The sequence below is a fragment of the Microvirga soli genome (assembly GCF_016734765.1).
In the GTDB taxonomy this organism is placed as follows: domain Bacteria; phylum Pseudomonadota; class Alphaproteobacteria; order Rhizobiales; family Beijerinckiaceae; genus Microvirga; species Microvirga soli.
This window is the reverse complement of sequence record NZ_JAERQE010000010.1, coordinates 110,419-154,850: the sequence shown is the minus strand read 5'-3', so window position 1 is coordinate 154,850 and position 44,432 is coordinate 110,419. Positions and strand designations below refer to the sequence as shown.

Here is a 44,432-nt window from a genome sequence, read left to right as displayed (position 1 = left end):
GCCGGACATATGACCGCAAGCGATCCGATCAAACTATATCCAAATCTTCTTGCGAGGCGGGGGCCGTCCACATATGGTACATGGACACTTTTGCTCACGACGGCAAATGGACGATCCTGCGTAATCGGAGCTGGAGAGAACTGGGAACACAGTGCAGTTTCGGCCAAGGGCAGCGCCGTCTAAGCTCTGAAACAGTTGGCGACCCAGGACCAAGGGAGACTATCTATGATCGGGCGCGCCGCATGCTTTGTCGTTGCACTTTATGTAGGGCCATTGCCGGCAATCGGGCAGGAGGAGGGATGGCGACACGGCCTTGCCCTGATCGGAGCGCCAGAGTACGAGCACGGCTTCCGACACTTTGATTATGTCAATCCGGATGCTCCGAAGGGCGGCCTCGTGCGAATTGGAGTGCAGGGTACCTTTGACAATTTCAATCTGGTTGTCTCCGGGGTGAAAGGCGGACTTGAGGCGGGCATCAGCCGGGTCTATGACACACTCATGACGCGCTCCATGGACGAGGTAGGAACAGTCTATGGTCTCCTGGCGGAAGCCGTGCGATACCCTGCGGACTATTCATCCGTTACCTATCGCCTGAACCAGCATGCTCGATGGCATGATGGGAGACCGGTGACAGCCGAAGACATTATCTTCTCCCTTGACTCGCTAAAGACCTACTCTCCACTTTACGCGCTGCACTACAAGAATGTTTCTGAGGTAAAGAAGACGGGGGAACGCGAGGTCACCTTCACCTTCAATGAAACCGGCAATCGGGAGTTGCCGCAGATCGTCGGACAACTTCCTGTACTGCCGAAGCACTGGTGGGAAGCGACAGGCCCTGACGGCAAGCCTCGGAATATTGGAGAAACCACTCTAGAACCCCCTTTGGGATCAGGCCCCTACCGGCTGAAGAGCTTTGAAGCGGGTCGCACGGCATCCTACGAGCGGGTTTCCGGGTATTGGGGCGAAAGCCTCAACGTCAACCGTGGCCAGCACAACCTCGATGAAGTTCGATATGAGTACTTTCGAGATGCGACAGTGCTCCTCGAGGCGTTCAAGGCGGATCGGATCGACTATCGCACCGAGAACATCGCCCGCCAATGGGCAACTGCTTACGACTTTCCAGCCGTTCATGACGGCCGCGTGGTCAGGGAAGAATTCCCGCTCCGCGCAATGGGTGTTATGCAAGCGCTGGTATTTAATCTGCGACAGGACAGGTTCAAAGACGAGTATGTTCGCCGTGCATTTAACCTCGCCTTCGATTTTGAAGATATCAATCGCACTCTCTTCTACGGCTTGTACGACCGTATCGACTCATTCTGCTTCGGTACCGACCTGGCCGCCACAGGCCTGCCCGAGGGACGAGAACTCGCAATCCTGGAGAGCTTGGGCGACAAAGTGCCGGCAACGGTGTTTACGGAGCCCTATCGCAATCCGATCAATGGAACGAACCAGGCCGTCCGCGACAATCTACGTCAAGCAATGCGTCTCCTCGAAGAGGCAGGATATGATTTAAAAGGGGGGCGGATGGTGAGCAGGCTTACCGGCGAGCCGCTGACCGCCGAGTATATTACGGCTGATCCAAGCTTCGAGCGTGTAATCCTACCCTATCGGCAGGTGCTAGAGCGGATTGGCATCGGCCTCAGCGTTCGGGTGCTTGATCCCGCACAGTACCAGAACAGAGTACGCTCCTTCGATTTTGATATTACGACACATGTGTGGACCCAGAGTCTCTCCCCAGGCAACGAGCAGCGGGAGTACTGGGGTTCCGGCGCGGTGGATCAACCGGGGTCACAGAACATTGCCGGTATAAAGGACCCGGCCGTCGACACCTTGATCGAAAGAACCATTTTTGCCGGAGATCGTGAGGAACTCGTGGCAGCCACGAAGGCGCTCGACAGGGTTCTCCTCCACCACAACTACGTGGTACCGCAGTGGTACTCGCTCGTAGCCCGTACCGCACGCTGGAACCGGTTCGGACGCCCGGTCGACCTCCCTCGCTATGGTGGGTCAGCCTTTCCGGACGTTTGGTGGTATGATCCGGCTTTGGCCGCTCGGGTAGGCACGTCGCGCTAAAGCGGTCGTACGTGCATACTTTGATTTGATTTACTCCGTTCACCGGAGCAAAAGCGCAGGCTGCCTACTTGGTTCTGCCGAGGCCAAATGGAGGCACTCCTTCGGAGCCTAGCCAACACAGCGGCGGCTAACATCGCCTTCCATCTCTATCTGATCTCAGAGGTATGCCGCCGAGTGCGAAAGCATCGATAACAGGTGCCCCATGTGGGGGTCCACATAGGGCACCTGACCGAGGAGATCGTCTTCTCCTGTGAGCCCCGTAGCAGACCTTTCCCTGAACCTCGGGAGGTGTTTGCAGCAGCCGCCACGCGCTCACGATGACAACCTCTGCATCGGGCATATGTTCACGGTCAGGCTCCGGTTCCGGTACGATCCTGCACCAACGAGGACATATGCCGCGTCTATTCGAAGTGAACTGCTCGTAGGTCACCACAGGTCGGTAAAGGCGGTGCCCAGTCTGATTAGAAAGCTTTCACCGTGAGGTTCTCACGGAAGCTGAGCTCAATGAACCTCGATTCCAAACCGTGAGGTATATTCTCCAGGCGGACGCAATACCTGAGATGGCAGTCGGATGCTCGAACCGTACAGTGCCGCACCAAGACCACCTGCAATGCCGGAACCGCACCAGCGGTCTGGGCTTGTACTTCTAGTCAACTGGCGGATCTCATTTGTAACCAAGGCCATGCCGATGCGGCGGGCGGTGCGTTACAAATGGATCCCGGCAGTGGCTGTGATGATGCAGATGCTCCTGACCAAATGCTCTTCAGCTAACTGCCCCGCTCCTATGCTTCGGCATCAGGACGGGGCCTTCTGTTTGAGCTAGGCACCTACGTTGTGAGCGTTTTCAGTCGCCGACGAGATGATTACGCTTATGGGGTCTCCACAAGCGCGCGCAGGCAGCTTCGTGGCAGTCTAACGAGCCCGCTGCAGTTACACCTGTGGAGCGGCCGTCGAGATGGTTGAGGCGGATTAGCAGGGACATTGGCCCGATTGATCACGCTTCTTGCGGCAAGCTGCAAGTCGCGCAAGCGTAACCTGCGAGCTCAAGATTGTGGACGTCGGAGATGCGCTCTTGGAGTTGCTTAAGAGGTGGTCCTACCTTCGTCGTTCCTTGCCAGGCCTTTTTCGTTTTCCTTCATCAGAGCGGCATCCAGCTCTGCACCGATCAGAACAGCAATCATTGAAAGCCAGACCCAGACCATAAAGCCCATCACGGCGCTAAGAGACCCGTAGAGTTCTACGAAGCTTCGGAAGGACGAAACGTACCAGGAAAAGAGAACGGAGCTCGCAACCCAGAGAGTGGCCGCGAGGAAGCTGCCGGGAATCGTCGAGCGCCACCTGAACGCTTTGCGGCTTGGTCCGAACCGATAAATAACTGAGATCACCGCACTAACAATCAGCAGGAGTAATAGCCAGCGTAGGATCTCAATGACATAGGCATGGCCGCCGCCGATCCCCAGTATCTTCAAGCCTGCGGGCACCAGCAGGACTGCACCGAGCGCGAATACGAGGAAGATAATCGCTCCAATAGTGAAGGTGAGTGTTGCCAACGTGAATGCAAAAAAACCTCGGGTTTCCTTGCAGTCGAAAATAGTGTTCAAGCCACGGAACAGGGCCTTCGTCCCCTTGTTTGTGGCCCACACGAGCATGAAGAACCCCACGTATGGCGTGAACACCACAACCTGTTCCTGCGATGCTTTCGCCTCAGAAAGGCGCCGGACCTGCTGCATCAAAACAGAGGAGCTTCCTTGCGGGATCAGCTCGGAATATGAACCCAACAATGTATCAAGCCGCAGGGGATCGATAAAGAGACTGACAAGCGTCACTATTGCGGCGAGCGCTGGGAAGAAAGCGAGAAGCACAAAAAACGAGACACTGGCTGCGACAGAGGTAACACTGTGATCGAGAATGCCCCGCCAAACCCGCGCTGTGGTATCATACCGCATGCTGCCTTGTGCCATCTGCTGTCGAACCTTCTCAGGCGGAGCACAACTCATGCAACTTTCCAGGGCTCCGGGATCAAAGCGCTGAGTTAAGGTCGCTACTCTAGCTCCCGAATACTCGCACGGACTACGTCAGCGATCAGCAATGACAGCGCTGCAATCGTGAGTGTTGGATTAACTGAAGCGATGGATGGAAAGGTGCTGCTGCCTGCTATGAAAAGGTTTGGGTGGTCGTGAGAGCGGCAATCACGGTCGACGACCGAATTCCTTGGGTCGCCTCCCATGACCGTCGTTCCAACGAGATGATTGTTTCGGACCCAATCCTCGTCGAATGTGATTTCTGTTGCGCCTAGGACATCGGCGATCCGCTTGTAATCGTTGCGTGTTTCTTCCGCACTCCGCCGGACGTACTCATCGATCGAATACCGGATCACCGGGCGCGGGATCCCAATCGGGTCCATGAGCGTCTCGCTCGGAACGATGCGGTTGCTCGGGTCAGGTAGCTGTTCGTGGAAGCTGTCCACGCGCAGCCGCCTGATGGATACGTCCCGGATCCTATTGTCAAGTCGGCTTCCAAGCAGCCCCTCATCCAATGCGTTCTGCGTGATCTCGAGTGTGTCCACTCTGTTGGCGAAGTGATACTTCCTGGCTGCGAAATGGCGCCTGAATGCACCATCCCGAAGGCTCACCACCGAGGTGATCTCCTGGGGTCCGCGGCCGGGGTATACCGGCTCGCGTATAACCATATTGGCTCCGACGCCGGGGTGGTCCATCAGGTTACGTCCAACCATATCGGACGAGTTTCCGACACCTGTCGACGTCCGTTCCGACTTGGAGATGAGCATAAGCTTGGGCGTTTCGATTCCGTTGCACGCCAGGATAACCACGCGTCCGCGTACTGTATGGGTCGCTTGTAGGGGATCCTTGTAGTGGATCGCCTGCACTCGCCGCTCAGGACCGACATCTATGAAATTGGCCACTGCGTTCTCGATGAGGCGCGCTCCGGCCTCTTCAGCCAGACGGACGTGGAGATCGCCGCTGTACTGAGCCCCTATCGGACAGATGGGCATGCAGTTGTTATTCCCGCAGCAGGGCGGCCGCCCGCGGAACGGTTTTGTGTACCGGGCTACAGGCTCGGTGACAGTTGTAAGCCCGGCCGGACTCAACTTTCGGACCAAGTACTGGTCCATGGTTGACAATGGTATGGGAGGAAGCGGAAAGGCTGAACTCCGGGGCGGGTCAAGCGCTCCGCCCTCACCAGCGACGCCCATCTCCCGCTCCGCGCGACCATAGTAGGGCTCCAGGAAGTTATAGTCGAGCGGCCAGTCCCTTCCAACGCCATAAAGCGATCGAAGCTTGAAGTCGCTTGGCAAAAGCCGCCAAGCGGCCGCTGCCCAGTGCCACGTTGTGCCTCCGACCGCGCGGATATACTGGTTATTGTAGGCCACCGGACCAGCCTGGATCAGGTAAGCGCCCCAATCATCAGGCGTCGGATGTGGGGCCCAGTAGTGAGGCGGGTAGGGTGCCATGAAGTGCTTCTCAGGCGCGGCCCTGAACCGGTCCACAAGAACGTCGCGGCTCAAGCGCGGACCTGCCTCAAGGATGAGGACGCTCAGGCCAGCCCGGGCGAGCTCATACGCAACGAGACTTCCCGCCACCCCAGACCCTACCACCACGACGTCGGCGTCAAGATTGCTGGTCATCTGATGAACCTCCACGCTTATAAGGGCACATGACCACCCTCCTTGGGTGGTTCGGCCCAATACCCTGTGGGCCCACCGCAAAACGTAGGAATATTGTGCAAGCCAAGCGTGGGCCGGTACATCAAAGCGTGGGTATAGGTAGCCAACCGCTTTTCATTCTTACCGTCATAGCGGCCGGTATACCAGGCAGAAACGATCACAGTCGCGGACCGGCGTTCCTCGTCTGTCATGATCTGTTTTGCGATCAGATCGTCGATCTGGAGACCGCTGCTATCCGGCCGGTAGAGGAGACTTCGAAGCGCGTTGAGTTTCGGCTGGTTACCAGTTGCATCCGCCAGTCCAGTAAAAATCCTTAAACCAACTTCTTCGTGCAGCATGCGCTTTCCGGTTAACATTTGCGACAAACGCATGAACTCGCTTAAGTGGAGCGGTGCCTCACCGGGCAGCGCGAGAGCTGCGTGCGTGACCGTACTGGCAGAGAGGCATGCCGCACCCTGAATAATCTGACGTCTGCTCAACCCGCTCATGGGCTGCCCTCCGAAGCGGGCAATGTGGAGTAATAAGTGGTCACGGCAGTGATTTCGTCGTCTGTAAGGCGAGAAGCAAACGAGCGCATCCGTTCAAGTGGGTCGTTGTCTCTATGGCCGGATTTGAACAAATGCATCTGATAGGACGAGTAAGTCACGTTTAGGCCCGCTAGAAGCGGAGCCTCAGGCGGTTTGTTTTCAAGTCCCGGTGCGTGACAGCTATCACAGGCCGGCACAGCTTTCTCGGGCAAGCCAAGTCGCGCGATCTCGCGACCTTGGTCGAGCAGGCCGGGCCGGAGATGAGCCGGCCTTCGCACACGCTCCGTCTCGGTCAGACGGGCAAAATAGGCAGATACGTTTGCACGTTGCTCCTCGGTGAGCACGGCTGCAACTGGAGACATGACAGGGTTGTAACGTTCGCCGGACGCGTAGTTCTGCAATTGTTTGAACATGTAGACGGGATTCTGGCCGGCGAGACGTGGCACAATACCCTCTGCGTCTCCTTCACCGTGCCACCCGTGGCACGCCACGCAGGCGCCAAAGCCGCCGCGATTGATGGCGATCGCTCGTCCGGCAATCAAGTCGGCAGCCGATAGCGCGGTGACGAAACCCACAGCAGAGCCGCAAAGCAGAGTGGCCGAGAGCGGCAGAACAAAGAAGCGACGACATCGCCTCGTAGATGTCTGGTTCTTTTTTGTTACACTGACTGGCTTGGTCCATTGAGGTAACAAGTTGATCGCACCTGCTTCACGGGTCATGACACTGATGTTCTGCGCAACGCAGGGTAGTTGCACGAGGTTGCCGAAGGATCATGCACGTCCGGCTGGAACGGTGCGCTTCTGCACCATCAAAGTCGGGTAAGACAGCGTGACGGCTCAAATTCTTCAGTTTGATGTGACTATCTCGCCTGCTTGCCTACGTGCGGGAGGGACACAGGAAGTCACGAACGACCCCCTCGTAGCGTTGGTCAGCTGGGCTGGGTCTCGTTTGTCTTTGCTGCATCTGCAATCGAGGTCTTTCTGTCCGCTACCCTCTTGTACTGCCCTGTCTGCCAAGCATCTCGGGGTTCAGATGGAGTCTACCTTCAACAATCAACAAGCCAAATGGCTGTCCCGGAAGTCCTTTGCAGAAGATCGTTCGTCGCGAGCGGCCGTGGGTGCAGCGGAATCAGTGCACTAGGGTACGCTCCGCATGCTGCGAAGATTGAACGCACTCGGCCTGCACATGAGTTTTCCTCCAAAGGAGATCACGTCATGCGCTATCATTTCTACATCTCAGATGGTGAACGCCTCTACATCGACAGCATCGGCCTTGAGCTGCCGAGCCCGTCTGCAGCGATCGACCGAGCGTGGGGCACCGCCTGTCAGCCTATGCATGAGCTCGCCACTGAAGTTCCCGATTGGACGAAATGGCGGTTGCAGGTCATCGACGAGGAGCAAGGCGACTGCTTGATCCTGCCGTTCTATTACATCCAGCGAAGTGAGCGACTTCGGCAAGGGCCCCCGTTCTTGAGTGGTACGATGCCATGTAAGCCTGAACAGAAATTCTGGTGCTAACTTCGTAGTCGCACGGGCGATGATCTAGACGCCCATCCCATAATGCAATGGCAAAGCGTACAGTAGCGCCGAGCTCGATCAGCCTCCACGCATCAACCTTGATCCCGCCTCGATCAAGAGCAGATATCCAGACGGCGCCAGCTCAGGAGCCTGGATCTACATCTAAGAGGACTAACGCAACGTACTCAGACCCTGCGCTCACGGGCCAAGTAACCAGTGGTCCCAATATGTTAGGCGCCTTCTTGTAGACAGGTCGGCACTAACTATAGCCGCCCAAGTAACAGTAGCCAATGACATCTATCGGACCGAGGGCTGATGGATGCGACCCGGCCACGAGCGGGATATGCAGTTTCGGTACCGTAGGGCGCCGTAACGAGGCGTCGCCCCCGCGTTGAGGTCCGGCCCTGCAACTCACCATTCGGCGACTTTCGTATACGAAGAACTATCTAACCATTAAGAGCAACACGGCATACCCGGCCACCCCGACGGCAAAGGCCAGAGTCTGCTCTTCCGTTCCTCCGGGAGCTCTTCCCTCCTGGTATTGAGTAATACCGCACCTGTCAGGAAGGCGAACAGGAAGCCGAGGTAAAGTTCCGGAATGGTTGTTGCCGCCCCGATTACCCATCCCAGAACCACCGCCGCCGCAATGACCCAACGACCCATGTGATCATAAAGCTCCTGATCGTGCCTCAGGCCGAAGTCGTTAGTGACGAAATGCAGGCTCATAGCCAGAAAGTACATCAACAAGGGCCACGACCCACTTTCTTCACGATGAAGCAGAAGGTATGCCATCAGCACGTTGTAAACTGCAAACGAAACGATGTGCATCCCGAATACGTCAGGTTCTACCTTGTTCTCGCCAGTATCGTTGCGGCGTCTGCCACGTGAGATCCGGGCCAAACACTCAAGCGCGTCGAAGATTGCTAGGCCGCTAAGGGTAACAAGATAGACTGAAGTTTTCGCATGAGGCCGAAGGCTCCCGCAAAGGTGGCTTGGTGAGCGCTGAGTTCCGGGAGGATGTGCAGAAAGATATAGCTGACTGCTACTCCTCCGGCGAGAGAAAGCCAGCGGCTTCGCGGCACGACATCGAGAAAATGCAGCTTGCCGATAAACAGGTGGATGAGCACAAAGCCCATAGCGTAGATCCTGGTTAGAGTAGGCGTGATATCCTCTATAGCAGAAGCGTCACGCCCAACCGGTACTTCTGGCGGAATGGTAGCCTTGGGAAACGCTGGAGGTCGGAAAGGGGAGCCTCCAGGGCCCGCTCGCTACCGTACCGAATTTTAGTCCAAGCAAACTCCTCGCCAGGAACAGGCCATCCGAAACGCTGTTGTCCCAACAATTCACGGCGATTGCTTCCGGTCAGCGCCGCGCCCTCCACGGACTGCCAGCTCTTGGCCAACGGCTAGCTTCGGCGGCCGTCCGATAAATGGTGCCGAACCGCTCACCTGACCTGAAACGGAGACAACGATGAGGTTGATCACAATGGCCGTGTTTGCGTCGGCTGCGATCCTGCCTACCGCTGCGATGGCCCAACGCAAAGAAACCCTAAGCCAGCCCGTGCAAGCGAACCAGGCCAGCCAGACGGGAAGGGTTGCGGTTTCGGATGTTGAAGGCCGCGAGGTGTACAGGGCTCAGAGACAGGCGATTGGTCAGGTCGACATCGTAGTTCTCGGGCAGGACAGTCAATCCTTCGCCGTGGTTAGCTTCGATGAGTTCCTTGGTTTGGATGGCGAGGCGCGTCTTGTGCCGCTAGCAAGGATGAACTTGCAAGGAGGTCGGGCGGTGATTCCGAGCATGACCGATGAGGAATTAAGGTCCCTGCGGACGTACCGCGCCAACATGGCCGGTTTCCGCGTGGCCAATCCAGGCCAGCAGGTCACAGTAGGTGCGGAGATGCAGCCAAACCAACAGGAGGTGATGCAAAACCAGGCAAGCCAAGCTGGATCGCAGATCGTCGTCCAACAGGCGGCGCCGACTGTGCGTGTGGATCTGGCGGACCCGCACGTGGTAGTGCGCCAGCAAGAGTCGCAAGTGACAGTGAACCAGGCTCAACCGGAGATCATCGTGCGTCAGCCGTGCCCGAAGGTGACGGTGGACATTCCTCAGCCGGAGATCGTCGTGCGCATGCCCGAGCCCGACGTGAACGCCGCAATGCTGCAGCCAGACGTGCGCGTGCTGATGGCGCGCCCCGATGTGGCAGTCACACGTCTTGGCGAACCGCAGTTGCAGGTCGAGGCGGTCCAGCCACAGGTTATGGTGCAACGCCAAGCAAACGCCGAGCCAAAGGTGCAGGTCCGACAGGCGCAGGGGCCGCTAAAGGTGCGCTATGAGCGGGCCGAGCCACGAGTGATTGTCAATCAGGCGCCGGGGCAGCCGAACGTTCGTATCGAGCGCCCGGATCAGCACCAACCGGCCAGCGCTCAACGTCAGGCCACCCAGGCGCAAGGGCAGGTATCGCAACAGCAGGCGCAGCAGCAAGGCCAGCGATCCCAAGCTCAGCTGAACAATCAGTTCCAGTGAGCTGACCTCGAGGGCTGGAGTTCAGGTGAGCTTGGGATCGCTCTCGATAGCTGTAACATGAGGGGCACAGGTTGATGCCCGTCATGCCCGATTAAATGAAAGATGCCGCACAAGGAGCCCACCCGGTGCTTAGGTCAGACCCATCCGGCAGAGCGTCGCGCCCGATTCGGGGCCCATATCAGGGAATGGGCGCCGATGGTCTCCGGCAAGACGGGCCTTATGTGCGGCGCCTACTCATCACCGTATCGGTAATTAGCCTTGCCTACTTCGTCTGGGTCGTCTCAGGTGTGCTGCTGCTTGGTTTCGCCGCAGTTCTACTGGCGGTGCTTCTAAATAGTTTCGCTAGATTAATTGCAGAATACACGCCAGTCCCAGGGTCTTGGGCTCTCACCGCAGCGACCATCGTCGTGGCGCTCTTCTTTGCCATTTTCCTTACGCTGTTTGGAACGCAGATCGGAGGCCAGATCTCGCAGCTTTCCGAAACTCTGCCAAGTGCCATTGATGCTGTCGGGAATAGGATCGGTTTCAGCAATGCCAGTGAGAAGCTTCAGGAGGCTGTCGCCGCGGGCCCCCGCCCCGGGATGCTGTCCCGGGCTCTCGGCCTTGGATACACGCTACTTGGAGTGTTAGCCGATCTCGCCCTCGTGGTGGTTGCGGCCATCTATCTGGCAGCGGACCCGAGACTGTACCGGCGGGGCGCCGCCAAGCTATTGCCGCTCAGCCAGCACCAGCGCATCTTCGAGGCCATGGACGTTACAGGCAACGCCCTGCGCCTGTGGTTTGGTGCCCAGCTGGTCACCATGACACTAGTTGGAATGTTATCGGCATTGGCCTACTGGTGGATTGGGTTACCTTCACCGCTGGCGCTCGGTCTCATCGCCGGAGTGACCAACTTCGTCCCCTTTCTCGGGCCCATCTTCGGCGCCATTCCGGCTTTGATCTTCGCCATGACAATGGACTTGGCTACGACACTCTGGACCGTCGCTGCCGCCCTAGCCATACAGCAGCTTGAGGGGAACGTCATCACGCCATACATCCAGCAGCGGGCAGTGTCGATGCCACCCGCCCTGGTGCTTTTTGCGATCTTGGTGTTTGGAGTAGCTTTCGGCTGGTTGGGCGTCTTCCTTGCTGTTCCCCTTGCAGTCTCCATCACCGTGTTGGTGAAGAAGCTGTGGATCCGACAAACTTTGGGCGAGCACACCACCGTACCTGGGGAGAACGCCGCTGACTGATGACTTGAATCAAATGCCCGGCGTTTATAGCGGCTTACTACATATATTCCCGCAGAACCACAGGCTGCCGGAGCCTCATCGTCGCCCTGCGCCGGGAGTGTGCCCCGTTTGGGTACTTGAACTCCCGCCGCTCAGTTTATGCTGACATACATGTCTGGGCTCGCATCACGCATCAAAGACAATGCAGGGGAGGCCGCTTGGGAGCAGCAGATATAGCGGCCCTAGCCTGCTCAACGCGGATCAGAACCGCTTCACGGTCACTTGGTGTAAGGTGTGCCACTTTAGCTGTTTCAGCGACTTTAGCGAGTTGTCCAACCACACCCTCGCGCATTGGATCGGACCGAAGAACTGGAGCCAACTGGCCGAGGACGTCGGCCATCCGGATCAGCACCGTCGGTAGCTGACTGCTAGCTTGCCGGATCGCATCGAACGCTGCATTGGTCAGGCCGATCGCATCCGAGCGCTGAGCAATCACTCGGACTACACCACCCTTATCGCGCCAGACCACAGGTTGGAGCGAGCGCTGGAAAATCTCCTCCAAGGCCGCACCAAGTTGATCGAGCACAGCAACCGCGGTGAACGGATCGTTAATTCCAGGGGACACAGCCCGCAAAGCGATCTCCACCAGCTGGCGCAACCCATACTCGAGGTCCTGTGCCGGAGTGCGGTCAGTATCCACAACGAAGGCGCTCCTAATGGAGTCGATAGTGTCTTTATCGAGGTCATGATGGGAGTTGGCGATCACATGCTCACCAGCTTGCAACACAAAGTGCCCAGCTCGCACCTTCACCTGGAGAAGCGCGTTCGACCGACATGCAACCGACACAAGCTCCTTGTAGTCGACTACTTGGATGTATCCGCTGCGGCCCAGCGCTACTGCACCGGACCTACCCATAACCACGTCCGGCACAGTACGCTCAGGTCCATCCGCCTCATTTGGCAATATGCTTCTGATGTTCTTGTGCAGGTTGGCGGCTACTCGGGCGACAACGCTGTCAGCAATGATCGCGCGTGCTATTTTATGAACGTAGAACAGAAGCGCCAGTATGCAGATGGCAGTGAGTATGCTTCCTGCCGTTACTGCAATGTGCGGGACGCCTTGGGTGCCAAGCCCCTCATCAAGGGTGCGCAGCACAACGAGAACATACAAGATCGTACCAAGAAAGAGACCGAGCACAGATTGGATCTGGCGATCGGCCATAAAGGTAGCGATCAAGCGTGGACCAAGCTGGTTAGCCGCTAGGGTAAGGATCACAAAGGTAACTGACACCACGAGCGAAGTCATCGTCATGAGACCGGACAGCAGACTGGATAGAAGATCTCGGGCGCTGCTTGCATCGCCACTGAAGAGCCACCAGAGCCGGTCCTTGTTCCATCCATCTAAGAGAGTGGCTCCTGACGTAAGAAGCCACCACGCTAACACCAAAGCCGAGACGCTCATAAGCAGGGGGATAAGCCAGAGCTGCCCCTGCAATAGAACGATCGTATTCCGAATACGGTCCATAGAGTGCCAGCCGCCTTTATGAAGGAGGGGACATCCAGATCCTAGATTCGGGTCATCCAGTGGGACCCCGGAGTGAACGACGTATCGCAGGTTCTGGTGGGACTGTGGCAGTTCATCATCTTCTACTTACCGTGTCCCTCAGCCGTGGCTCATGTCTGCTTTCTATGACCAGATGACAACGGCGGGTGACCTTTGGTGACGGTAATTGTGTTTGGAAGTGAAGGCCCGCCATTTCGGCAACTGCTGAGGGCAGATATCTAAATATGCTCCGCACGCAGACGAACTTCATGACGGCAACTGCGCCTGTGACAGGTACGAGGCGGGGAATGCTGTCGGCGACACAAGCAACAGTACGGTAATCGCAGCACCAAGCATTATCGAAACACGGCCACTCATTTCAGGTCCCTTAGCAGCTCCAGAGCGCTTAACAGACGGCAGCTGAGCCCTTGCTCGAGCTGACTAGTCATCCGGCAAGCAACGTAGGCAGAACGACGCGTCAGTAGCGACCGTTCCAGCTGCAAGGGTCAGACGGTACGTAACCGTACTAAGAGTGACAGCAGCCCAGCGTTCAACTATGCACCAATCCTGAGACTACTCCTTCCAGTCAACCTGATGCCGAACCGAAGAGCTTTGTGCCTGGTTGCACCAACTCGCATGTTCGCCGATGAAGCAGAATGTAGTCCATTGAGGGCCATCTTCATATGGCTCAAGTAGGCTTCTAGGATATCCAGCTCTTGCCGAGTTTCTCGTCATGTGAAGAGAGCCGTGGAATAGCCGCGATTGGATTGATCCAACCGCTACTCAGCGGGAGCCGGGCATATCGAGGTTTAGACATGGTTCGACCCCGTACAATGGGCAGAACATAGCTATTCCAGACTGGGTTGCCTCGAAGAGATAGCTCCACGCCGTGGAGTTCACATTAACCTGGTAAGTGGAGTTCAGTATGGCTCGACACCTGACTGCAGCGCCCATGCTTTCGGTCATTCTCGTGCCCCTCACCCTGTCCCCAAGCCGGGCGGAAGTGATCGTCGAGGATAAGGAATTTTACGAGAAGGGAAAGTGGAATATCAGTAAACGCTACGACGATCTCGACAATCCTCACGATGCGCCGGGACTTGTCACGAAGGGACACGATCCTGCCAATCCTTCCGGCCCCGCGGTTGATTTCGAGGAGCCTCCTGGGAGCAGCAATCCTGATCCTGAGGCAAACAACTAGCTCGGCATGAACCCGGCGGATGCAGCGGCCTGGTCGTAGGAGGAGGCAATGGCGTGGACGCAATGGATGTCACAGCCGCCGGGACAGAAACATGAAGCGGTCGGGGCTGGCCGCTTACGCACTCCTGTCCTTTTGATTTTTGGAGCTGTCCTTACAGCGGTGCGCGTCTTTCTGGCAGGCGTTACGATATGGGCTCCACCGCGCACGCTGCCGGTTATTTCTGGTCAGCCTGCATTGCGTCCGCAGGGTGCGGCAGCCGATCTCGGCCCCGAAAGTGCGCCTGGCATGTCCGACATTCCATCGGCCAACCCCGCCTATCCTGCCCCACCGGAGGAGCGCCTGCCGAGACAGCGTTAAGCCTCCACTATCGTCCTGACCCGAGCGCCGGTCGCCCGCTGCCGGCTATCCGGTGTTTCAGGTTGGGAGGGTACTTCGGAGCGTTCCCTCCAGCCCGCCCTTCTGGGTTGAGCCTGGAGCGGTCATGCCGCCGGCGCCAGGGCCGCCGAGGAGGCGCACCCATCCCTAGATCCGCTCCGGGCGAGCACCACGGCGCCGGCATCCTTTATTCCCAAACGCCAGGGCCCCCATATCTCTTATCGCGGGCCACAGCGATTAAGCTATACCCGCTGAACTTGGCACGTACCTGTACAAACAATTGACTCCGTACCCCCACCCGCTATGGCTCTCTCCTCCCCTGGTCCGTACCTTTGATCGATTGTTGACCGACAAGGAGGACCGGCATGTCGATTCTGAGTGATGTCAATCTGCACGAACTCGATCGCGAACTCCAGGAGACGATCAGCGCACTCGCCGAAATTGATCGCTGGTACGAGTCCGAACGCAATCTCCTTCTGACACTCCCTGAGCCTGCTAGAGCCGGGTTACGCGAGGATCTCGAGAGGCGACAGAGGCAGAGTCGGGAGCCGTACGTTCGCCGCCTCGCTGAAGTTTACCACATGATTATGTCTACCAAGCTGTTCAGAACTCAAAACAGTCTTCCAGCATGGGAGTCTGTTCGATCAACATGAAGGACTAGCGTACGTTGAATAGTCAGTCCGCCCGCGCCGCCGCGCCCGCATTGTTTTCGTCCAGACCGAACCGACTGGCGCGGGCAGTAGTGGCTCTCTGCTCGCCGACGTTCCAAAATGCCGCTTGCACGCGGCCCACCGCGAGCTTTGGCTGCTGGCTAGAGGTGTTACGACCATAGATCCTTGATCTCTATAGCCCCGATCGACGGAGCTCATCATAAAAATCGCTTCTCGTATGTTAGTTGGCGCGAGCCTTGTTGTCGCTGCACACCTTGCTAACGGTGCCCATTCCCAGCCGCAAACCCCATCCAGCAACCCCGGTGACGCGGCACAGCTCAAAGTTGGGCATGTCGACTATGCGAGATCAATTGAGGCCCATCTAGAGGCTGTACAAGAGCTACGTGAGTCAACTCAAAATATGACTCAGCAGGAGCCTGGCGCGATGCGTACCGCAGCGATCGATGGCGCGTATGAAGCACCTGTTCAGACGCAACGAGCGATGCTCAAACTCAACTCGAGCTGGGATCAGGTTTCCGTCAGAGAGACCCGGAGATATAATCCTGCGAGAGATCGGCTGCTGGGGTTCGGCTTTAGCGGGTCCACCAAACCTTAGTAACGGCGTCTATGAATAGACCCGTATGGCTGTTCACTGAGCAGCGCATTTTCTCCTTAGATGTTACAGTATGGAAGGGCGGGACTATTCGGGAACCTTCCGTTCGTCTCTAACTGAAGCATCTCAGTGCGCCCGAACGATTGCAACGGCCATCGGCCGGAGTATGCGCCATCTACCTTGCTGGTTCCTTCGTTTGTGAGGTGTGAGTCGGATTGGCCGCACGCCTCGCGCGGCTATCGATACACTTACGGTCAGAAGAACGGCGATACAATGTCGATCTCTTAACCTACAGGCACTGTCTTGCACCTTGACGCAGACTGAATGAAGCTATTGCTGACGGCACCGACAAAGCGCAGACTTTCGGTACGCTACCGCACCTGTCAGCCACGGACGTTAGGAACGAGGCCCACCCTGGGCCGTTCGCTGCAAGTCTGCTTATTAGGAGCCGTTATGAGAGATCGAGTCCTGAAGCCTACCATCGCAGCCATCATGTTCGCTATACCACTTGCTGCTTGCCAAACTGGTGCAGGTACAGGCGCTGCGGGAGGCGCCATTACGGGTGCAGTTCTGGGAGGTCCTGTTGGTGCTGTCGTCGGCGGAGTTGCAGGTGCCGCCGCCGGAGCCGCCTTAACTCCAGACGAGACACTTAGGGCTCAGCAGTATGTGGTGACCCAACGAGTTCCTTCGGTGCGGACTCGAGAGAACGTCACTGTAGGGTACCGTCTGCCGAGACGTGTCGCGTACCGCCCACTTCCGCCTGAGCTTGGCCTCCGTCGCGAGTATGGCTACACCATCATCAACGATCGACCGGTTCTGGTTGAACCCCGTACGCGTGAAGTCGTCTATATCTATGACTGACTAGCCAAAAGGCCCATTAATGAGTTGCCTCGGGAGCGATTCTGCGAGGCAACCGTCGGCACCAGCTCTTTAGAGATACACCCTGCGGTAGAGTAGAACACTCTCTGTACTAGGGCGTGTCTGCAAAGGGCTATAGCCAGAGCATGATCATGCCGAGATTGACCATTGCAAGATAGTTGGCGGCGCGCTTCTCGTAGCGTGTGGCGATACGGCGGAACTGCTTAAGGCGGTTGATCAGACGCTCGACTGTGTTGCGCTCCCGATACGCCTCACGATCAAAGGTCGGCTGAGAGCGCTGATCCTTGCGGGTCGGGATCACAGGCGAGATCCGCCGCTGACGCAGCCGGCGCCGGGCGGTCGGACTGGAATAGCCCTTGTCACCGGCCAACCGCCGCGGCCGCAAGCGCGGGCGGCCTCGTCCTGATCGGCAGATGGCCCCGCCATCCAGCAGATCTTCCAGGGCAATCTGCTCGTGGCGTTCGCCTCCGGTGAGCCCCGCGATGATTGGCTTGCCGCCTCCTTCCACTCGCAGGTGCAGCTTGGTCGAGAACCCGCCCTGCGAGCGGCCCAGAGCTTCGTCCGGCGCCTCACCCCCCGATGGCGCCGGTCCGGCGAGCGCCGGCGGCGTGCTGATGCGCCCGAGCAATGGTGGCATCCACGAAGTGGAGGTCCCAGTCGATTTCACCACGAGCATCGGCCTGGACCTGCAGGGCGGAGAGGAGGCGCTGCCAGAGACCAGACTGGCACCAGCGATCGAACCGGCTGGAGACAGTGCCGACCGGGCCATAGCGCTCGGGCAGATCCCGCCAGGGCGCGCCGGTGCGCAGAACCCACAAAATGCCGTTCAAGATGGTGCGGTGATGGTGGTTGGGCCGTCCTGTTGGCGGCCGCTCGGGCGGCAGAAGCGGCTCAAGGCGCTGCCACTGCCGGTCCGTCAACCCGTAACGTGTCACGTTGTATAAATGGGAACTCCAGGCTCCTCATGGAACCCCTTTGCAGACACGCCCTAGCAGCGCGCCATCCCAGCCGCCCCCCTTACCAGTTCCTCGCCCCAGTTCAACCCGTCAGAGAAAGCTGTTTTCTCTTAGCAATGCTGTCCGCTTAACCGATGGCGTCTATAATCGGACGGGAGCAAGGGTCGTTCAGCTTGATGCTACGCATGCGGTTGCGGCTTCAGCCCCCCGTCGCTTTCCCGGGGCCGGCCTGGCCGTGTGGTGGGCACGGCTGAACCGCGGGTCGGGGTGACCGCATCGCCGGTGTCCCGCACCGGGGGCTGACCGTCGAGGAGGTTACGGATCTCCTCGCCCGACAGAGTCTCGTATTCCAGAAGGCCGCGCGCCAGTCCCTCGAGTTCGTGCTGCTTCTCGGTGAGAATGCGGCGGGCATCGTTGAGCCCGTCCTCCACGAGGCGGCGGACCTCCGAGTCGATCTTCTGGGAGGTCGCCTCGGAGATGTTCTGCTGGCGTCCCATGGACATGCCGAGGAACACCTCGTCCTGGTTCTCGCCATAGGCCACGGTGCCAAGTTCGGGCGAGAAGCCCCACTTGGTCACCATCATACGGGCAAGCCGCGTCGCCTGCTCGATGTCCGACTGGGCGCCCGAGGTGACCTTCTCCTTGCCGAAGATCATCTCCTCGGCAATGCGCCCGCCCATCATGATGGCCAGACGCGAGGTCATCTGCTCGTAGCTCATGGACAGCTTGTCCCGCTCGGGCAGCTGCATGACCATGCCGAGGGCACGGCCGCGCGGGATGATGGTGGCCTTGTGCACCGGATCGGTGGCCGGGACGTTGAGGGCGACCACGGCATGGCCGGCCTCGTGATAGGCGGTCAGGCGCTTCTCGTCGTCGGTCATCACCAGCGTGCGGCGCTCGGCGCCCATCATCACCTTGTCCTTGGCGTCCTCGAACTCCTTCATGGTGACGATGCGCTTGCCGCGCCGCGCCGCAAGCAGAGCCGCCTCGTTGACGAGGTTCATCAGATCCGCGCCCGAGAAGCCGGGAGTGCCGCGGGCGATGATCTTCAGGTCCACGTCGGGAGCCAAAGGCACCTTGCGCACATGGACGCGCAGGATCTTCTCGCGGCCGACCACGTCGGGATTGGGCACCACGATCTGGCGGTCGAAGCGGCCCGGGCGCAGGAGCGCCGGATCGAGCACGTCGGGACGGTTGGTGGCCGCAATAATGATCACGCCCTCGTTGGCCTCGAAGCCGTCCATCTCGACCAGGAGCTGGTTGAGGGTCTGCTCGCGCTCGTCGTTGCCGCCCCCGAGGCCGGCACCACGATGGCGGCCGACCGCGTCGATCTCGTCGATGAAGATGATGCAGGGCGCGTTCTTCTTGGCCTGCTCGAACATGTCGCGGACGCGGGAGGCGCCGACGCCGACGAACATCTCGACGAAGTCGGAGCCCGAGATGGTGAAGAACGGCACATTGGCCTCGCCTGCGACGGCGCGCGCCGTGAGGGTCTTACCCGTACCCGGAGGGCCGACGAGCAGCACGCCGCGGGGAATGCGGCCGCCGAGACGCTGGAACTTCTGCGGATCGCGCAGGAACTCCACGACCTCCTGCAGGTCTTCCTTGGCCTCGTCGATGCCGGCCACCTCATCAAAGGTGACCGGAGTTCCGGGCTGCAGCAGCTTGGCTTTGGACTTGCCGATCGACATGAGGCCGCCTCCGCCACCCTGCTGGCCCATGGCCCATGGCCCTGCGGGAGAGCCACACCACGATGCCAATCATCAAGGCGAAAGGTAGCAGCGACAGCAGTAGGCTGCCGAGCAGGCTGGGCTGCGGCGGCGGCTCAGCCTTGATCACGACACCCTTCTGCTGCAGCTGGGCGATGAGGCCAGCACCTTGCGGAACATAGGTCGTGACGGTGCCGCCCGCAGAACGCTCGGCGGTCACCTCCTGCCCCTGAATAGTGGCGGAGCGGATCTCCCCTTGTTCGACTGCCGTGACGAAAGCCGAGTAGGGAAGCTGATCCGCTTGCCGAGCCGGCACACTCTGGAAGTAGAACATTGCCAGCAGAGACACGACCGCAGCGGCTATCGCTATGTTGCGAAAGCTAGGCGAGGCGTTGGGGTTATTCATTGCTATGCTTTCTGAACGGCAGAGTTCTAGTCGAGATACGATGGTGGCAGCCGGACCAGGTCCTCTTCCTGAGAACCATCATCTCTGGAAGGTGTTCGATACCGGATCGGATCGGTCGAGGTGATCACGCAGCAGCGCCATATTGCGCAGGTTTGAGCAGTAGAATACATCTGCGACCCAGCCCAAGAGAGGAACCGCGCTGACGACGAAGTCGGCACCGACGTTGCCCATCATGCGCAGGAGCGTCGACATGGGCGCGCCCAGGCGGCGCGCCTCCCAGATCAGGTAAGCTGACATGCCTTTCGAGGTCAGCGTTCCGCCGCCTGGGATCAGGTTCAGGAGGGCGTCTGCGCCGAAGCCGATGTTGGTCCCTGGCACGCGAACAGCGCTGTCGGGAAGCGGCGCAAGGGTATCAAGACGCGCACGTGTCGCGTTAGCATGCGGCGAAGTGCCGTTTCAGTGGATATAGAAATGTAAGGCGTCACAATGGTCCCCCAGATGCGGAGCAGCTTCAAGCGCTCCTCAGGTGAGAGAGTCCGACATCGCAGCCGGAAAGGTCTGCCAGAGGGGCCCGGACCCCGATACTTGACAAGTGGTGTCATCCAAACCGGATTCAAGCTCCATTGTGCGAGGATACGTAGGCACTTCGGCCCACTTGCAGCGGACCCTAGTGGCTTTCTCAGCTTTTGCTGCGGCAGAGTACGCTCCCCGCGATCGCCTTCACGAGATTTGGAGTCACATGTAGTGGCGCATACGAACGCGCATCGAAGGCTGGCCCGCCGAGCGCAAGTACCAGATGAGCGGAGACTTGGTGCAGCATCGTACTCAGTCCCTGCGCAATACGCCGGATAGCCGGACCTCGTCCTATGTCGTGCCCATTCATTTTCATCAGCGCCGTTTCCGCTCAAAGCAACGGCTCAAGAGTTTTGCTTTCAGCACCCCGGTCGGAAATCCTGGACCGCAAGGACGACATTATGACAGCAAATCCCGAACCACGTGATTCCAATACAATTGGCTCAACCACAAAATTGAACCGAACCGCAACACCTAGTGAGCGCCGAACGTCGAACTGGGGCTTTGTGATTACGATGCTTGGGGCCGTTGCCGGCATCGGCGTGCTTGCTTGGGCATTAGGATGATACCAGTCGGATAACTTTGATCTTCACTCGCTTCTACCTCATGCACTGAGACTTCATGATGTAGAAGAGATGCAATCCGTGTGCTCGTGAGTGTCTCTTTCTCGCACTACCCCGCCAGTAGGGGTGAGCATGGATCAGCTTAAAGAGATCGTGCGTGAGGCACTTGGCTTGGAATTAGAGAGCAGCGACATTAACGTCCTGCAAATGGGGCTGCATGCCGCAGTGGCTTATGTGGTCACGGTGTTCATGGTCCGGCCCGCCAAGAAGCACTTTATTGGACGTGCCACGGCCTTTGATGTGATCCTCGGTACCATGATCGAATCTATCGTCAGCGGCGCCGTGACCGGTAACGCGCCGTTCCTTCCTGCCCTTGCGGTAACGGCGGTGCTGCTGGGCATGCACTGGCTGTTCTCGGGCCTTGCCCTGCGTTGGCATGGCTTCGGCACCTTGGTCAAAGGCAAGGCCGGCGTCCTGGTCCGCAAGGGCGACGTCGACACCTCATCGATGCGGGCATTGCACCTGACAGAGCATGATCTCTGGGAGGACCTGCGGGGCAAGGGCATTTCGCGCCCAGATCAGGTGGAAGAGGCACGCTTGGGGCGCAGTAGCAAGCTTAGTGTACTCAAGGCGGCTTCGGAGCCCAAGGTTGTGGACGTGATGGTGCGGGTTGGCGTGCAGACAGTCCGGATCGAGATTAGGACGTAGCACTGCCGGGACGGCGGGGAGCCCACTAGAGGGGCGCACATGACGGTACAACAGCGTACCGACTGCACGTAACGCCCCGAAACAATCCGCTTGTGACCGGCTTCTACCCACGTATCCAACCGGCTGCGACTAAAACTCCTCACGCGGCGAGAGCCGTGCGGCCCTCCACGGGCAAGGGTTGAGCCACCATCCAATGGGATTTGTTTATGCGTGTGACAGTCTTTGCTGCGATTCTGGCGACCACCCTTGTTCCTTTGTCCACCGTATTGGCGCAGTCCCCCGGCAAAAACTCCTCCCCCACGCCGGGCATTCCGGAAACGGGCCCAGCAGCAATTGCAGGATCGGCACAGCTATCTCCAGCTCCATCCCAGCCGGCCGGGACAACTCGTCAAATCCCGGTTTCAAGCATCGTCGAGAAAGACTTGGTCGCACCTGACGGATCGAATCTCGGCGATATCGAGCAGGTAGTTGAGCACAGTTCCGACAAGGAAATGTACCTCGTCGTCAGCAACGGAGTCGTCATGGGCTTCTTTGAGAACCGAGTTGTTGTCCCCTTGAGCAAGATCGCTGTCCGGTACGACCGGATCGTCGCTCCCGACCTGACAAAGGAGGCACTGAAATCCCTACCGGATTTCGAGGAAGCTGCCTTTTATAACGTCGGCGTTGGCAGGACGGTGACTATCGCCGAGCTGAAGTGAGCCTGCTGAGCAGCGCCAACTAAGCTACCGACACTCCTGTAACAGCGCATGCCGAAAGTGAGGATCCGATGTTGAAGAGAAGTACGGCAGCCATCGCCCTTGCTACGAGTCTCGTGCTACCGGGAGCGGTGCTCGCCGAAGCCCTAGCGTTCACCGCCACCGACCTCAACATTCGAACCGGACCAGCCGCATCCTATCAGCGCTTCGACACGATCGAGGAGGGTGACCGAGTGGTTGTCCACGGATGTCTTACCGGCTACAACTGGTGCGACGTAAGCTGGTCCGGTGAGCGCGGGTGGGTCTCAGGGAAGTATCTCGCCTATGCCGGCCAACGTTATGCACGCCAGCCCATTCCAAGTATCGGCGTCACGATCGGCGTGCCAGTGATTGGATTCCGTCCAAATGTCTATCACCGCCGCTACTACGTCGACCGACCATGGTATCGCGATTACTACCTCGATACCCGCGAGATACAAAGGGGCCGCCGGGAACTGGGGGACGCTCGCCGCGAATTGCGGGACGAGCGCACGGACCTCTTTGAGGCTCGCAGGGACTTGCGGCAGGAGCGCCGAGTAGGCAACGACACCGGCGCGGAGCGGCGCAAGCTGAGGTAGGAGCGTCAAGACTTGCAAGAGGCGCGGCAGAACCTTCGGCGAGAGCGACGGGATTAGGCCCTTGCTTCCGAACGCTCGCCGCCCATCCGTGTACGAACCCGCCCCTGACGACTGGACTTGTCGGCAGGGGCAACGCATTTCCGAAGAGCAAACAGATGTGGGCCGACCAGCGCCATGGCTCTGCAGGCGGTGGCATGGATTGGGACCATTTTGCTCTGCCTTGGACAGGTCCTGCAGTCTCGGCATAGCAGAAGTCCTCGTCCTTCGGAGCGGGCAATCGTACAGCCAGAATCCCCAGGGCTCAGACTTAGTCCTGCACCGTACAGAAACGTTCTGACCCATCGAAACTGGGAGAGCACTCACCGCTTCTCCTCCTAACTGAGTCCAGACGTTAGTCCGGCTAGGGACGTCCTGGCTGGGGTCTGGATTTGCAGCGAAGGAGCCCATGATGAGACTCGCAACAATTGTAGCCTTCCTTGGCACGACTGCCCTCGTTCCCTTACCCGCTCTTTCCCAGCAGAACGCCACACCCCAGGCTAACCAGCCTCAGCAACAGAGCCGGCAGAACACGGCGCAGGATCAAGGCATTCCCTCCTCACAGCTACGGAACCAGACTCTCTACACCGAGTCTGGTCGCGAGTTCGGCCGCATCACCAGAACCGTGCAAGGACAGGACAACCAAGTCTACTTGGTCGTCTCGGCCGGCACAAATCAGTCGCTCGTTCCAGTCAATCGTCTTGCCTATCGCAACGACCGTCTCATAGTGGCGGGCAACGATGATCAATTGCGGTTCCAGCCTTACAATCAGCAGATGGCGAGCCAATACCGCATGCTTGAGCCGGACTACCGTGTAGCGATCGCTGGCTCTGGTACCGATCCAGCGTTGGCGGCACGGGCGGCCAACGCTGGAGCCAACGTAGTGGTCCGCCAGCCGGCTCCGACCATCCAGGTGGACCCGGCCGATCCGCGTGTGATCGTCCGTCAAGCTCAGCCCCAGGTGACGGTGAACCAGCCCCAACCGGAGATCATCGTGCGCCAGCCGCAGCCGACGGTGACGGTTAACATCCCTCAGCCGGAGATCATCGTGCGCATGCCCCAACCCGATGTAAACGTCTCGATGCCGCAGCCGGATGTGCGTGTGCTGATGGCGCGCCCTGACGTGTCGGTCACCCGTCCCGGCGAGCCGCGGGTGCAGGTCGAGGAAGTCCAGCCTCAAGTTATGGTGCAACGCCAAGCAAACGCTGAGCCACAGGTACAGGTGCAGCGAGCGGAAGGGCAGCCGACCGTACGCTACGAGCGCGCTGAGCCGCGAGTCGTCGTCAATCAAGCAGATGGCCAGCCGGCTGTGCGTGTCGAGCAGCAGACTCAGCCCGCTGCTCGCAACCAACAGGCCATGAACACCAGTACGAACCCTGTCCGTCCCATTGCCGTGTCCGAGATCAAAGGCAAGGACGTTTACAATCTTGAAGGCGAGGGTCTCGGTGAGATTGAGCGCGTGATTTTGGGCTCAAATAACCAAAGCTATGGTGTGATCCGCTTCGGCGAGTTCCTGGGACTGGGCGGCGAGGCCCGCATTCTGCCCCTCTCGCAAATGGCGCTTCAACAGGATCGTATTATCCTCCCGGGCATGTCAGAAGCCGAACTGCGGGCCCTGCCGGTCTATCGGGAAGGCATGGCCGGCTACCGCGAAGCTGAGCCCACATATCGCGCGAGCTTGGCGAGCTATATGGCGGCAGCCGATCAAGCGCATGACCGGGCAGGCTTGCCAATCAATGAGCGTGCGGCGTTAACCGCGGAGCCACGGCCGGATCCCGCAGCAACCGGAGCTGTTGACCCGGGCGCCAACATCCGTCCGATGCGAATCACCGATCTCGAGGACATGGATGTTTATAGCGTCCGTGGCCAGAAAATCGGCGAAGTTAAGCGCTTGGTCCGTCGCCTTGGTGATAATCGGAGCTTCGTCATCCTTGAACACGGTGGGTTCCTTGGCCTGGGCGAGAAGGAGGTTCCGATCCCGCTCGATCGTATGTTTGTGACCGGCGGCCGACTCGTGGCTGCCGGCTTGACGGAAACTGAGGTCAAGGCGATCGACGACTGGGACTTCAACACCCGAGAGTATCGCGAGTTCGCGGACAGCGAGACCGTCGACATCGGATTACGGGGATAACTAACCACCTGCTGGATGCATGCAATGGGGGCCTGATGCCCCCATTGTAGTTCGCGCACTGATGAACGCGGGGGAGAGGCTGACGGCAGCATGGTCGGCGTGAGTGTCGTGCAGAAACAATAACATTGCGACTGCGGGCTGACCCTTGGTCGACAAGAAGGAGAGGACAGAACTTTCTCTCCCCACGGCGGAGGTGATCCCGATAAGCCGTCATACACAGCTCCGCCCAGCCTGAAATGATGGCCGAAAACCTTCGATTGTACGACTGACGAAGGTGACTGATAGGAGAAGTCAACGGCCATGACTTACACTACCCCGCACCCGCCGGTAGATAGCAGCACCGGGCGTGCGCTGGCCTGCTTTGGGGTTGCTCTGCAAGCCGTCGCGTTCGTCGCGGTTTGGTGGCTTTAGCGCTGGAATGGGTTGTAGACCATCGGCGGGTTCTTCCTCCTGTCGCTTGTGTTCATGCTGCTGCAGCGTCGCATTCCGAGCCTGATCAGCTTTCTGGTCGTGTGTGTGGCCCTGTTGAACGCCGGAGGCTGGGCTTGGGACTAGTTCGATGAGTTCGCGTGGTTCGACGAGCTCGTACACACCTTCACCCCCGTTTGCTCTAGTATCTGCCGTCATGTACCGCCTATGGATCAGCGGTTGGATAACGGGCGTTCCCGAGAGCAGAAGCTTCGTAATCTTGGCGGCCCTGATCGGGCTAGGTCTGGGGATTGCCTGGGAGCTTGTGGAGGCCACCTTCCTTAATCTTGAACGGGCCGATACGCTGCTGGATCTTGTCATGGACACAATCGGCGCTACAGCCGGCGGCAAGTTCGCCGGCTGGGTAATCAATCAGCAAGGCGCCATGCGAGCATCATGAACAGGAGTGGCATCGGGCTCTCGTTCAACCAGCGTATCTGCAGGCCATTCCGGCCCGAACACCGAGGATCTTCCTATCCGCTACCCTCCCGAGGCAGTAAAACTGCCCATCTCACCTGCCACAGTAGCCGCGGGAAACATTGGGAGCGGATCGCCGGCATCCTAATGCCTCATCGCATATGTCCGACCTCAACTATGGCTGCTGCACCCAACTCCTTGTGTGGGAGAGCTTTTGGACCGCCAAGGACCTTTCGTCAGCTCACCGGCTCCCAAATCCGGATCGGACAGGTCGATCGCCAGCCATGAGGCGGGATGGCGATTTTTGTTGAGACCTATCCCTCAAGAAGTCGCTCGGGTGTGGCATGGCATGCGGCTGCGATCGAAGCTACGCGTGAACTGTTTGGACCTTAATAAGGCTGTTTACACGCTCACATCAATCGCGGTCCTTTGCACGGTTACGCCACTGCTGTTTCCTTAATGGCATCCATGATGACCTGAGTTGCGTCCGTCAGCTCAGCTTCCCCAAGGTCGAAGCACCCGCAACCGTCTATGGTCTCTCCCTCCGGCGAGAAAATCTCGAGCCACAACGGTGGCATCGTCGAGGGAATACATCCCCTTGGCAACTCGGTCAGACGCACCCTGAGCGGCCTCACACCGATCAGCGCCACTGTTCGCGACCCATCGGGGCAGGGTGGCGTAACCCCGAGTCGAACGTAGGCGCCAATCAACTCACACTCAATCCGGTGGGGACAGGGAGTGAATGCATCCGTGCGTGGCAACAGTTCGTCTTGTTTGTACGACATTAATGACCTCCTCCTCCTGAGGAAGTACGATCCAAAGGCCATAGGCCTTTCCAGTGCATTCACAGCTCAAGCATAGGTGGACGGCTGATTCCGGAGCGTTACCGGATCCACGCCGATTGAACTTCCGGCTCCGATGCTGGAATGCACATGCCCGATGCAGATATCAATGGGTAAGATGACAAGTCCATTGCACTGAATAGCAACCAATTGCTTACGGCGACTTGTCCGGCAGATTACGATTATGTCATCTCCTTGCGATGTGCGACGCCCGTCGACTTGCGTTCCATTGCCAACCATAGTCTATGATTTGGTCGCGCGCAGTTGCACGGAAGAACGCCCATACCCTGCCCAACCTTCGAACAGCATATGTCAGTCGGGCGCGATCCAACAGGGCTCATCGTCTTCGTAGTGCGCTTCTACCAACAGGAAGCCTGCGGTCAGGAGACGAGCGGCTACTTCAACATAACTGCATCAATAACCTGCTCAATCTGCATAAGCTGACCATCGCTCACCACTGACGTATCAGGTCAGACGACTTGCCTTCTATTCGTCGACATACGCTGGTGCGCTTCGAAGTTGGTCGAACGATAGCGTCAATACCATCCTTTCCGGTACGATCGCCTTGCTGATCCTGTGGTCGTCTCTTGCTTTTACCGCACCTTGTGTCTCTGGAGATAGCCCAACGCTCGGAACAGTACCAGTGGTTGCAGTCATCTCATGTGGATCAAGTCGAATGGCCTGCGGAGAAACAGCGATCCGGCGCTCACCGATGCCGAGGAAGCCGCCCACCTCAATCACAAGAGCCTCAATCCGGCCATTCCTGTTGATGAGAACGTCCTCAACTTCGCCAACATCCTCGCCCTTTGGATTGTAGATCCTTTCGTTGAGGAGATCCGAGGCCCGCACGACCCAAGGATCGCGTCGGGGCAGGAAGTGAATTGGTCCAGGTGCATCTAATGGTCCGGCGAACCCGGCACTCTGCTCGCTGGCTGCCGGAAGGGTTGGAGCAACTGTTGATGTCTGTTGCGCAGTAGCATCGGAGATCAGGAGCGTTGAAAGAATTATGATTGGAACCAGATTATGTCTCATGACAAACTCCTTGGATCCGAGTGGCTTCCTAAAGCTAACGACTGTGAGATATCAGGGTTCTAGGATCGCGTCGGTCAGGCTGTGCGTGGTCGCCGAACTCCGTCCGCTGCCGTACATGATCTATAGGGGCTTCAGCTCAGCCCTGCGAACTCACCCCGGCATGGTCCGTTGGATCTTTATATCCATACGAACCGTGTTCGAACACTTCTCGCCGCGTGCACAACCTACGGAGCGCAAGATGTCAGAGTTCGTGATACAGCATTGGCTGGAACTGGTGTTGCCGGTTGCTGCGGCTGTAACCTTGGCATTCCACACTAGACAGCACTCCGCCAGGTGGGGAGCCGTTCGGGTGAGGACGCATTCCGCTCGATCAGTCCGGGGCCGCTAGGCCCCCTTGTCAGAGCTAGTCCATCATGTGACGGATGGCATGCACAAGATCGTCTGAGCATCGGTTAAGGATCTTCAGACGGTCGATCATATCCTCCAATCCCGTCATTTGATTATTCTGCTGATGGACTGCGCGTTGGCGCGGCGCCTCACCCGTTACTTCCGAATGACTAGGCATTGTTGCCTCCGTGATAGCAGCCCAACACTGCTTCCACCTGCCGGATACGTCAATCAGGCTGGCCGCGGGCAACTCAGCGCACGGTCATTGATCGTACCGAGTTCTTTCAATTCGTCAGCGCGGCGAGATCCCGGGGCAGGCTCAACGAATAATCTCGCCTGCATTGCGCCCGAGACTATGCGAAAGACCTGAACGGAGACGTTCGACGCGCACGGATGACATTGAACTGTTCGTTACCATCTCCCTGGTCTGGTACCTGAGGTAATTTGAGATCTGTGGCCGGGCTTGGCACTTCCTGCATCACGCCAGTCAGTAAAGTGCGATCCGTACGATGCCAAAAAAGCCAGACGTCCACCGAGGCTCTGCGAAAGAGCTACTTGAAGTATTCGGAAGTGCTTAGGCCCGAATCGGCAAAGGCTGGAGGAAGCATCATGAAGGGAGAATATGTTTTCGATCTGCATCGTATCCTCCTCGGCGAGATGTCTTGGATCTTCCTGGCGGAAATCGTTCTGAGGACAGCGATTGTCTACTCCTGCGCCTTGTTCGTTGTCCGTGCGATTGGAAAGCGGGGGATGGGACAACTCGCTCCCTTCGACTTCGTCATCATCATCGCCCTGGGCTCTGCTGTCGGCGACCCGATGTTCTATCCAAACGTCCCGCTGCTACACGCTCTGGTAGCGGTCACTGGTATCGTGATTCTGACGCGGGGTGTGGCGCACCTGACGCAGCGGTCAAAGTATGCGGAGGAATTGCTCTCAACAGATGCGGTCCGCCTCGTGCGAGATGGCATCATGGACCTCAGGGCGATGGGACGGGAGGGTATCGCCCGGCAGGAGTTGTTCGAGACGCTGAGAAGTGCTGGAGTCCAACAACTGGGAGATGTTGAACGGGCCTACCTGGAGCCGAGCGGCAAGATCAGTGTCTTCCGGCAACCACCCACCCACGAGCCGGATTGCCCCTGCTGCCTGAGGGCGTGGAAGGACCGCTGCGAACTTACAAGGAGAGGGAGACTGTCTTGATCGGGGGCTGTTACACCTGCTGGGAATGCGGCTATGCAGCGTCCTTCGCCTCAGGCGGAACGTTCCCAGGTTGTCGAGTCTGCCAATGCGGGAAGTGGGTCCGGGCCGTGACCAGCGCTCATGAGGCGCTCGCGAACGTTGCATCGTCCGAGTGACGATCCCTCATTGGATTGATCACCAAAGGGCAGGAGGCAGTAAAAGAGCAGCCGTCGTGTGAGCACCTTCCGGCTTCAAAAGCAGCATCTGACACTTATGCCCTGCCCAAGCTCGTACCAAGCGTGTGCCAGCCAGATCGACGCCAAGCTCGACTTGGGTCGTCCCCACCACGCCTGCTGCCGCACGGTCGGCGGCCGTCTCGATCAGGTTGTAACGTAGCCCTATGGCGGTCATGCCAAGTCTCAATACTTCAATGTCGCTTCGGTCTTCATCCTCATCGACGAGCTCCACATACCCGATCTCCCTGCCGTTTCGGCAGGTCGTCGATTTCCGCCTTGGTTGTGGTGTGCAGCATTAAGTTGTTGCCGTGCCAGTACATGCGGCTGAGATCAATGCGGCGCCTTTCCCTCGCCACGTCGAGGCCCCGATTTCCATTACAGCAAACAAGCTCCCGGACGGGCCCCAACTACATTCTTGCTTTTGCCGAGCTCCTCGCCTTCAAGGATCATCACTTCCACGTCCTCAAGTGCCACGACGTCGGCATTCCGGAAGCAGGCAGCCGGCTCTTCCGTCGCGTCGATAGGATTGTTGTAGTAACGATAAAGGTTCGAGGTCTGAGCCATGGATGGTCCGGCCATAAGCGCAAGCGTGGTAGCGCACGCGGGAAGACGCATCCTGTCCTCCTCGATTCAAATTGGCTGTCGGGGTTGCCGGGCAATGTCCAGTATGGCAGCGGTCCCTAGTAGGCAATTGATCCGCATGTGAAGCCGTTCCACACCGGCGTGAAATGCTAGAAGACGCCGATGGTCGGTTAATCTCAGAGCAAGAACGTACAGGTATCCTCATGCTTGGCCGCCATTTATACAGGGGTTGGGTGCTGCCTTCTCGCCGAATAACATCTCGCTCCTTCCTCTGAGTGGAAGATCGTCCGCGAGCGTACCTAGTGTTGAGGCGCAACGGGAACGATCCATCAGGCGTCTTGCTCTTCACAAAAGAGCACCACCATCCTCATGAGCGAGCGAGGGATCAGGTGCTTGGAACAGTCGTCCTGTGGCCTAGGCCATGGGGACCTTCGGAGGAGGGATTTCGATGGGAAAGCGCATCTTGGTTGGGTCGCTGGCGATCACCGCGCTCGCAGGATCATTTATGAGCCTTGGCCATGCGCAGGGTGATCAGGGGCGCAGAGAGTGTGATCGGCTCATCAGCGCACTCGAAGGCATGGCACCTGCCGAGGCCTATGAAGCGCTCCAGAAAATGCGCGTATATCGGCAGGGTAGCCGCTACAAGGCATGCGTCGACACCGGGGTGACATTGCAGACCCGCTCCCCAAGGCATGCAAGTCTTCGGGCCGAACAATTCGTAGGAATGGATGTGTTCAACGAAAAGAGTGAGCAGGTGGGCAACGTCAACCGCTTGGCGCTGGGAGGGGACCAGCGTATCTATGTGCTCATGACATACCGTGGCCCTCGTTGGCCGGGGAACAAGCAGGTGGCTATACCTCTAGAGCGCATAACGCTGGACGGCGGACGGCTGCTGCTACCCGGAATTGGAGAGCAGGATCTTCTTGCGATGCCTGCAGTCCCTGCAAACGGCGGAGTGTACCGGTCGCTTCGGAGCACTGAACTCGTTGCTGTTCTGCGCTACGTCGCATCTGCGACTGATGCTGGGGATATCCGGCGCCGGCCCTGACAGCAAGAGGGCCAGTCGCCAAGGTCTCGCGGTGCCAAGCGTCCATACAGCCGCAACGTCGAGAGCACTTCATAGAACTTGCGGCAACTATACAGGCGGGTGGTCCGTGTGGCGGATTCCGAGGGGGACGGCGCCAATAGCATGTTGAGGGTTTTTGGAGCAAGTGGTGAGTAGTGAACTGCTACCTCCCGTCACTCCAACTGTCGCACTCCATAGAGCATGCCTCAAGAGCCAGCGACCATCCCGTGCGTGCTCGCCCATAAATGGAATACGCTAGCCACAGCGGCGCTCAGGGTCTCAATGACCAGAAAGATGCATTGACCGGGGATTGGGATTGCCACCAATCCCCGGATGCCTCTTGGTCAGAGGACGTCGTCGTTGAACTTGTCGTAGGCCACAGTCGGGGCCGCCGCTGCAAGTTCCGGGCTGTCGTAGGGCAAGGCGTAATAGTCGAGCGTCGGGTACCAACCATATCCCCAGCCATAGTACGGATAGCCATATAGGCCCGCGCCGTAAGCGACATCCCGGTTAACCAAGGTCGCCATGAGTTGTCCGTCGCGGCTGAACACAATGTCAGTGACGTAGCCGAAGCCGAGACCATTCCGCAGCCGGGCGTAGTCCCCGATCAGCTCGGACACGCGCCACTCCCGTGGGCCAGTAGCGACCCAGTTTGGCCCGTCGAAGAGACCGAGATCCTCTGCACGTTCTTCGGTCAGTGAAACCTTGATCCCGTCCTGTGCGGCCGTTAGGTCAACTTTGTTCCACGCTACGCGGAATGCCGCATCACCGATGCCAAGGAATCCACCACCGACTACAACAAGGGCAGTGATCTTTCCATCGGGGCCGACCAGGATGTTCTCGACCTCACCAAGTTGTTCACCCTTGGGACCATAAACATCCTCATCGAGCAACGCCGCAGCGCGCCAGCCCTTATACAGCACATCAGGACCGATCAGGTTAACCTTATCTGCGGCATCCTTTGAGATGAGGGAGAGGCCCTGCTGAGACGCAGGCTTCGTAGCTTCGGCGGCGGGTTTTGGTGCGGGCGTTGACTTCGTTGCGCCTTGACCTTGCTGTGCGTGGGCGGCAACAGGCAATGCCAGGAGGACCAAAGCCGCTGATAATTTGAGCGAGAGTTCGCGCATGCTTTAACTCCATTGAATTGAGAACGTCGCATCGAGTGCGAGGATCTTCGTGTTTCATGACAACGGGCTGCTTCCGACTGAAGAAACGCACACGGCCACTGCTGATGAAACGTGTGAATGCCGCAGATGCTCCGTCTGCGCCGAGGGGAGATGTCGCTTCCCGGTACACACCTGTACTGCGTTCAGAGCCAAACGTTTCGGCAGCCTTCATGCAAGGAAAGATTTTGGCCGCATCAGCAAGGAATAAGCGGCAAGGAAGGCTTCTATGCTATACCTTATGCGCATTTGTCCAACACTTGCCACTTAAACCCACCTTGCAGCACCACGGGTAGCCACATGCAGCAGCATCGTGCAGACTACGTGCCACCCAGAGGGCATCATTCATACGTACAGAGTGCCTTAGGTGAAGGGTGCAACGTGCATGTTTATCACCGTAGCATCCGATGGTGAGATGGTGGATCAGCACGGTTGCCAACCTGAGCCGGGCCCTAAGAGGCTGCCGGGCAGGCGGGTTCTTCACCTTCTGAGGCGGCAATCTCCTTGCCCTGAACGTGGATTTTGCCCGTTGGTGCAGTTCGGATCCATATTGAAGAGGAGGTGGAGAGTATGCCGTGCACACGCTCTCAATTGGTGTCTGGAAGCAGGGACGCTGGACCTCACCGCCGCTGTCCGAGGACAGCGGACGCCGTCTTGAGCCCGTCTCCGTTCGTCTCAAGCGCAAGCCCGAAGTGAGTGAAATCGCGACTCAGGAGGCGGCTTCTATAGCCCGGGTCTTCAAGCCATTGTCCGACGAAATGCCGAATGTCACCCTCGGTTGGCTCCATGCCGCATCCCCCACAGCGCCCCAGGACTGCGGCCAAGGATTGCCAGTTGCGGGGTGCATCTGCGGGCAGGACAGCTGAGAGACGACCCTGGAGATCAAAATTCGACATATCCTGGTCGGTTTGTGGGGCCAGTCTCGAAGCGGCGCGGGCCAAGGTCGGATCGGCCTCCAGGGGCCCGCGGCCATTGTCATGACGCTCTCTGTTGATCTGTTGGAGTGCCAGAGCGGTCTGATCATCGGCCCCTGTCACTATGGACGCTCCACCTGGCTGCATTTCTCTCGGTGTGCCGGCCCCCGCGAAGGTCTGAACGGCATAGAGAGCTTGATTGGGGGCGGCTATGATGCCGAACCCGAACCGATCTAGACCTCTCCTCAGGATGTTCTCGCGATGTGGTGGGCTGTTCATCCAACCCCTGTGCAGATTCGCGACGCTTTCCTCCGTCAGTGGGGAGGGGCACCCCTGGCAACGTGCGATATTCTCTGCCGTCATGTGCCAACGGCTGCCACCGGCCTTGGAGTAGCGGTCGGCGACCGTATTGCCCTGCGGGGATGTGTGGGCGTAGTAGTTTCGCTGCAGCATGTCCTGTGCGTGGCTCTGAGCCGCCTCGTTCAGAGCCGGCCCGAGCGAGAGGGGCTCCAATCCGAGCTCCTGCCGCTCCTCGTTGACGAGTTCGAGAGCTTTCTGCCGAAGCTGATCCAAGTTGCCCGTCTCAGCCGCAGTCATTGGAACGGACCAGCCGACGAGGCTCGCAACAATAGTGAGGGCCGAGGCGAGACAACTAAGGCGTCTCATCCTTGCAGTCCACTCGTGGTGTTAGTGTCGAACCCAGCAACATTAGTCGTCCTCACCTTCGCCGCCCAGCTCGCTGGGGATCTCATCCTCAGTTTCCTCGCAAGGTGGTCATCGGCGTCAATACCGCGTTGAATGGACGGAGGGTCATCCCCTTGAAAGCCGAATGACCCCTCTTCACCCTCCATCTCCTCGTCCGAGGACTCATATGCTTCGTCGCCCTCGAAAATCTCCGCTCTCACAGCGCCAGATACCAGTAGGAGGCCGGCGAGCGACGCGGCGAGAAGGAGCAGCCTGAGAGGCTGGCGGCAGAATGGATCTGACAGCACTGGCATCTTCGTCTCCTGAATTCAACCGGCCTTGACATCATCTCGACCCCGAAGCGCCATCCCGTGCCGCTGATCGTATCTGAACCAGTAAACTCGCAAGATCGTTCGCCATCCTCGGTCCGGGGCAGTATTGATCTTGGTTTCCAAATCTTGGGCTGGAGAAGTTACTCTCATGGCAAACATGAGGGCTGCGGGAGTGTTCCTCTAAGCCTCGGCCGTACCCTAAGAAGGGTACGCTCGGGAACATAGTTCATCTTGGACTGCCGGCCGGTGAAACAGCGCCAGCGGAGTTATCCTGCCGCGTAGCGTGCATTCGCCGGAAGCGCACCTGGTACTTCGGTGAGCGGCTGGTGCCGCCCTCAATCCAGACAGGCGCCCCGGCGCCAGATTCGGCTCCGTGATAGTGACACGCCGTTCCAGATCCAGAATTGACAGCTTGACTATGATGACATGAGTTTCTGCCACAAATCTGGTGCGGGAGACCACGTTCTCAGGAGAGTTCTGTGGAAGGGCCAGCGCAGCCCCGATCGCCAGGAAGTTGGGGGCGTGAGGGTGCGGGTTGGCGTCCACGAAAGCTGAGAAGGTCGTGCGCCAGCGCCGCGCTATGGACGATAGGTTATTGCCGGGCGAGATCGTGGTCGGGAAACTGCACCTCCCGAGCGTGCTCGCCAGGACGGCTGAACTCGCCGAAACAGTGTCGCGCCCAAGAAGGGAGACTCCAAGGAGGATTGGGGCTCGAAGGATCAGAGGGCTGGGACACTGCCTGACAGTTCGTTCCCAGACCCATACGTCTAGGTGCAGCATATGCTTCACCGATGCAGAGCGGGGAACCAACTTGCCTGTACAAACATAAATCTCAGGCCTAGCAGGCATCACTTGAACGTAGGTAGGAATGGCTCCTGGCCTACTATGATGCCTTCCCTTTGGAGCTAAATGGTCCAGCGCCGTACAGGCAAAGAGCAGATCGTTTGCTTTACCTGGGAACGACTGGCATCGGTATCCTGTTCGACGCTTTGAGCATAGGTGCACCAGATAGACGATAGGGAGAAGGACGATATTGCCGGGGCCCGAACAGACCAGCGTCACCCATGATAATTCACCGAAAATTGCAGCAGGGGTGAAGAGACATCATACCCGGCAGGGAGCGGGCACGACGGCGTTCTTAACGACATGCGCTTCTGTACCAGGACCGGACCCCGCATCCTTACTCCATCGCATGGCATGTCTGAACGGCTTTCGCAGTCGTTTAGCTTCAAGCCACAGAGGTCATCTAGCGGCGCAATGCAGATCCGAAGGCGAAGAGGAGATGCAAGAAATGGTGTACACACTTTCTCGATTGGCGCCCGGAAGCTACGATGTGCTCCTGAACGGTGTCGTCGTGGCTGGCGTCGTCCGCGATGACGACAGCAGGGAGGCAGAATGGAGAGTAGAGTTGTTGGCTGACCTGCCGTCTGGAGAGAGGCCCCATCCTTTTACAAAGCTGGAACATACCTTCGGCACACTCGAAGCGGCCCGCAAGTGGCTTGGGAATGCCGAGGTTCTCAGCTCTGGGAAACCAGGAAGGACTAGAGACATACGAGACTTTTCGGAGCTTCGTCCCTGAACCAGATTTCTCGGGGAGTTCTGCACTCTCGTCGCTTCTTTGTGCGGGGCGTTCGAGTCAGCAAGATTGCGGGAAGGCTAGGCATAGCGCACGTGGAACGCCATTGCTGCCCTATACAGTGCGTTGTTCCAACTTAGTGTTTGGTAGCGGAACGTTGTTGGGACCAGGTGCGTTGCGCGATTGAGGAGTACACTTGGCGCTTTGAGAGACTGCGACGCCGAGCTCCTCGCCGCAGGAGGACGTGATGCTCTCCCTTCATCCCCAAGCCCGCACCACCCCAGCCGTCCGTCAGGAGATCGCCCGCTCGACCGAGCCCACGGGCGTGCTGGCCCAGCGCTTCAGCGTGAGCACTGAGACCATCCGCAAGTGGCGCAAACGTGGGGCGCAGGACTGCCAGGACCATTCCAGCCGGCCGCACAATCCGCCGTGCGGTTTCGCCCATAGGCACGGTGGCCCAGATTGCTACGGGTGGGCTTCTGACGGCGGTGGCCGGATTTGTAGACGCCATCGGGTACATCGGCCTAGGCGGGCTGTTCGCGTCCTTCATGAGCGGGGCCAGCGTGTCGCTCGGCGTCGGGCTGGCCGACGGCCACTCTGACCCGGTCCACCAGGGCGTGTTGATGATCGCCTCGTTCCTGGGCGGTGTCACGCTTGCGACCGTTCTGGCCAGTCTCGCGGGAGCATGGCGCCTGCCGGCCATCCTGCTGCTGGAGGCGCTCCTGCTCGCGGCGGCGGTTGTCCTGGTCAGCTCCGGATGGACCATCGCGGCCGCGATCCTCCCGGTCGTGGCCGCGATGGGCGTGCAGAACGCCGCCCTGCAGCCGGTGCACGGAGTGCGGCTGGGCGTGACCTTCATCACCGGCACGCTGGTGAGCCTGGGGCAGGCGCTTGGCCAAATCTTGATAGGCCGGGCACAGCGGCGGCAATTGGGAGGCCATGCCCTAGTGTGGAGCGCCCTGACCGCAGGGGCCGCGACCGGCGCTATCCTGCACGGCGCCTTCGGCCTCATGGCCCTGGCTGTTCCGGCCATTCTGGTCACCGGCTTGGCGCTGCTCAGCGCGCTGGCGGTGCTGGCGAATGGACATCGACACCAGGGTGCTCACTGAGCGTTGTCGCTGGCGCAAGCCGGCAGCCGCGATTGGGCAAACCGCCGTCCCGCCGATTCAGGGTCAAACCATCCCACAGTGTGGCCCTACTACTGAGCCCTGCCGCAAGCAGGCCCGACACTTCAACTGGATCCGACAATGCGCAAAATCGACCCGTTTCTCCTGCTGATCATGGCAGCCGTCGCTGTGGCCAACATCATCCCGGCCCGGGGCGCGGGCGCCGAGATCCTGGACACTCTGGGGATCCTTGGAATCGCGCTTCTGTTCTTTGTCCATGGCGCGGCCTTGCCGCGGGAGGTGGTGATACAGGGCCTCATCCAATGGCGGCTGCACCTCTTCATCTTCGGCGTTACCTTCGTCGTGTTTCCATTGGCCGTGATGCCGTTCGGCGTCCTGCAATCGGCATGGATGCCCGCGGACCTGCTGCTGGGCTTCCTCTACCTGGCGGCGCTGCCGTCGGCGGTGTCGTCCTCCATCGCGTTTACCGCCATGGCCAAGGGCAACGTGCCGGCAGCCATCTGCAGCTCCGCTGCTTCGAATGTCTTCGGCCTGCTGCTGACGCCGGTTCTGCTCTCACTGCTCACCCGAGCGTCCGTGGAGGGCGGCTTCGACCTCACCAAAGCCCTGGGCGATGTGGTGCTCCAACTCCTGGTCCCCTTCGCAACCGGCCAGATCGCGCGGCCATGGCTGGCCGGCGTCATGGCCCGGCACGAGCCTCAGATCAGCCAACTCGACCAGGGCGTGATCCTGCTGATCGTCTACGCGGCATTCTCTCAGTCGGTGGTCGACGGCCTCTGGTCCCGGCTCCCACCAGCCTCGGTGGCGCTGACGGCGGTGCTCTGCCTGGTGCTCCTGACGGTCGTGCTGTCCATTACGGCCTTCGTCGCGCGCCGCTTCGGCTTCTCACGGCGAGACGAGATCGCCGCGGTGTTCTGCGGCTCGAAGAAGAGTCTGGCATCCGGCCTGCCGCTGGCCAAAGTGCTGTTCGCCACCGCTCCCGGCTTTGTCATGATCGTGCTGCCGATCATGTTCTACAATCAGATCCAGATCCTGGTGGGGTCGGTCATCGCCCGGCGTTATGCTCGAGATGGTGCGATGCCGGCCGCTGCAGGCTCTAAGTAGCCGCCGGCTGTCCTGCCGGTTCCCACGGACCCGCACGACGGACGCCGCCGTTCTCACCGGCATCTGACCCTGAACAGGAGTGCCCGGACCATGAACGACACGCCCCGCGCGGCCGCGGACGAGGTGGAGGAGCGGTGGAGCGTGCTCCACGACCTTGAGGATTGGCTGCAAACGCCGATGATGGTGCTCAGCTTCGTCTGGCTGCTTCTCGTCATCGTGGAGCTGGTGTGGGGAACCACCCGTTCGCTGGAGGTCTTCGGCACGGCAATCTGGGTTGCCTTCATCGGGGAGTTCGCCATCCGGTTTGTCCTTGCTCCTCACAAGGGCACGTTTCTGCGCCGCAACTGGCTCACGGTGATCGCGCTGGTGGTGCCGGCCGCCCGCCTTCTGCGCGGGCTTCGCTTCCTCAGGTTCGCCCGGGCGGCACGCGGTTTCCGGCTCGTGCGCATCGTGGGTACCGCGAACCGGGGCATGAACGCCCTGCGGGCCAGCCTCAGCCGGCGCGGGCTTGGCTATGTAATCGGCCTGACTGCGCTGATTGCGCTGCTCGGGGCCGGCGGCATGCTGACCTTTGAGCCTGCCTCTGAGGTGCAAGGCGGCTTCGCCAGCTATGCGGACGCGCTGTGGTGGACCGGCATGCTTCTGACCACCATGGGAAGCGAGTTCTGGCCCAAGAGCCTGGAGGGGCGCATCCTTTGTTTCCTGCTGTCGCTATATGGCTTTGCAGTGTTCGGATACATCACCGCGAGCTTTGCCTCGTTCTTTGTCGAGCGCGATGCGGCGTCACCGGAGACGGAGACTGCGAGCAGTGCCGATCTGGCCGCTCTGCGGGCCGAGATCGCGGCGCTGCGGGCGGACCTCACTTCGGATAAGGCAAGCCACTGATGACGGGCAACCCAAGATGAGGCCGATCTTGAACCGTCCCCGACGCACTCGGTTATCCCCGCTTACTTTGCGCTTCCGGAGGTGGTGAGAATGGATCAGGTTGAGGAATTCGTGCGGGTAGCGCTTGGCCTGGAGCTGGAGAGCAGGGACATCAATGTCCTGCAGATGGGGCTGCGCGCGGCCATCGTCTATGTGGTCACCGTCCTCATGGTGCGGCTGGCCAAGAAACGTTTCATGGGACGGGCGACCGCCTTCGACGTGATCCTCGGCATCATGATCGGGTCCATCGTCAGCCGGGCGGTGACGGGCAACGCACCATTCCTTCCCGCCCTCGTGGCGACCGCGGTGCTGCTCGGCATGCACTGGGTGTTCTCGGGTCTGGCCATGCGGTGGCACGGGTTCGGCACCATGGTCGAAGGCAAGCCCCGGGTCCTGGTCCGCAAGGGCAACGTTGATGTCCAGGCTATGCGGACCACGCACATGACCGATCATGACCTCTGGGAGGACCTACGGGGCAAGGGCATCTCATGCCTGGAACAGGTGGAGGAGGCGCGCCTGGAGCGCAGCGGAAAGCTTAGCGTTATCAAAGCCGATCCGGAGCCCAAGGTAGTGGAGGTGACGGTGCGGGACAGCGTGCAGACGGTCCGGATCTCAATCGGCACTTAGGGACGGTGTCGGCGGCCGGCTGCCGCAGTCCCAAAGCAGAGACCTTGACTGCCGGCAGCCCGGAGCATGCCTCCGGGCTTAAGACGCGCGCTGCATCACCCACGGAGGCACCCGCGACAGCTCCTCGGCCGCATAGGGGACCTAGCACCTGTCGACAGCCCAAGCGGCGGCGCATCCCAGGGTGCAAGGCTCAAGGGTGTCCTGCCTCACCGGCCAAATAGGATCGTGAGCAGCAGGGACGAGTTCTCAAGCCCCTTGAGGGAATGCCTGATGCCGCCGTCGAGGTAGATCCACTGGCCTGCGGACATCTCCACGCTAGTGTCGGGGAGCCCCAGCAGAACGCGCCCCTCCAGGCATTGCAGGGTGATCGGGCCTGGAACTTCATGGGGCGCGATGTCTCGGCCCGTCGGGATCACCAGCCGGATCGCCTCGAACGCGTCAGTCTTCACCAAGGCGGTTGTTTTCGCCCCCGCAAGCCTCTCCCCGAGCGGCTGCAGGTCGACGATGTCGCCGGACTTCACGTGGTTCAACGCCATGATGCTCTTCCTTCCATCTTGCGAACCGCCGCCACCTCCTGCCCTGCGCCGGCAGGCAACTTTTAGACGGCGAACATCCTGCTTCTGGGGATACCCCGTTGAATGGATCGACAAAGCCGGTGGACCGGAATGGTCGTCGCCAACAGGCTCACCGAAGCGCCTGTCCGCTCCCGGTGCGCCTATACCGAAATCACCAGCGCGCGCTGGATCCCGTCAAGCAGCGAATTGTCCTCCAGGGGCTTTTCCAGCACTTGGCGGAACCCCGAGCGGAGGGCCCGCTCCCGCACGGCCGGGGAGGATCTGGCGGTGACCAGGAGCGCCGGCAGATCAACATGCCTCTGCCGCAGGCGCTCCAGCAGGGTGATCCCATCCATCCCGGGCATGGCGTAGTCCACGACCAGGCACCCGCTTCGGGGAAGGGCGGGGTCTGCCAGAAGCCGCTCGCCGCTCTCGTAGACGTGCACCTCCAGCCCCTCCTGCTCCAGGGCGAACTTCAGCGACTGCCGAACGGCCTCGTCGTCCTCAATGACGAGAATGATGGGTCCTGAGGTTGTCGGCATGATGGGGTCTCGGTGCTGCATTGTCCTTGGCATACCGCGTCCTGCAAAATTCAGGATTGGTCTGCCTCAACGGGCGCCTGGCGGATCATTCAGGAATTTCCCTTAAGGAGCGGGCGCCTGACTGCCTGAGTCGACGCCGGCCTGCAGCGCCATGCGCACCAGCTCCGACAGGCTGCCGGCCTGCATCTTGGTCATGACGTTGGCCCGGTAGATCTCCACCGTCCGTGGGCTGATGTCGAGATCGTAGCCGATCACCTTATTGGCTTTGCCGGCCACGAGGCCCTCCAGGACCTGGCGCTCACGCTCCGAGAGACCGTCAAGACGGGCCTGGAGCTCGGCCGCCTGCGCATCGCGCTCGGCGAGCCGCTCCCGAACCTGCAGGGCCGAGCGGACGGCGGCCAGGAAGAGGTCGTCGTCAAACGGCTTCTCGATGAAGTCGAGCGCTCCCTCCTTCATGGCCTCCACCGCCATCGGCACGTCGGCGTGGCCCGTCATCACGATCACCGGGATGCCGAAGCCCCGTTCCCTGAGATGGCGCAGGAACTCGATGCCGTCCATGCCTGGCATGCGCACGTCCGTCACGATGCAGCCGGACGGGGCCGCTACCGTCTCCAGGAAGGCTGACGCGGATTCGTGCAGGCGCACGGGCAGGCCCTCCGAGGCCAGCAGAAACGACAACGACTGCCGCACCGCGAGGTCGTCATCGACCACATGGACAATCGTTTCGTTAGGCATGAGCCATTTCCTCCTGATCCACCGTGCGCAGGCTGAACCGGAACGTCGTCCCGTGGCCCGGCTCCGACTCAACCGTGATCTTGCCGCCGTGCGACTCGATGATCGTGCGGCAGATGGAAAGCCCGACCCCCATGCCATGTTCCTTGGTGGTCACGAAGGGTTGGAAGAGCTGGGCCGCGACCTCGGGGGCGATGCCGGTGCCCGTGTCGCGCACGAGGATCTCGACCAAGCCATCTCTTGGCTGCGTCTCCGTCTCGATGCTGAGCTCACGTCGGGGGAGCCCCTCCATGGCCTCAATGGCGTTGCGGATCAAGTTAAGCAGCACCTGCTGGATTTGAATGCGGTCGGCCAACACAAACTGTGCGGTGGGATCGAGCCGGAAATCCACACGCACGCCCTTCTCCTTGGCGCCGATCAGCGCCAGGGCGCTCGCCTCCTCGATAAGCTTCGGCAGGTGCTCAATGTGGCGCTCGGTCTCCCCTCGGGCCACGAACTCGCGCAGGTGGCGGATCACCTGACCGGCGCGCAGGGCCTGGTCGGCCGCCTCGTTGATGGCGTCCCGCAGCATCGGAACCTGGTCCCCTTCCATGCGCTGCAGAATGCGGCGACAACCTTTCAGGTAGTTGGTGATGGCTGTGAGCGGCTGGTTGATCTCGTGCGCCAAGGTGGAGGCCATCTCGCCCAAAGCCGTGAATCGTGACATGTGCACGAGCTCGGACTGAAGCTCCTGCAGCCGCGATTCTGTCTGCTGGCGCTCGGTCAGGTCCCGGATGAAGCCGGTGAAGTACCGAATGCCCTCGGAACGCATCTCGCCAACGGCCAGCTCCATGGGGAAGGTCGAGCCGTCCTTGCGCAAGCCCACGACCACACGGCCGATGCCGATGATGCGGCGTTGTCCGGTCGAGAGGTATCGGTGCATGTAGCCGTCGTGCTGGGTGCGGTAGGGCTCCGGCATCAGGATGCTGACATTCCGCCCGATGACCTCGCCCGGCTCGTAGCCGAACTGGCGCACGGCCGCGGCGCTGAAGGATTGGATCACGGCCTGCTCGTCAATGACGATCATGGCGTCCGGCACGGTCTCCAGGATCGAGCGCAGATGCGCCTCACGAGCTTTCAGCGCTTGCTCGGCGGCAACCCGCTCGGTGATGTCCCGGACGACCCTGGCATAGCCCTGCACCGTGCCGGCCTCGTCCCGCAGCGGGGCCACCGTGACATGGGCGACATAGCGCGAGCCATCCCTGCGCAGGCGGATGCCCTCCTCGCAGTACCGGCCCGTCTCCTGCGCAATGGCGAGCACTCGTGCAGGCTTGCCGTCCGCCACCTCCTCCGGCAGGAAGAACATCGAGAAATGGCACCCCAGAACTTCGTTCTCACGCCAGCCGCTGATCTGTTCGGCGCCGGCGTTGAAGCTCATGATGCGGCCGTCCAGGTCGAGGACGACAAGGGCGATGTCACCGATGGCATCGATCAGGAGATCGGCGGTCACCGGGGGCGCCAAACGACGCCCGCCGTCTCCGGCAGTGTGCTGCAAGACGTTCTCCAAATGACTGCGGCAGTACTCTATATAGACGGTCTGCTGGTCATTCCAAAGCGCCCGCGCCGTGGCAGGGTTCATTGAGCGTAGAAGTAGGCTTTGCAGCCCGGAAGTCTGCGGTCTTCCCGCTTCAGGCTTGGGGCGGCACTGCTGGCGTGTCAGCCCCATGGCCACTGCGCCCGGAGCGGTGCCGCCAGCTCATCTGCGGAGCCGCACGATCACGTCAACCCGTTCGATCTCATATCCCTCGGGGGCAGGGGGCAACCCGGTCACGCTCATGGTCGCGGAGGGAATGTCGATGGTCTCCTCGTCCCCCTCAATCAGGAAATGGTGATGATCCGTCAAGTCAGTGTCGAAGTAGGTCTTGCGGCCCTCGGCCGCGATCTGCCGCACGAGCCCCGCATCCGTGAACTGCTTCAGAGTGTTGTAGACCGTTGCAAGGGAGACTGGCACCCGCACCTTCTGGGCCTCGGCAAACAGTGTCTCGGCCGTTAAATGACGGTAGCCTCTGCCGAAGAGGAGCCATCCGAGACAGATACGCTGCCGGGTCGGGCGCAGCCCCGCCCTGCGGAGTCTGACCCGCACCTGCGCCAAGGGGCAGCCGAGACCGGGATGGGCCGCAGTGCGGAGGTCCGGCGCCGGCTCAGCCATCGGCCTCGTCCTTCCCCAGGCCGCCGATATGCTTCTGGGCATAGAGCTCGATGCCGATCTGCTCGACGAGGTTGATCTGGGTTTCGAGGAAGTCGATATGGCCTTCCTCATCGGTCATCAGTTCCTCAAAGAGGTTCTTCGACACCCGGTCGCCGATGCTGTCGCAATAGGCGGCCGCCTCGCCATAGAGGTTACGGGCTTCGTATTCCGCCGCGAGGTCGGATTCGAGGATCTCCTGGATGTTCTGGCCGATGCGCAGGGGGTCGAGCACCTGCAGGTTGGCAAAGCCTTCGAGGAAGATGATGCGCTCGATGAAGCGATCCGCATGGTGCATCTCCTCGATGGATTCCTTGCGCCAGGTTTTCGCAAGCTCCTTGTAGCCCCAATCGTCCAGGAGCCGGTAATGCAGCCAGTACTGGTTGACCGCCGTCAGCTCGCTGCGCAGGCCGCGATTGAGATACTCGATTGCCTTGGGATCACCCTTCATGAGCCCTGCCTCCGTGCGGAGCCATTGAGGGTAGAGCGGCGCCGCCATCTCTCAAGCTTCGGCGGTTCGTTCGAGTTGGCCCGC

38 protein-coding genes and 4 pseudogenes (1 of these 42 running past the window's edge) are annotated in these 44,432 nt (G+C 59.7%); 19 read left to right on the top strand and 23 right to left on the bottom strand.

What is annotated here, in order from left to right; translation table 11 throughout:
- Nucleotides 1-225: 225 nt before the first annotated feature.
- A complete protein-coding gene (locus JKL45_RS11745; protein ID WP_201861314.1) occupies nt 226-2,073 on the top strand; it encodes an extracellular solute-binding protein in 1,848 nt (615 codons plus the stop codon).
- Between the two features lie 1,082 nt (nt 2,074-3,155).
- Here JKL45_RS11745 and JKL45_RS11740 read toward each other — a convergent pair.
- From JKL45_RS11740 to JKL45_RS11725, 4 genes are all read right to left on the bottom strand, one after another.
- Nucleotides 3,156-4,034 (bottom strand): YihY/virulence factor BrkB family protein, encoded by an 879-nt coding sequence (locus JKL45_RS11740; RefSeq protein WP_201861313.1) that lies wholly within the window; start codon nt 4,032-4,034, stop codon nt 3,156-3,158.
- 80 nt (nt 4,035-4,114) lie between these two features.
- Complete coding sequence (locus tag JKL45_RS11735; protein ID WP_201861312.1) at nt 4,115-5,719, bottom strand: GMC family oxidoreductase; 1,605 nt, start codon at nt 5,717-5,719, stop codon at nt 4,115-4,117.
- Between the two features lie 17 nt (nt 5,720-5,736).
- Nucleotides 5,737-6,246, bottom strand: a complete 510-nt coding sequence (locus JKL45_RS11730) for a sugar dehydrogenase complex small subunit (protein ID WP_201861311.1) — start codon at nt 6,244-6,246, stop codon at nt 5,737-5,739.
- Complete coding sequence (locus JKL45_RS11725) at nt 6,243-7,004, bottom strand: c-type cytochrome (protein WP_201861310.1); 762 nt, start codon at nt 7,002-7,004, stop codon at nt 6,243-6,245. Before JKL45_RS11725 ends, JKL45_RS11730 begins: the two co-directional genes overlap by 4 nt.
- Nucleotides 7,005-7,499: 495 nt before the next feature.
- On the opposite strand from JKL45_RS11725, the gene JKL45_RS11720 reads away from it, so the two are divergent.
- Nucleotides 7,500-7,802, top strand: a complete 303-nt coding sequence (locus tag JKL45_RS11720) for a DUF6894 family protein (RefSeq protein ID WP_201861309.1) — start codon at nt 7,500-7,502, stop codon at nt 7,800-7,802.
- Nucleotides 7,803-8,255: 453 nt separating this feature from the next.
- On the opposite strand, the gene JKL45_RS11715 is transcribed toward JKL45_RS11720, so the two are convergent.
- Nucleotides 8,256-8,630: a hypothetical protein gene (locus tag JKL45_RS11715; protein ID WP_201861308.1), complete on the bottom strand. Its 375-nt coding sequence runs from the start codon at nt 8,628-8,630 to the stop codon at nt 8,256-8,258.
- A 95-nt stretch (nt 8,631-8,725) separates the two neighbouring features.
- On the bottom strand, nt 8,726-8,938 hold the full coding sequence (locus tag JKL45_RS11710; RefSeq protein WP_201861307.1) for a hypothetical protein: 213 nt from the start codon (nt 8,936-8,938) through the stop codon (nt 8,726-8,728).
- Between the two features lie 334 nt (nt 8,939-9,272).
- Here JKL45_RS11710 and JKL45_RS11705 point away from each other — a divergent pair, with 334 nt between their 5' ends.
- Both JKL45_RS11705 and JKL45_RS11700 read left to right on the top strand, forming a co-directional pair.
- Nucleotides 9,273-10,325 (top strand): hypothetical protein, encoded by a 1,053-nt coding sequence (locus JKL45_RS11705; RefSeq protein ID WP_201861306.1) that lies wholly within the window; start codon nt 9,273-9,275, stop codon nt 10,323-10,325.
- 185 nt (nt 10,326-10,510) lie between these two features.
- Nucleotides 10,511-11,557, top strand: a complete 1,047-nt coding sequence (locus tag JKL45_RS11700; RefSeq protein WP_201861305.1) for an AI-2E family transporter — start codon at nt 10,511-10,513, stop codon at nt 11,555-11,557.
- A gap of 172 nt (nt 11,558-11,729) precedes the next feature.
- Here the strand turns inward: JKL45_RS11700 and JKL45_RS11695 are convergent, their stop codons facing one another.
- On the bottom strand, nt 11,730-13,061 hold the full coding sequence (locus JKL45_RS11695; protein ID WP_201861304.1) for a DUF2254 domain-containing protein: 1,332 nt from the start codon (nt 13,059-13,061) through the stop codon (nt 11,730-11,732).
- Nucleotides 13,062-14,004: 943 nt separating this feature from the next.
- On the opposite strand from JKL45_RS11695, the gene JKL45_RS11690 reads away from it, so the two are divergent.
- Together JKL45_RS11690 and JKL45_RS11685 are read left to right on the top strand one after the other, a co-directional pair.
- On the top strand, nt 14,005-14,277 hold the full coding sequence (locus JKL45_RS11690) for a hypothetical protein (RefSeq protein WP_201861303.1): 273 nt from the start codon (nt 14,005-14,007) through the stop codon (nt 14,275-14,277).
- A gap of 1,962 nt (nt 14,278-16,239) precedes the next feature.
- Nucleotides 16,240-16,776, top strand: coding sequence for a DUF1236 domain-containing protein (locus JKL45_RS11685; protein ID WP_307826673.1), 537 nt, complete (start codon nt 16,240-16,242; stop codon nt 16,774-16,776).
- Nucleotides 16,777-16,906: 130 nt separating this feature from the next.
- Here the strand turns inward: JKL45_RS11685 and JKL45_RS11680 are convergent.
- The 3 pseudogenes from JKL45_RS11680 to JKL45_RS11670 form a co-directional block, all read right to left on the bottom strand.
- Nucleotides 16,907-17,729: pseudogene (locus JKL45_RS11680) on the bottom strand (IS5 family transposase).
- Nucleotides 17,730-17,929: 200 nt separating this feature from the next.
- Nucleotides 17,930-19,865: pseudogene (gene ftsH / locus JKL45_RS11675) on the bottom strand (ATP-dependent zinc metalloprotease FtsH).
- A gap of 78 nt (nt 19,866-19,943) precedes the next feature.
- Nucleotides 19,944-20,273, bottom strand: a pseudogene (locus JKL45_RS11670) (DUF4112 domain-containing protein); the annotation flags it as partial.
- Nucleotides 20,274-21,133: 860 nt separating this feature from the next.
- Here JKL45_RS11670 and JKL45_RS11665 point away from each other — a divergent pair.
- The 5 genes from JKL45_RS11665 (at nt 21,134) to JKL45_RS11645 (ending at nt 26,056) form a co-directional block, all read left to right on the top strand.
- Nucleotides 21,134-21,709 carry a DUF421 domain-containing protein gene (locus JKL45_RS11665; protein WP_201861301.1) on the top strand — a complete coding sequence of 192 codons (576 nt, stop codon included), beginning with the start codon at nt 21,134-21,136 and terminating at the stop codon, nt 21,707-21,709.
- Between the two features lie 206 nt (nt 21,710-21,915).
- Complete coding sequence (locus JKL45_RS11660) at nt 21,916-22,407, top strand: hypothetical protein (RefSeq protein WP_201861300.1); 492 nt, start codon at nt 21,916-21,918, stop codon at nt 22,405-22,407.
- A 68-nt stretch (nt 22,408-22,475) separates the two neighbouring features.
- On the top strand, nt 22,476-23,021 hold the full coding sequence (locus JKL45_RS11655) for an SH3 domain-containing protein (protein WP_201861299.1): 546 nt from the start codon (nt 22,476-22,478) through the stop codon (nt 23,019-23,021).
- A 688-nt stretch (nt 23,022-23,709) separates the two neighbouring features.
- Complete coding sequence (locus tag JKL45_RS11650; protein ID WP_201861298.1) at nt 23,710-25,188, top strand: PRC-barrel domain-containing protein; 1,479 nt, start codon at nt 23,710-23,712, stop codon at nt 25,186-25,188.
- A 688-nt stretch (nt 25,189-25,876) separates the two neighbouring features.
- Complete coding sequence (locus tag JKL45_RS11645; RefSeq protein ID WP_201861297.1) at nt 25,877-26,056, top strand: hypothetical protein; 180 nt, start codon at nt 25,877-25,879, stop codon at nt 26,054-26,056.
- Between the two features lie 1,345 nt (nt 26,057-27,401).
- On the opposite strand, the gene JKL45_RS11640 is transcribed toward JKL45_RS11645, so the two are convergent.
- Nucleotides 27,402-27,947 carry a PRC-barrel domain-containing protein gene (locus JKL45_RS11640; RefSeq protein ID WP_201861296.1) on the bottom strand — a complete coding sequence of 182 codons (546 nt, stop codon included), beginning with the start codon at nt 27,945-27,947 and terminating at the stop codon, nt 27,402-27,404.
- 942 nt (nt 27,948-28,889) lie between these two features.
- On the opposite strand from JKL45_RS11640, the gene JKL45_RS11635 reads away from it, so the two are divergent.
- A complete protein-coding gene (locus JKL45_RS11635; RefSeq protein ID WP_201861295.1) occupies nt 28,890-29,531 on the top strand; it encodes a DUF421 domain-containing protein in 642 nt (213 codons plus the stop codon).
- A 174-nt stretch (nt 29,532-29,705) separates the two neighbouring features.
- Here JKL45_RS11635 and JKL45_RS11630 read toward each other — a convergent pair whose 3' ends face one another.
- Nucleotides 29,706-29,978, bottom strand: a complete 273-nt coding sequence (locus JKL45_RS11630) for a hypothetical protein (RefSeq protein ID WP_201861294.1) — start codon at nt 29,976-29,978, stop codon at nt 29,706-29,708.
- A gap of 143 nt (nt 29,979-30,121) precedes the next feature.
- The gene (locus tag JKL45_RS11625) at nt 30,122-30,361 is read right to left on the bottom strand and encodes a hypothetical protein (RefSeq protein ID WP_201861293.1); all 240 of its coding nucleotides are present in this window, start codon (nt 30,359-30,361) and stop codon (nt 30,122-30,124) included.
- Between the two features lie 415 nt (nt 30,362-30,776).
- Here JKL45_RS11625 and JKL45_RS11620 point away from each other — a divergent pair, with 415 nt between their 5' ends.
- Nucleotides 30,777-31,376 (top strand): PRC-barrel domain-containing protein, encoded by a 600-nt coding sequence (locus JKL45_RS11620; RefSeq protein ID WP_201861292.1) that lies wholly within the window; start codon nt 30,777-30,779, stop codon nt 31,374-31,376.
- A 362-nt stretch (nt 31,377-31,738) separates the two neighbouring features.
- Here JKL45_RS11620 and JKL45_RS11615 read toward each other — a convergent pair whose 3' ends face one another.
- The 3 genes from JKL45_RS11615 to JKL45_RS11605 form a co-directional block, all read right to left on the bottom strand.
- Nucleotides 31,739-32,521 carry a PRC-barrel domain-containing protein gene (locus tag JKL45_RS11615; protein ID WP_201861291.1) on the bottom strand — a complete coding sequence of 261 codons (783 nt, stop codon included), beginning with the start codon at nt 32,519-32,521 and terminating at the stop codon, nt 31,739-31,741.
- Nucleotides 32,522-33,177: 656 nt separating this feature from the next.
- Nucleotides 33,178-34,137, bottom strand: a complete 960-nt coding sequence (locus tag JKL45_RS11610; RefSeq protein ID WP_201861290.1) for a CAP domain-containing protein — start codon at nt 34,135-34,137, stop codon at nt 33,178-33,180.
- Nucleotides 34,134-34,469, bottom strand: a complete 336-nt coding sequence (locus JKL45_RS11605) for a hypothetical protein (protein WP_201861289.1) — start codon at nt 34,467-34,469, stop codon at nt 34,134-34,136. The genes JKL45_RS11610 and JKL45_RS11605 overlap by 4 nt, the downstream gene beginning before the upstream one ends.
- A gap of 1,309 nt (nt 34,470-35,778) precedes the next feature.
- On the opposite strand from JKL45_RS11605, the gene JKL45_RS11595 reads away from it, so the two are divergent.
- The 6 genes and pseudogenes from JKL45_RS11595 to JKL45_RS11570 all read left to right on the top strand — a co-directional run bounded on the left by JKL45_RS11595 (nt 35,779) and on the right by JKL45_RS11570 (nt 39,845).
- Nucleotides 35,779-36,066 (top strand): hypothetical protein, encoded by a 288-nt coding sequence (locus JKL45_RS11595; RefSeq protein ID WP_201861287.1) that lies wholly within the window; start codon nt 35,779-35,781, stop codon nt 36,064-36,066.
- A gap of 244 nt (nt 36,067-36,310) precedes the next feature.
- Nucleotides 36,311-36,481 (top strand): annotated as a pseudogene (locus tag JKL45_RS11590) (IS481 family transposase); the annotation flags it as partial.
- Nucleotides 36,444-37,172 carry a YoaK family protein gene (locus JKL45_RS11585; protein ID WP_312896949.1) on the top strand — a complete coding sequence of 243 codons (729 nt, stop codon included), beginning with the start codon at nt 36,444-36,446 and terminating at the stop codon, nt 37,170-37,172. The pseudogene JKL45_RS11590 and the gene JKL45_RS11585, both read left to right, overlap by 38 nt.
- 138 nt (nt 37,173-37,310) lie before the next feature.
- On the top strand, nt 37,311-38,294 hold the full coding sequence (locus JKL45_RS11580) for a bile acid:sodium symporter family protein (protein WP_201861286.1): 984 nt from the start codon (nt 37,311-37,313) through the stop codon (nt 38,292-38,294).
- A 90-nt stretch (nt 38,295-38,384) separates the two neighbouring features.
- Nucleotides 38,385-39,179, top strand: a complete 795-nt coding sequence (locus JKL45_RS11575) for a potassium channel family protein (protein ID WP_201861285.1) — start codon at nt 38,385-38,387, stop codon at nt 39,177-39,179.
- A 90-nt stretch (nt 39,180-39,269) separates the two neighbouring features.
- Nucleotides 39,270-39,845, top strand: coding sequence for a DUF421 domain-containing protein (locus tag JKL45_RS11570; RefSeq protein WP_201861284.1), 576 nt, complete (start codon nt 39,270-39,272; stop codon nt 39,843-39,845).
- Between the two features lie 206 nt (nt 39,846-40,051).
- Here JKL45_RS11570 and JKL45_RS11565 read toward each other — a convergent pair whose 3' ends face one another.
- The 7 genes from JKL45_RS11565 to JKL45_RS11535 form a co-directional block, all read right to left on the bottom strand.
- Entirely contained in the window at nt 40,052-40,381 is a 330-nt protein-coding gene (locus JKL45_RS11565; RefSeq protein ID WP_201861283.1) for a cupin domain-containing protein, read from the bottom strand.
- Between the two features lie 179 nt (nt 40,382-40,560).
- Nucleotides 40,561-40,941: a response regulator transcription factor gene (locus tag JKL45_RS11560; protein ID WP_201861282.1), complete on the bottom strand. Its 381-nt coding sequence runs from the start codon at nt 40,939-40,941 to the stop codon at nt 40,561-40,563.
- Between the two features lie 102 nt (nt 40,942-41,043).
- Nucleotides 41,044-41,676 (bottom strand): response regulator FixJ, encoded by a 633-nt coding sequence (fixJ, locus tag JKL45_RS11555; protein ID WP_201861281.1) that lies wholly within the window; start codon nt 41,674-41,676, stop codon nt 41,044-41,046.
- On the bottom strand, nt 41,669-43,207 hold the full coding sequence (locus JKL45_RS11550) for a PAS domain-containing sensor histidine kinase (protein WP_246498485.1): 1,539 nt from the start codon (nt 43,205-43,207) through the stop codon (nt 41,669-41,671). The genes fixJ and JKL45_RS11550 overlap by 8 nt, the downstream gene beginning before the upstream one ends.
- Before the next feature lie 201 nt (nt 43,208-43,408).
- Entirely contained in the window at nt 43,409-43,861 is a 453-nt protein-coding gene (gene irr / locus JKL45_RS11545) for a Fur family transcriptional regulator Irr (protein ID WP_201861279.1), read from the bottom strand.
- Nucleotides 43,854-44,348 carry a bacterioferritin gene (bfr, locus tag JKL45_RS11540; RefSeq protein WP_201861278.1) on the bottom strand — a complete coding sequence of 165 codons (495 nt, stop codon included), beginning with the start codon at nt 44,346-44,348 and terminating at the stop codon, nt 43,854-43,856. The genes irr and bfr overlap by 8 nt, the downstream gene beginning before the upstream one ends.
- Nucleotides 44,345-44,432, bottom strand: the end of a protein-coding gene (locus JKL45_RS11535; RefSeq protein WP_201861277.1) for a (2Fe-2S)-binding protein. The gene runs 221 nt beyond the window's last position; only the last 88 of its 309 coding nucleotides appear in the window; its start codon lies beyond the right edge, outside the window; the stop codon is at nt 44,345-44,347. Before JKL45_RS11535 ends, bfr begins: the two co-directional genes overlap by 4 nt.

Coding starts and splice junctions, on each gene's coding strand:
- JKL45_RS11560 (WP_201861282.1), bottom strand. CDS start 40,941: ATGCCGACAACCTCAGGACCCATCATTCTCGTCATTGAGGACGACGAG.
- fixJ (WP_201861281.1), bottom strand. CDS start 41,676: ATGCCTAACGAAACGATTGTCCATGTGGTCGATGACGACCTCGCGGTG.
- JKL45_RS11565 (WP_201861283.1), bottom strand. CDS start 40,381: ATGGCGTTGAACCACGTGAAGTCCGGCGACATCGTCGACCTGCAGCCG.
- JKL45_RS11620 (WP_201861292.1), top strand. CDS start 30,777: ATGGGAAAGCGCATCTTGGTTGGGTCGCTGGCGATCACCGCGCTCGCA.
- JKL45_RS11655 (WP_201861299.1), top strand. CDS start 22,476: ATGTTGAAGAGAAGTACGGCAGCCATCGCCCTTGCTACGAGTCTCGTG.
- JKL45_RS11690 (WP_201861303.1), top strand. CDS start 14,005: ATGGCTCGACACCTGACTGCAGCGCCCATGCTTTCGGTCATTCTCGTG.
- JKL45_RS11735 (WP_201861312.1), bottom strand. CDS start 5,719: ATGACCAGCAATCTTGACGCCGACGTCGTGGTGGTAGGGTCTGGGGTG.
- bfr (WP_201861278.1), bottom strand. CDS start 44,348: ATGAAGGGTGATCCCAAGGCAATCGAGTATCTCAATCGCGGCCTGCGC.
- JKL45_RS11695 (WP_201861304.1), bottom strand. CDS start 13,061: ATGGACCGTATTCGGAATACGATCGTTCTATTGCAGGGGCAGCTCTGG.
- JKL45_RS11580 (WP_201861286.1), top strand. CDS start 37,311: ATGCGCAAAATCGACCCGTTTCTCCTGCTGATCATGGCAGCCGTCGCT.
- JKL45_RS11705 (WP_201861306.1), top strand. CDS start 9,273: ATGAGGTTGATCACAATGGCCGTGTTTGCGTCGGCTGCGATCCTGCCT.
- JKL45_RS11660 (WP_201861300.1), top strand. CDS start 21,916: ATGCGTGTGACAGTCTTTGCTGCGATTCTGGCGACCACCCTTGTTCCT.
- JKL45_RS11710 (WP_201861307.1), bottom strand. CDS start 8,938: ATGGGCTTTGTGCTCATCCACCTGTTTATCGGCAAGCTGCATTTTCTC.
- irr (WP_201861279.1), bottom strand. CDS start 43,861: ATGGCTGAGCCGGCGCCGGACCTCCGCACTGCGGCCCATCCCGGTCTC.
- JKL45_RS11625 (WP_201861293.1), bottom strand. CDS start 30,361: ATGCGTCTTCCCGCGTGCGCTACCACGCTTGCGCTTATGGCCGGACCA.
- JKL45_RS11725 (WP_201861310.1), bottom strand. CDS start 7,004: ATGACCCGTGAAGCAGGTGCGATCAACTTGTTACCTCAATGGACCAAG.
- JKL45_RS11640 (WP_201861296.1), bottom strand. CDS start 27,947: ATGAGACATAATCTGGTTCCAATCATAATTCTTTCAACGCTCCTGATC.
- JKL45_RS11570 (WP_201861284.1), top strand. CDS start 39,270: ATGGATCAGGTTGAGGAATTCGTGCGGGTAGCGCTTGGCCTGGAGCTG.
- JKL45_RS11700 (WP_201861305.1), top strand. CDS start 10,511: ATGGGCGCCGATGGTCTCCGGCAAGACGGGCCTTATGTGCGGCGCCTA.
- JKL45_RS11685 (WP_307826673.1), top strand. CDS start 16,240: ATGAAGCTATTGCTGACGGCACCGACAAAGCGCAGACTTTCGGTACGC.
- JKL45_RS11730 (WP_201861311.1), bottom strand. CDS start 6,246: ATGAGCGGGTTGAGCAGACGTCAGATTATTCAGGGTGCGGCATGCCTC.
- JKL45_RS11720 (WP_201861309.1), top strand. CDS start 7,500: ATGCGCTATCATTTCTACATCTCAGATGGTGAACGCCTCTACATCGAC.
- JKL45_RS11665 (WP_201861301.1), top strand. CDS start 21,134: ATGGATCAGCTTAAAGAGATCGTGCGTGAGGCACTTGGCTTGGAATTA.
- JKL45_RS11615 (WP_201861291.1), bottom strand. CDS start 32,521: ATGCGCGAACTCTCGCTCAAATTATCAGCGGCTTTGGTCCTCCTGGCA.
- JKL45_RS11745 (WP_201861314.1), top strand. CDS start 226: ATGATCGGGCGCGCCGCATGCTTTGTCGTTGCACTTTATGTAGGGCCA.
- JKL45_RS11715 (WP_201861308.1), bottom strand. CDS start 8,630: ATGCACATCGTTTCGTTTGCAGTTTACAACGTGCTGATGGCATACCTT.
- JKL45_RS11740 (WP_201861313.1), bottom strand. CDS start 4,034: ATGGCACAAGGCAGCATGCGGTATGATACCACAGCGCGGGTTTGGCGG.
- JKL45_RS11605 (WP_201861289.1), bottom strand. CDS start 34,469: ATGCCAGTGCTGTCAGATCCATTCTGCCGCCAGCCTCTCAGGCTGCTC.
- JKL45_RS11595 (WP_201861287.1), top strand. CDS start 35,779: ATGGTGTACACACTTTCTCGATTGGCGCCCGGAAGCTACGATGTGCTC.
- JKL45_RS11575 (WP_201861285.1), top strand. CDS start 38,385: ATGAACGACACGCCCCGCGCGGCCGCGGACGAGGTGGAGGAGCGGTGG.
- JKL45_RS11610 (WP_201861290.1), bottom strand. CDS start 34,137: ATGAGACGCCTTAGTTGTCTCGCCTCGGCCCTCACTATTGTTGCGAGC.